The organism is Caballeronia choica (assembly GCF_001544535.1).
GTDB classification, from domain to species: Bacteria; Pseudomonadota; Gammaproteobacteria; order Burkholderiales; family Burkholderiaceae; genus Caballeronia; species Caballeronia choica.
Genome location: NZ_FCON02000058.1, coordinates 1 through 48,628, shown reverse-complemented (window position 1 = coordinate 48,628; position 48,628 = coordinate 1). Strand labels below are relative to the sequence as shown.

The 48,628-nt window shown below is 61.9% G+C and carries 37 protein-coding genes and 3 pseudogenes; 14 read left to right on the top strand and 26 right to left on the bottom strand.

What is annotated here, in order from left to right:
* Positions 1-70: 70 nt before the first annotated feature.
* The 9 genes and pseudogenes from AWB68_RS23555 to AWB68_RS23510 all read right to left on the bottom strand — a co-directional run bounded on the left by AWB68_RS23555 (position 71) and on the right by AWB68_RS23510 (position 13,921).
* Complete coding sequence (locus tag AWB68_RS23555) at positions 71-1,117, bottom strand: 2-dehydropantoate 2-reductase (RefSeq protein WP_087646754.1); 1,047 nt, start codon at positions 1,115-1,117, stop codon at positions 71-73.
* A 170-nt stretch (positions 1,118-1,287) separates the two neighbouring features.
* Entirely contained in the window at positions 1,288-2,922 is a 1,635-nt protein-coding gene (locus AWB68_RS23550) for an AMP-binding protein (protein WP_087646753.1), read from the bottom strand.
* Positions 2,923-2,959: 37 nt separating this feature from the next.
* On the bottom strand, positions 2,960-3,721 hold the full coding sequence (locus tag AWB68_RS23545) for a class II aldolase/adducin family protein (protein WP_087646752.1): 762 nt from the start codon (positions 3,719-3,721) through the stop codon (positions 2,960-2,962).
* Positions 3,722-3,736: 15 nt separating this feature from the next.
* The gene (locus AWB68_RS23540; RefSeq protein ID WP_087646751.1) at positions 3,737-4,354 is read right to left on the bottom strand and encodes an HD domain-containing protein; all 618 of its coding nucleotides are present in this window, start codon (positions 4,352-4,354) and stop codon (positions 3,737-3,739) included.
* A 950-nt stretch (positions 4,355-5,304) separates the two neighbouring features.
* A complete protein-coding gene (locus AWB68_RS23530; protein WP_087646749.1) occupies positions 5,305-9,468 on the bottom strand; it encodes a bifunctional nitrate reductase/sulfite reductase flavoprotein subunit alpha in 4,164 nt (1,387 codons plus the stop codon).
* A gap of 551 nt (positions 9,469-10,019) precedes the next feature.
* Complete coding sequence (locus AWB68_RS23525; RefSeq protein ID WP_087646758.1) at positions 10,020-10,313, bottom strand: DUF1330 domain-containing protein; 294 nt, start codon at positions 10,311-10,313, stop codon at positions 10,020-10,022.
* A 272-nt stretch (positions 10,314-10,585) separates the two neighbouring features.
* Positions 10,586-11,482, bottom strand: a complete 897-nt coding sequence (locus tag AWB68_RS23520) for a hydroxymethylglutaryl-CoA lyase (RefSeq protein WP_087646748.1) — start codon at positions 11,480-11,482, stop codon at positions 10,586-10,588.
* Between the two features lie 63 nt (positions 11,483-11,545).
* Positions 11,546-12,186 (bottom strand): annotated as a pseudogene (can, locus tag AWB68_RS23515) (carbonate dehydratase).
* 7 nt (positions 12,187-12,193) lie between these two features.
* Positions 12,194-13,921, bottom strand: a complete 1,728-nt coding sequence (locus tag AWB68_RS23510; protein WP_087646747.1) for an AMP-binding protein — start codon at positions 13,919-13,921, stop codon at positions 12,194-12,196.
* A gap of 140 nt (positions 13,922-14,061) precedes the next feature.
* Here AWB68_RS23510 and AWB68_RS23505 point away from each other — a divergent pair, with 140 nt between their 5' ends.
* Entirely contained in the window at positions 14,062-15,108 is a 1,047-nt protein-coding gene (locus tag AWB68_RS23505; RefSeq protein WP_087646746.1) for an AraC family transcriptional regulator, read from the top strand.
* 80 nt (positions 15,109-15,188) lie between these two features.
* Here AWB68_RS23505 and AWB68_RS23500 read toward each other — a convergent pair whose 3' ends face one another.
* A complete protein-coding gene (locus AWB68_RS23500) occupies positions 15,189-15,602 on the bottom strand; it encodes a DoxX family protein (RefSeq protein ID WP_087646745.1) in 414 nt (137 codons plus the stop codon).
* A 246-nt stretch (positions 15,603-15,848) separates the two neighbouring features.
* On the opposite strand from AWB68_RS23500, the gene AWB68_RS23495 reads away from it, so the two are divergent.
* Complete coding sequence (locus AWB68_RS23495; RefSeq protein ID WP_087646744.1) at positions 15,849-16,766, top strand: LysR family transcriptional regulator; 918 nt, start codon at positions 15,849-15,851, stop codon at positions 16,764-16,766.
* A gap of 161 nt (positions 16,767-16,927) precedes the next feature.
* On the opposite strand, the gene AWB68_RS23490 is transcribed toward AWB68_RS23495, so the two are convergent.
* Positions 16,928-17,818 carry an alpha/beta fold hydrolase gene (locus tag AWB68_RS23490; protein WP_374729599.1) on the bottom strand — a complete coding sequence of 297 codons (891 nt, stop codon included), beginning with the start codon at positions 17,816-17,818 and terminating at the stop codon, positions 16,928-16,930.
* Between the two features lie 74 nt (positions 17,819-17,892).
* Here AWB68_RS23490 and AWB68_RS49600 point away from each other — a divergent pair, with 74 nt between their 5' ends.
* A complete protein-coding gene (locus AWB68_RS49600; protein WP_087646743.1) occupies positions 17,893-18,516 on the top strand; it encodes a CGNR zinc finger domain-containing protein in 624 nt (207 codons plus the stop codon).
* Positions 18,517-18,544: 28 nt separating this feature from the next.
* On the opposite strand, the gene AWB68_RS23480 is transcribed toward AWB68_RS49600, so the two are convergent.
* From AWB68_RS23480 to AWB68_RS46760, 3 genes are all read right to left on the bottom strand, one after another.
* Positions 18,545-19,582, bottom strand: a complete 1,038-nt coding sequence (locus AWB68_RS23480; protein ID WP_087646742.1) for a threonine aldolase family protein — start codon at positions 19,580-19,582, stop codon at positions 18,545-18,547.
* Positions 19,583-19,691: 109 nt separating this feature from the next.
* Positions 19,692-20,501 (bottom strand): AraC family transcriptional regulator, encoded by an 810-nt coding sequence (locus AWB68_RS23475; protein WP_087646741.1) that lies wholly within the window; start codon positions 20,499-20,501, stop codon positions 19,692-19,694.
* 649 nt (positions 20,502-21,150) lie between these two features.
* Entirely contained in the window at positions 21,151-21,546 is a 396-nt protein-coding gene (locus AWB68_RS46760) for a hypothetical protein (protein WP_125483013.1), read from the bottom strand.
* A 495-nt stretch (positions 21,547-22,041) separates the two neighbouring features.
* On the opposite strand from AWB68_RS46760, the gene AWB68_RS23460 reads away from it, so the two are divergent.
* A complete protein-coding gene (locus AWB68_RS23460; protein ID WP_160110048.1) occupies positions 22,042-22,584 on the top strand; it encodes an OmpA family protein in 543 nt (180 codons plus the stop codon).
* 353 nt (positions 22,585-22,937) lie between these two features.
* Here AWB68_RS23460 and AWB68_RS23455 read toward each other — a convergent pair whose 3' ends face one another.
* Both AWB68_RS23455 and AWB68_RS23450 read right to left on the bottom strand, forming a co-directional pair.
* Positions 22,938-24,179: an NAD(P)/FAD-dependent oxidoreductase gene (locus AWB68_RS23455; RefSeq protein ID WP_087646738.1), complete on the bottom strand. Its 1,242-nt coding sequence runs from the start codon at positions 24,177-24,179 to the stop codon at positions 22,938-22,940.
* Between the two features lie 255 nt (positions 24,180-24,434).
* Positions 24,435-25,391 (bottom strand): helix-turn-helix domain-containing protein, encoded by a 957-nt coding sequence (locus tag AWB68_RS23450; RefSeq protein WP_087646737.1) that lies wholly within the window; start codon positions 25,389-25,391, stop codon positions 24,435-24,437.
* 95 nt (positions 25,392-25,486) lie between these two features.
* Here AWB68_RS23450 and AWB68_RS23445 point away from each other — a divergent pair, with 95 nt between their 5' ends.
* The 3 genes from AWB68_RS23445 (at position 25,487) to AWB68_RS46755 (ending at position 29,319) form a co-directional block, all read left to right on the top strand.
* Entirely contained in the window at positions 25,487-26,731 is a 1,245-nt protein-coding gene (locus tag AWB68_RS23445; protein ID WP_087646736.1) for a DUF1479 domain-containing protein, read from the top strand.
* 87 nt (positions 26,732-26,818) lie between these two features.
* Positions 26,819-28,066, top strand: a complete 1,248-nt coding sequence (locus AWB68_RS23440) for an ABC transporter substrate-binding protein (RefSeq protein WP_087646735.1) — start codon at positions 26,819-26,821, stop codon at positions 28,064-28,066.
* A gap of 272 nt (positions 28,067-28,338) precedes the next feature.
* Positions 28,339-29,319 carry an aldose epimerase family protein gene (locus AWB68_RS46755; RefSeq protein WP_125483012.1) on the top strand — a complete coding sequence of 327 codons (981 nt, stop codon included), beginning with the start codon at positions 28,339-28,341 and terminating at the stop codon, positions 29,317-29,319.
* A 27-nt stretch (positions 29,320-29,346) separates the two neighbouring features.
* On the opposite strand, the gene AWB68_RS48300 is transcribed toward AWB68_RS46755, so the two are convergent.
* On the bottom strand, positions 29,347-29,583 hold the full coding sequence (locus AWB68_RS48300) for a hypothetical protein (protein WP_087646733.1): 237 nt from the start codon (positions 29,581-29,583) through the stop codon (positions 29,347-29,349).
* A 223-nt stretch (positions 29,584-29,806) separates the two neighbouring features.
* Between AWB68_RS48300 and AWB68_RS23425 the strand changes: the two genes are divergently transcribed.
* A complete protein-coding gene (locus AWB68_RS23425) occupies positions 29,807-30,754 on the top strand; it encodes a Vgb family protein (RefSeq protein ID WP_235028460.1) in 948 nt (315 codons plus the stop codon).
* Between the two features lie 634 nt (positions 30,755-31,388).
* On the opposite strand, the gene AWB68_RS23415 is transcribed toward AWB68_RS23425, so the two are convergent.
* Together AWB68_RS23415 and AWB68_RS23410 are read right to left on the bottom strand one after the other, a co-directional pair.
* Positions 31,389-32,162, bottom strand: a complete 774-nt coding sequence (locus tag AWB68_RS23415) for an SDR family oxidoreductase (RefSeq protein WP_087646731.1) — start codon at positions 32,160-32,162, stop codon at positions 31,389-31,391.
* A gap of 34 nt (positions 32,163-32,196) precedes the next feature.
* The gene (locus AWB68_RS23410; protein ID WP_087646730.1) at positions 32,197-32,610 is read right to left on the bottom strand and encodes an acyl-CoA thioesterase; all 414 of its coding nucleotides are present in this window, start codon (positions 32,608-32,610) and stop codon (positions 32,197-32,199) included.
* Positions 32,611-32,721: 111 nt separating this feature from the next.
* On the opposite strand from AWB68_RS23410, the gene AWB68_RS23405 reads away from it, so the two are divergent.
* The 5 genes from AWB68_RS23405 to AWB68_RS49595 all read left to right on the top strand — a co-directional run bounded on the left by AWB68_RS23405 (position 32,722) and on the right by AWB68_RS49595 (position 37,288).
* A complete protein-coding gene (locus AWB68_RS23405; RefSeq protein ID WP_087646729.1) occupies positions 32,722-33,426 on the top strand; it encodes a Crp/Fnr family transcriptional regulator in 705 nt (234 codons plus the stop codon).
* A gap of 285 nt (positions 33,427-33,711) precedes the next feature.
* Entirely contained in the window at positions 33,712-34,977 is a 1,266-nt protein-coding gene (locus AWB68_RS23400; protein WP_235028459.1) for an MFS transporter, read from the top strand.
* A 65-nt stretch (positions 34,978-35,042) separates the two neighbouring features.
* The gene (locus tag AWB68_RS23395; protein ID WP_087646727.1) at positions 35,043-35,963 is read left to right on the top strand and encodes a beta-keto acid cleavage family enzyme; all 921 of its coding nucleotides are present in this window, start codon (positions 35,043-35,045) and stop codon (positions 35,961-35,963) included.
* Positions 35,964-35,966: 3 nt separating this feature from the next.
* Positions 35,967-36,908 carry a 3-hydroxyacyl-CoA dehydrogenase NAD-binding domain-containing protein gene (locus tag AWB68_RS23390; RefSeq protein WP_087646726.1) on the top strand — a complete coding sequence of 314 codons (942 nt, stop codon included), beginning with the start codon at positions 35,967-35,969 and terminating at the stop codon, positions 36,906-36,908.
* A gap of 149 nt (positions 36,909-37,057) precedes the next feature.
* Complete coding sequence (locus AWB68_RS49595) at positions 37,058-37,288, top strand: hypothetical protein (RefSeq protein ID WP_087646725.1); 231 nt, start codon at positions 37,058-37,060, stop codon at positions 37,286-37,288.
* 161 nt (positions 37,289-37,449) lie between these two features.
* Here AWB68_RS49595 and AWB68_RS23380 read toward each other — a convergent pair whose 3' ends face one another.
* From AWB68_RS23380 to AWB68_RS23355, 6 genes and pseudogenes are all read right to left on the bottom strand, one after another.
* Positions 37,450-37,743, bottom strand: coding sequence for a hypothetical protein (locus AWB68_RS23380; protein ID WP_087646724.1), 294 nt, complete (start codon positions 37,741-37,743; stop codon positions 37,450-37,452).
* Between the two features lie 252 nt (positions 37,744-37,995).
* Positions 37,996-40,047 carry an elongation factor G gene (fusA, locus tag AWB68_RS23375; RefSeq protein ID WP_087646723.1) on the bottom strand — a complete coding sequence of 684 codons (2,052 nt, stop codon included), beginning with the start codon at positions 40,045-40,047 and terminating at the stop codon, positions 37,996-37,998.
* Positions 40,048-40,327: 280 nt separating this feature from the next.
* Positions 40,328-41,728 (bottom strand): sensor histidine kinase, encoded by a 1,401-nt coding sequence (locus tag AWB68_RS23370; protein WP_087646722.1) that lies wholly within the window; start codon positions 41,726-41,728, stop codon positions 40,328-40,330.
* Positions 41,725-43,386 carry an NAD(P)/FAD-dependent oxidoreductase gene (locus AWB68_RS23365; protein WP_087646721.1) on the bottom strand — a complete coding sequence of 554 codons (1,662 nt, stop codon included), beginning with the start codon at positions 43,384-43,386 and terminating at the stop codon, positions 41,725-41,727. Before AWB68_RS23365 ends, AWB68_RS23370 begins: the two co-directional genes overlap by 4 nt.
* A gap of 375 nt (positions 43,387-43,761) precedes the next feature.
* The gene (locus AWB68_RS23360) at positions 43,762-46,503 is read right to left on the bottom strand and encodes an MGH1-like glycoside hydrolase domain-containing protein (protein WP_087646720.1); all 2,742 of its coding nucleotides are present in this window, start codon (positions 46,501-46,503) and stop codon (positions 43,762-43,764) included.
* 118 nt (positions 46,504-46,621) lie between these two features.
* A pseudogene (locus tag AWB68_RS23355) lies at positions 46,622-46,773 on the bottom strand (amylo-alpha-1,6-glucosidase); the annotation flags it as partial.
* A gap of 239 nt (positions 46,774-47,012) precedes the next feature.
* Between AWB68_RS23355 and AWB68_RS23350 the strand changes: the two are divergent.
* Positions 47,013-47,960, top strand: a complete 948-nt coding sequence (locus AWB68_RS23350) for a pseudouridine-5'-phosphate glycosidase (protein WP_087646755.1) — start codon at positions 47,013-47,015, stop codon at positions 47,958-47,960.
* A 257-nt stretch (positions 47,961-48,217) separates the two neighbouring features.
* Here AWB68_RS23350 and AWB68_RS23345 read toward each other — a convergent pair.
* A pseudogene (locus tag AWB68_RS23345) lies at positions 48,218-48,628 on the bottom strand (MFS transporter); the annotation flags it as partial.

Below are 48,628 nucleotides of genomic sequence, written 5' to 3'. Positions count from 1 at the left end.
GTCCGGCGCCTGCCTTGCGGCAGGCGCCGGACTTTGGTCAATTCCGAAGCGTTACGTGAGTCCGCGTTCCTTACCGGTCCGCGTCACCGGCAATCTTGCCGGCATCCTTGAATTGCTGAAGCAGTTCCAGACCCGTCCAGTCACGACGCCCGCCTTGCTCGGCCGCCCGTATCAGCGTCCTCGCTTTCGCATTGAACGGTGCCTCGCGTCCGAGCGACGCCGCCAGAGCGACGATTTCGCCACTCAGATACTCGATCTCGGTCGGACGCCCTTGCTCGAGGTCTTCCCACATCGATGAGCGCGCTTGCTCATCGATCTTGTGCCGCTCACCGACGAGTCGCGCATAGTCTTCATCCGGCAGGCGAAGCAGGCCGATCATTTCGGCGGGTGGGACCAGCCCGATATCCGCGGGCAGCGCGATGCCTGCGTCAGTCATGCATTGCAAGGCCTCCTCGATGCACAGCGCAAGGCACTGCCGATAACCCGACTCGCCAAGCTGCGCGCGAAGCGGCCGGCCGGACAGCGCATTGATCGGATTGTTGAGGTTCAGCAGCAGCTTGCCCCATTGTGTCCCGACGACATCGGCCATCCGCAGCAGCGGCAATCCCGCCTTCTCGAACCAGGGCACATAGATGTCCAGCAGCGGACCGTGTTCGACATGCAGCTCCCCGCTCGTGCCGCGGTGCCAGTGGCCTGCCTTGGTGTGAGCGACATTGAAGGGCACCATGCCCGCAATCACACGCGCCTCGCCCAGGCCGTCACGCAACGTGGCAACATTGCGCACGCCGTTCTGCAGGCTGACGACGGGCACGCCTTCGCGCGCATGACGCTGGATTTCCGCAATCGCGTCCGGCGTCCCTTCGCTCTTGACCGTCACGAGAATGAGCGTGGCTTCGGAAAGGACTTGAGGGTCCGTGCGATAGTCGACTTCGCCAGGCTCGAACCTGTGTTGCCGTCCTTCCTGATCGGTGAGCAGCATGCCGTTGGCGGCGATTTCGCGCTGAATGCCCGGCCGCCCGAGAAAAGTCACCGGCAGCCCGGCCGCGGCCAGCCAGCCGCCGATATAGCATCCGACCGAGCCGGCGCCATGTATCACGATTCGTTTCGAAACGTCCACGTGTGTATTCCTCTTTTGGGCGCGTGGCCCGGGTTGAATGATGGAGATCGACAGGACCACGTCGATGAGAACGTATTGCGGGTGGCGCACGGCCCCCGCAGGAGGAAATCGCGCACGAGCATCGCCATGCCATAGCCTTTGATGCTCGCGCCGTTGTCACTCGTTGCCAGTCAGCGGGCGCTCGGCTGGCGCAGCTCACGCCGCAGGATCTTGCCGACGGCCGACTTCGGCAGCGCCTCGACGATGTGCACGATCTTTGGCACCTTGTAGGCCACCATGCCCGCGCGGCAGTGGGCGATCACGTCCTGTTCGGTCAGCGCGCTCTCCGGCGCCTTGACGACAAAGAGCGCGACCGCTTCGCCCGTCTTCTCGTCGGGCACGCCAATGCAGGCGCATTCGGCCACACCGGGGCACGCAGTGGCGACATCTTCGACCTCATTGGGATAGACGTTGAATCCCGAGACGATGATCATGTCCTTCTTGCGGTCGACGATCTTCAGATACCCGTTGGCGTCGAACACGCCGATGTCGCCCGTGCGAAAGTAACCGTCCGCCGTAAAGGCCGATGCGTTCGCCTCGGGCTTCTCCCAATAGCCACGCATCACCTGCGGGCCCTTCACGCAAATCTCGCCAGACCCACCTTCGGCAACCTCCTGGTCCTTCTCGTCCAGCAACTTGACGTCCGTCGACGGCAGCGGCAAGCCCGTGGTCCCGTTGAACTCGTCGATGAATTGCGGATTGAACGAGAGCACCGGCGATGTCTCCGACAAACCGTAGCCCTCACGGATGAAGCTGCCCGTGATGGCCTTCCACCGCTCGGAGACGGTGCGCACGATCGCCGCGCCGCCGCCGCCGGACAGACGCAGGCGCGACCAGTCGACTTCGGGAAGTTGCGGATGCTGGATCAGGCTGGCGTACAGCGTGTTCACACCGAAGAAGACGGAGGGCCGCGCCGCCTTGAGCGTGGCCAGGAAATCGGCGCCATCGCGCGGATTCGCCACCATCCAGTTCTCCGCGCCAACCGAGAAGTAGGTGATGAAGTTCACCATCAGCGCGAAGATGTGATAAAGCGGAATCGCGGTGACGATGACCTCCTCGCCCGGACGCATCGCGTCCGACATGAAGGCTTTGAACTGCTCGGTATTGGCGACCAGATTGCGATGCGACAGCGCCGCGCCCTTGGACAGCCCGGTGGTGCCGCCCGTGTATTGAAGGAACAGCAGGTCGTCGCCCGACACGGCTACCGGCTCGCGTTGCAGCGTGTTGCCTTTCGCGAGCGCAGTGCGCAACGTGACCGCATCGTCGAATCCATCGACGGGCATCTCTGCGCCGAGCGCATCGCCAGCCGAGGGACGGCCCGCGATCAGCACATGCCGCACGGGCGTGTTCGCGATGATTGCAGCCAGCGTGGGCAGCGCGTCCCCATAGATCACGATGCGCTCGCTACCCGAGTCGCTGAGCTGGTGCTCGAGTTCGCGAGACGTGTAGAGCGGGTTGACGTTGACCTGCACAGCGCCCGCTCGGATGATCCCCAGAAACGCGATGGGGAACGCCGCGATATTGGGCAGCATCACGGCGACGCGGTCGCCCTTCTTCACGCCGACGCTTTGCAGGTAAGCGCAGAAGTCGCGTGAAAGAGCGTCGATCTCGGCAAAGGTGAACTTCTGGCCGGCGCAGACGAAAGCGGTCTTGTCGGCGAATCGGATCATCGCGTCATCGGTCAGGGAGACGATCGAGGCGTGAGCGTCGGCGTCGATCTCGGCGGGAATGCTGCCATACGAGGCAAGCCAGTGGCGGGCGGTCATGATGTCTCTTCGGTAATGAAAATGGCGGGCGTCGGTCTTACTGTCTGTAGCTTGCGTCGATGCGGTCGAGCTTGCGCAGCAGTGCCGGCCAGACGAACGAGCCGTCCACCGCTTGCGCCTTGACCGAGTCCATCGCACCATCGACGATTCCCTGATCCACGCGAAGCAGTTCCGCGCCGCCCGACTGCGCCGCGAGCTGGATCTGGCACGTGGTCTCGAACAGGTACATGGCGAGGAAAGCATCGGACACGGTTTTGCCCACCGTCAGCAGACCGTGGTTGCGCAACATCATGAAGGTGGCATTCCCGAGGTCCGCCTGCAAGCGCGGCTTCTCGTCTTCACGCAGGGCGACGCCTTCATAGTCGTGGTAAGCAAGCGAAGACAGCACGAAGGTCGATTGCTGGCTGATCGGCAGAACCCCTGCCTTTTGGGCGCTCACCCCGACACCGGCCCGCGTGTGGGTGTGCAGCACGCAGCCTACGTCGTGGCGGCCAGCGTGAATGCTGCTGTGGATCGTGAAACCGGCAGGATTCACGGCATACGGACTGTCGCTCAACTTGTTGCAGTGCTGGTCGACCTTGATGAGACTGGACGCGGTGATCTCATCGAACATCAGCCCATAGGGGTTGATCAGGAAATGATGCTCCGGGCCGGGCACGCGGGCGCTGATGTGGGTGAAGACCAGGTCGGTCCATCCATACTGCGCGACGAGCCGATAGCACGCTGCGAGGTCGACTCGCAATTGCCACTCTTCGGCGGAGACTTCACTCTGGATGGCGGAAGGTTGCTGGATAGTCATCATGATCCTCGGTTCTCAGATTGCGGGACGGTCTTCGGTTTGCGTGGCTGGCTTCATCGCCGACTTGTACACGCTCTTGCGCGGCTTGGCGAAGACGCGCCGCAGCATGGGTTCGAACTCGCTGATCGGCAGGGTTTCGCCGTTCGGGTCGAATGCGGGGTTGTCGTATATCGCGCAGAATTCTTCCGTGCGCGCGTAGCACGGGTGGTCTTTGAACTGGTCGCGCAGGTTGCGATCCATGCCCACGTGGTGAAAGAAATAATGTCCCTGGAAGATGCCGTGGTGCTTGACCATCCAGTAGTTTTCGTCGGAGACGAAGGGCTGCAGGATGGTCGCGGCCACGTCCGGGTGATTGAAGCTGCCGAGCGTATCGCCGATATCGTGCAGGAGTGCGCAGACGACGTATTCTTCATCCCGTCCGTCGCGCAGTGCCAGCGTCGCCGTTTGCAGCGAGTGCGTGTAGCGGTCGATCGGGAAGCCGCCAAAGTCGCCATGCAGCAGATTCAGGTGCTCGACGATGCGCTCGGGCAAGCCGCGCGTGAGACTGATAAATTCACCGCCGAGGATCTGCCAGTCTTCGCGGGTGGTTTGATCGAGGCGGGTAAAGTGGGTTTGAGGCGCGCTTTTGCTCATGGCGGTTTGCTCGCGAGTGACAGTGATGCCATGGTGCGCGATTGCGCGTAGCCAGAATGTTCATTTTTTATCAATGTAGGGCTTATGCGGATGTCGGCGCATCGTGCAAGTATGTCCTAGTCTCGCCGGGGAAGAGTTTGTAAGCCTTCGAGTTCGCCTTCGCGACCGGAGGGGGGTCGCTGGCGCTTGGGTGGGTGGGGTTGTTGTTTACACCGTTTGATGCGCTTGGGCTTCTATGGAACTTGTATTCTTATTGGTTTATTTGCTCTGCCCCTGTCCGGGGCGGGACTCACTTTCTTTGCTGCTGCAAAGAAAGTAAGCAAAGAAAGCAGCTTTCCAACGCCAATCCTTGCCACGCCCCGCTAGCCCGTTCCCTCGGAGTGGTCCAACCGGGGGAGTGTCGTTAGCGGAGTTTCATCGTTGTTGGCATGTAGAAAAGGCACGCACCTCGCACCGCGACAGGGAGTGGAACAGCAGTCATTCATCCGTCATGGCACTGCGTGCCCGACGACAGGTCGTTAAGCGGTGAATTGAAGCATGCAGCAAGCACGAACGTAGGATGGTGATATTGCGATGGGCGTTGGGTCTCGGTTTTGCCTGACGGGTGAGCGCGTAGCGCGAGGCCGGATGTATGACTGCTGGTCCACTTCGTATAGCGGTGCGACGCCCGTACCTCTTCTACATGCCAACAACGAGGAAACCCCGCTAACGACACTCCCCCGGTTGGACCACTCCGAGGGAGCGGTCTGGAGGTGCATGGCAAGGATTGGCGGTGGAAAGCTGCTTTCTTTGCTTACTTTCTTTGCAGCAGCAAAGAAAGTGAGTCCCGCCCCGGACAGGGGCAGAGCCAATAAACCAATAAGAAAACAAGTTCCATAGAAGCCCGAGCGCATCAAACGGCGTGTTGCTCCCATTGCCGAAGCAGGTATACACGATACCCAGGCTGACAGCTAATAGACATCCCGCAGATACCGCTTCTCTCGTCCAAGCCGATCGACATACTCGGCAGCTTTTTCACCGCTCATGCCCCCGTGCCGCTCGACAACCGATTTCAGCGCGGCATCCACATCCTTCGCCATCCGCGCAGCGTCGCCGCATACGTAGAAATGCGCGCCCGCTTCGAGCCAGCCCCAAAGCGCCTCGCCCTGCTCTCGCATCCGGTCCTGTACGTAGATCTTCTCGGTCTGGTCGCGGGAAAACGCGACGTCCAGCCTCGTCAGCAGGCCGCTTGCACGCATGCCCTCGAGTTCATCGCGATAGTAGAAATCGCTGGCCGCGTGCTGCTCACCGAAGAACAACCAGTTGCGCCCGCCGTCGCCCCGTGCGCGCCGCTCGTGGAGAAAGCCGCGAAACGGTGCCACGCCGGTGCCGGGGCCCACCATGATCATCGGCGTGTCGCCGGCATGCGGCGGCCGGAAATGCGCCGACTTCTGAACGAACACCGGCACGCTGACGTCACCCGCGCGGTCGGCGAGAAAGGTGGAAGACACGCCCTTCCGATGTCGCCTTCCATTGTTGTACCGGACTGCCGCGACCGTCAGGTGGACTTCACCGTGATGCGCCTTGGGACTCGACGCAATCGAATAGAGCCGCGGCTGCATGCGCTTGAGCATGCCGACGAGTTCCTGCGCGGAAAGATCGACGGGATATTCGTGCAGCACATCGGCGAGTTGCTGCCCCCATAGCCATTTTTTCAGGTCCGCCTTGCGATCGCCGCCAAGGAGTTCCTTGAGCCCACCGTCGCGGGAACGCGATGCGATGAACGCCAGCGCGTCGGGGCCAGGACGCGCAATCTCGAAGTACTTGCCGAGCGCATCGGCGAGCCGTATGTCCCCCACCCCCGCGACCTTGACCACGGCGTCCGCCGAAAGACCGCTCAGGCCAATGAGTTCATCGACCAGCTCCGGACAGTTGCTCGGCCATACGCCGAGCGCGTCTCCGGCCTCGTAGTGAAGGTTGCTGCCGTCCGTCGAGAGAGAGAAGTAGCGCGTGTCCTTCGCGCCCTCCTTGTTCAGCCGCAGATTCGTGACGAGTCGCGAGGCTGCCGGGCTCGTCCTGGATGGCGTCGTGCCGGGAATCACGGCCGGTATCATGCCCTCGGCGGAGACGGCGTGCAGCGAGGCGTCGTCGTCCTTGATGCGCGCGATGACCCGCTCGAGCCAGGCGTCGGCCGCCGGCTGAAACTCGGCATCGCAGTCGACGCGATCGAGCAAGCGCGTGGCGCCTCGTTCAGCCATCCGTGCATCCAGCTTGCGACCGTGTCCGCAAAACTGGTCATAGTTCTGATCGCCGAACGCGAGTACCGCATAGTGCAAGTCCGCCAGAGACGGCGCCTTGTCGGACTGGAGGCCCTCCCAGAACGCGTGGCCGTTGTCGGGCGCATCGCCGTCGCCGAACGTACTCGTCATCAGCAACAGGTACTGCGCTTTCGGCAAGTCCGAGACCTTGTAGTCCGCCATGCACGAGGTGCGGATTTCGAAGCCGGACTCCATCAGTTGCGTCGCGTATCGTTCGGTCAGCGCCTCGATGTTTCCCGTTTGCGAAGCCCATAGCAGCGTCACCTTGGGCCTCGCGTGCGCGATTTGCACAGTGGCGGCGGTCGTCGCGGGCGTCGGCGCATCGAGCACAGAAACGGCGCGCTCAGCCCTGCTGAAAAGCCCGGCAAGCAAGCCGTCGAGCCAGAGCCGCGTCGTCGGCGCCAGCGGAGCACTCGCTGGAAGCACCGGAACGCCGCCGCTCCGACGACCCTCGTCGGACCGCAAGCCACTGATGAATCCGGCGATATACATGCGCTCCGTGTCGCTGAGTTTCGGCGCCGGTAGCGCGGGCACGTCAAGAAGGGTGGCAAAGGCGTCGATACGGGGCATCTCGAGTTCCTGATGGGGCCGGGCCTGGTGGACGAGCGTCGCATCGGATCGCTCGGGAACGGCGGCTTCGCCGGCCGATGCCGGGGCGGTCGCACGTTCGACGCGGGCAAGCGCGACGGCACAGAATTTGAATTCGGGCTGCTGCGAGATCGGATCGATCGCGTCATTCGTCACGGCGTTGATGCACAGGTCTTCGCCGAAGACGTCGTTCCAGTGCATCGGCGCGAAGCAGTTGCCCGGGCGCACGCGCTCCGTCACCACGGCCGGGAGCACGGCCCGGCCGCGGCGCGAGCGAATCTCGACGGCATCCTTGTCTTCGATGCCGAGCGTCGCTGCATCTTCGGGATGCAGTTCCACGAAGGGTCCCGGATTGAGCTTGTTCAGCATCGCGACCTTGCCGGTCTTCGTCATCGTGTGCCATTGATGCTGCAAGCGACCGGTGTTGAGGACGATCGGAGACTCGGCGTCAGGCATCTCCGCCGGCGCGACATGGGGGCGCGCATGGAAGATGCCCTTGCCGGTCGGCGTCGGGAAAGCGATGCGCGGACGACGTCCGTCGGCGCGCTCCTGGAGCGTCTGACTGACGCCGTCATTCAGGTAGCGCAGCGGATTGCGATCCGCGCGACTGTCGGGCGCGCAAGGCCATTGCAGCGGCGTTTCCCGAAGCCTCGCGTGGCTCGCCCCGCGCAGGTCATATCCCGTCTTCGGATTGGCCATGCGCGTGATCTCATCGAAGACCTGCTCGGCCGACGCATAGGTGAAGGCTTCGGCAAAGCCCATCTCGCAAGCGACGCGAGCGATGATCTGCCAATCCGGCAATGCCGAGCCGGGCGGGTCGATGGCCTTCTCCATCAGCGTCATGTTGCGCTCGGAGTTGATCATCACGCCCTCCGCCTCGGCCCACAACGCGCCGGGCAAAAGAACGTCGGCATGGCGGTTGGTTTCCGTGTCGAGGAAGGCATCCTGCGCGACGACGAATTCGGCCGCCTGCAGGCCCGCGACCACGTTCTGGCGGTTCGCCACGCTTGCCACGGGATTGGTGCAGACGATCCAGCACGCCTTGATGTCGCCCGCCTGCATGCGCGAGAACATGTCCACCGTGCCCGCACCGAGCGACGTCTTCAACGTGCCGTGCGGAACGCGCCAGGCGTCTTCGATGAATGCGCGATCTTCCTCCGAGAGCACGGAACGCTGGCCCGGCAGACCCGGGCCCATGTAGCCCATCTCGCGACCGCCCATCGCGTTCGGCTGCCCGGTGAGCGAGAACGGCCCGCTGCCGGGACGGCATATCTTCCCCGTCGCGAGATGCAGGTTGCAGATCGCGTTGGTGTTCCAGGTGCCGTGCGAGCTCTGGTTGAGCCCCATGGTCCAGCAACTCATCCAGTCCGGCGCCGCGCCGATCCATCGAGCCGCCTGGCGGATGTCCGCTTCGGGAATGCCGGTGATCTCCGCGACCTTGTCGGGCGCATAGTCTTCGAGGAAGCCGGGCATCGCGTCCCAGCCTTCGGTGAAATCGGCGATGAAGGCCGGATCGGTAGCGCCATTCTTGTGCAGCAGATGTAACAAGCCGTTCAGCAACGCGAGATCGGTGCCGGGTCTGATCTGCATGAACAGGCTCGCCTTGTCGGCGGTCGCGTTGCGGCGCGGATCGACGACAATCAGCTTCGCGCCCGCTTTCACGCGGTCCATCATGCGCAGGAACAGGATCGGATGACAGTCGGCCATGTTCGCGCCGATCACGAAGAACAGGTTGGCACGGTCGAAGTCCTGATACGAGCCCGGTGGCCCGTCGGCACCGAGCGACAGCTTGTATCCGCTGCCGGCGCTCGCCATGCACAGTCGCGAGTTCGATTCGATGTTGTTCGTGCCGACGAAGCCCTTGGCGAGCTTGTTCACCAGGTACTGCGCCTCGATCGACATCTGCCCGGACACATAGAACGAGAGTGCATCCGGCCCGTGCGCATCGAGGATGGCGCGCAGGCGCCGGGCGGTATCGGAGATGGCCTGATCCATGGCGAGCGGCACGGGGTCCTGATCGCGCGCGTGGCGGATATAGGCGCTTTCGAGCCGGCCCGACTTGCGCAAGGGGACATGCGCCGACGACCCCTTGGTGCACAGCCGGCCGAAGTTGGTCGGGTGCTCCTTGTCGCCCGAAATCTTGATGACCTGTCCTCCGTCGACGTGCAGGACCACGCCGCAGCCAACGCCGCAGTACGGGCAAACCGATTTGACGCTCGTGCCGGTCATGGCGCGACCGCTGCATGCGGCTTGCGGCGATCTGTGCGACGTGCGTGTTTATCTGCCATTTCGTTCCCGAGAAAAACAAAACGGCGTCCCGCGAGCCGGTCGAATGACCGGATCAGGGGACGCCGTTGTCCAGAAGTGTTCGTGAGTGCAGTTTTGAAGCTGCGCCGGATCTGCGTTGATCCGATGCGAACTTCAATGCAAGCGTTGTGCCATGCAGCGAGAATTGCCGCTCGGCCTTGCCGGTGCGGGGTTTATGGCGTGGTAGGAACGCGCTGGCGTTTGAGCGGTGCGTCGCTTTTCAGGGCGAGATGCACGGGAATGGTGCGTCGCAGCACAGGGATGGTTGCTGCCGCTTGGGGTTCGGGGTTGTTATCATCCCGCGACCTGGCGACCAAGCGAAGCGATATCGATGACGAACTGGAATAGAACAGTAACGCTCTGAACGGAGGCGAAAAACTCGCTGGCTGATGGCTGCGAGTCAACGCAACTCACCACATGTAGCGCGACACTGCCACGGGCGTGATCGCGCTACGGAAGGAAGATCGGGTATCTTAGTCCACGCCTTCAACGATACGGAAATCCCGCTCAACGGCGTCACCCAGCACGTTCAGCGCCGCCTGATATGCGGCGCTGTCAAACGCGGCGATCGCCTGATCGATACTATCGAATTCGACAAGAACGGTACGTTCCGCGATCCCTCCACCGTGGGCGACGGCGGCTATCCCACGAGCGAGAACGCGCCCGCCACTCGCCTTTATCGCCGAAGTGGCGAGCTTGGAATACTCAGCGAGTTGTTCCGGCTTAAGCACCTTGCGATACGCCGACACCCAATAGCCTTTTGCCATCATCTCCTCCCTTGCGTCGTTGCGTTGACGTTACATGCAGATTGAACTACCCGAAGACGTGGTGCCAGCCAAACGGGCCAACTTATCACGTCGTTAACGGCCTGGCATGGCTGGAATAATACGGCATCGATGCCGTCTTCGTGCTCAACGGCGCAGCATGTGCTCACCCGCCGTATGCTTGCCTGCCATTGCGTGCACGCTATGAGAATCATGCAGATCGGATGCTAGTGTTAGCGCCACGGAGGCCGATCTCGCTCACCGCCCTTCCTGAGTCACGAACGCCTGGAGACGACCGCCCGACCCACTCGCGACCCGTTTTCGCGGCCGAGCTGCGCCGAGATCCACACGCCGCAATCCACCAGCGCGTCCAGATCGATACCGGTACTGGCGCCCAGTCCGTGCAGCAGATACACGACGTCCTCGGTCGCGACATTGCCGGTCGCCCCCTTGGCATAAGGGCAGCCGCCCAACCCGGCGACCGAACTGTCGAACACGCGCAGCCCGAACTCATACGACGCGTGGACGTTCGCTGCCGCCATGCCGTAGGTATCGTGATAGTGCCCGGCGAGGCAACTCACAGGCACCTTCGCCGCTACTGCTTCCAGCATGCGCAGCACCGACCCCGGCGTGCCGGCGCCGATGGTGTCGCCGAGCGACACCTCGTAGCAGCCAAGCTCATGCAGGCGCGCGGCCACGTGCGCAACCTGCTGCGGCTCGATCGCGCCGTCGTACGGGCACGCCACCACGCAGGACACGTAGCCCCGCACCTTGACGCCCTGACGCCTGGCGGCGTCGAGCACGGGAACGAAGCGGTCGATCGATTCGTCGATCGAGCAGTTGATGTTCTTCCGAGAGAACCCTTCCGACGCCGCCGCGAACACCGCCACCTCAGTCGCGCCTTCGGCCACCGCACTCTCGAAGCCCTTCAGGTTCGGCGCCAGCACCGGATAGTTGACGTCCGGCCGGCGCCGCAATCCCCGCATCACTTCGGCGTGATCCGCCATCTGCGGGACCCACTTCGGCGACACGAACGACGTGACCTCGATATCGCGCAGGCCCGCCACCGCCAGGCGTTCGATCAGCTCCAGCTTGATCGCGGTCGGGACGTTCTGCTTCTCGTTCTGCAGCCCGTCGCGCGGACCGACTTCCACAATGCGCACGCTTTCCATCACTCGACTCCCTGGGTATTCAGGACCTGCATGTCGCGCTCCTCGATTCCTTGGGTACAGGTTTCATTTCAGGGCCTGCAGCGATGCATGATAGCGCTCGTCCCACGGCTGTCCGCCGCTGACGCTCACGCCGACCCGCCGCAGCAGTCCGTCGGCGAGGTCGTACACCAGCCCGTGCACCTCGACGCGCTGGCCGCGGTACCAGGCGCGCCGCAGGATCGTGGTCCGGCAGACGTTCGCAACCTGCTCCACGACGTTGAGTTCGACCAGTCGCGGGGCGCGGCCCTCGTCGCCGTGCCCCGGGAGCCGCGTTTCGTGCTGATCGCGATGTCTTCGATGTGGCGCAGCCAGTTGTCGGCGAGTCCGGTCGAGCGGCGCTCGGCGACCGCCTGCACACCGCCGCAGCCGTAATGGCCGACGACCATGATGTGCTCGACCTTCAGCGTCTCGACCGCGTACTGCAGCACCGACAGGCAGTTCAGGTCCGAATGCACCACCACGTTGGCGATGTTCCGGTGCACGAACACTTCACCGGGCGCGAGCCCGAGGATCTCGTTGGCCGGTACGCGGCTGTCGGAGCAGCCGATCCACAGGTAGCGCGGCGACTGCTGCCGCGCGAGGCGCGTGAAGAAGTCGGCGTCCTCGGCGACGCGCTGGCTTGCCCACGCGCGATTATTTGCGAACAGGGTATCGAGCGTGCACATCGCAGCCTCAGCTATTGGGGGCTTGCAAAAGCTTGAGTTCGTCGATCATGCGATCGCGCATCGCGAACTTCTGGACCTTGCCGGTGATCGTCATCGGCATCTCGTCGACGAAGCGGATGTAGCGCGGGATCTTGTAGTGCGCGATCTGGCCGCGGCAGAAGTCGCGAATCTCGTCCTCGGTGGCCTGTTCGCCTGACTTCAGGATGATCCAGGTACAAATCTCCTCACCATACTTCGAGTCGGGCACGCCGAACACCTGCACGGCCTGCACCTTCGGATGGCGGAACAGAAATTCTTCGACCTCCCTCGGGTACACGTTCTCGCCGCCGCGAATCAGCATGTCCTTGACCCGGCCGACGATATTGCAATAGCCGTCCGCGTCGAGCGTCGCGAGGTCGCCGGTATGCATCCAGCCATCGCGCACGGCGTCCGTCGTGCGCTCTTCGTCGCCCCAGTAGCCGCGCATCACCGAATAGCCGCGGGTGCAGAGCTCGCCTTTCTCCCCGACCGGCACCACGTTGCCGTCGACGCCGATAATCTTCGCTTCCAGATGCGGCTGCACGCGGCCGACCGTGGTCACGCGCTTGTCGAGCGGGTCGTCCGTACTGCTCTGGAATGACACCGGGGAGGTCTCGGTCATGCCGTAGGCGATCGTCACCTCGCGCATGTTCATCTGCGCGACGACGCGTTTCATCGTCTCGATCGGGCACGGGGCGCCGGCCATGATGCCGGTGCGCAGCGTCGACAAGTCGTATTGGGCGAACTGCGGCGCGTCGAGCTCGGTGATGAACATCGTCGGCACGCCGTGCAGCGCGGTGCACTTCTCTTCCGACACCGCCGCGAGCGTCGCCACCGGGTCGAACACCTCGCCGGGGAAAACCATCTTGGCGCCGGTTGCCGCGCAGGCCAATGCCGACATCACCATGCCGAAACAGTGGTAGAGCGGCACCGGGATGCACAGCGCGTCCCGCTCGTCGAAGTGCATCGCCTGCGCAACGAAGCGCGCGTTGTTGACGACGTTGTGGTGCGTCAGCGTTGCGCCCTTGGGGTTGCCGGTCGTGCCGCTGGTGAACTGGATGTTGATTGGATCGTGGCAGTCGAGCGAAGCGGTGATGCGGTCGAGCGATGGCGTATCCAGCACCGAAGCGCCGCGGGACACCACCTCGCCGTAGCGGAGCATGCCGGGCGTATGCGCATCGCCCATCCGGATCACGAACTGGAGCGAGGGCAGGCGCCTGGAAGCCAGCTTGCCCGGCTCGCAGTTGGCGAGCTCCGGGGCGAGTGATTGCAGCATGTCCAGATACTCCGACGTGCGTAGCCGCTCCGCCGAAACGATTGCGCGGCAGCCCGACGCATTGAGCGCGTATTCCAGTTCGTGCAGGCGATAGGCCGGATTGATGTTGACCAGGACCACGCCGATGCGCGCGGTCGCGAACTGCGTGACCAGCCACTCGACCCGGTTGGGCGACCAGATGCCGACCCGGTCACCCGCTTGCAGGCCAAGCGACGCGAGGCCCGCGGCAAAGCGGTCGACTTCGGCCTTGAACTGCGCCCAGGTCCAGCGCACGTTCTGCTCGCGGAAAACGACGGCTGGCCGATCGGCGAAGCGCGAAGCGGTATCGGCGAGCAACGAGGCGACGGTGGCGGTCGACAGCGGGGAATCGGTGGCTCCCCGCACGTGGGAGAGGTTGTCTCGCGGTTCGATGCCTAGCGGCGCACCGGATGGTGGGTTCATGGCTTGTCTCCTCTGGTCCAATGCAAGGCTGTCGCTTCGAATACGAGCGATCTATGGGTCTCAGCTTAAGCGGTGGCGCATCGCATATGGTGCCGTTGTGGTAGCCTATCGTGCCAATCTGCGCCACACTCGACAGCGCCATGCCAGCCGCTTCTTCCCAACGCCCCGCGCGGGTCGCTCGCGCCGCGACCCCCGTGGCCTTCGTGAATGCCGTGCTTCTTGGCTACAAGAAATACGGAGCCGATCCGTCCGATGCGCTGCGCGAGGCGCAAATTGCGCCAGCGCTATTGAAGGAACCCGGTGCACGCGTCACGGCATCGCAGTTTGAGGCGCTGTGTCGAGTGGCAATGCAGCAACTCGATGACGAGGCCCTTGGCTGGTTCTCACGCCGCTTGCCATGGGGCACCTACGGCCTTCTGTGCCGCGCGTCGTTTTCTTCGCCGAACCTGGGCGTCGCCCTGAAGCGTTGGTGCCGGCACCAACGGCTCCTGACCGACGACATCGCCCTGGAACTGGTGATCGAGGACGACATCGCTACACTGCAGATCGAGGAAAGGCGTCGTTTCGGCGCCCTGCGCGAGTTCTGCCTCGTCACCACTTTGCGCTGCGTGCACGGGTTCGCGTGCTGGCTCATCGATTCCCGTATTCCACTGATCGAAACGCGCTTCCCGTTCCAGCGGCCGCCGCACGGCGCCGTCCATTCGCTGCTCTTCCCTGGGCCGGTGCACTTCGCGCAGGACCGCGCGTGCATGCGTTTCGCCGCCGAGTACCTGACGCTGGCGCCGCGTCGAGACGAACGCGCGCTCAGCACGATGCTTCAGCACGCGCTGCCGCTGACCGTGCTGCAGTACCGTCGCGATCGCCTGCTGGCTAGCCGCGCACGGTCGCTGATGACCGCGCGCCCGAGCGAGCCACACACTGCTCCCGCGCTGGCGAGCGCGCTGAATGTCTCGGTACGCACCCTTCATCGTCAACTGGAAGAAGAAGGTACGTCGCTGCAGGCGCTCAAGGATGCGGTCCGACGCGAACAGGCCATCGAACAGTTGTGCCGGACTACTCAGCCGATCAAGCAGATTGCGCTATCGCTCGGTTTCGCGAGCGAAAAGACGTTCGCCCGCGCGTTCCGGCACTGGACCGGCGAGTCGCCAACGGAGTATCGGCACAAGTCCAGCGCCTCGACACGGTGAAGCAAGTGTGGCTCCGTGCGATGCTAGAAACGTTCACGGGCAATGACGAGCGCCGGCGAATTCGACGGCGCCCGGTTGACTTAGCCAGCCGTCAGAGAGCCGACGCGCGCCGACGCCCGTCCGTCCAGACTGAAGGCACCAGCACCGAAGTAGGTGATCTGGAGCAGACCACCCGCCATCATTACGTTCTTGAGAAAGTGAATCATCTGGTTCTGGTCGGCGAAGTTGTGATGGAAAAATACCGCTGTGGCTAGACTGAACACCGCCATCACCAGCGATGCGAAGCGCACGCGGTAGCCCGTCAGAAGCAGCAAGCCCCCGCCCAGCTCGATAACCACTGCGACGACGAAGGCGAGCGACGGCAACGGCAACCCGGCGGCGCCGATATAGCCGACTGTCGCGGCATACGCGCCTAGCTTGCTCAGGCCGCTCAGAACAAACGGTGCTCCGAGCAAGATGCGACCCAACAGCGGGAGAAACTTGTAGCGTTCCATGACAATCTCCTGAAATGAGTTTAGTTAGGCAGACTGCTTGAATTCGAACTCAACCGGTTTGTGAGCATGTCCGCCTCCGTTTCCCGTCAGCCAAAATGGCAAGACTGGAAATCGGCAGCCCGTCAAAATCTGCGATGGTCGGGCCATGGACCGAATGCTATGTCGGCAACGATCCTGCGCACATCTCCAGAATTGCAAAGCATCATTGCTTCTGGTAGAACGACAAGACTCAACCGAAGCCAGCCAATGAACCGGATCAGTGACCTCAACGACCTTCGGCTCTTCGCCGAGGTGGTCGAGCATGGGAGCTTCACCGCGGCCGCCCGCGTGCTCGGCGTACAGACGTCGAAGCTGAGCCGACGCATTCGCGCACTGGAGGAAGAACTCGCGGTCCGCCTGCTCAATCGCACCAGCCGGAGCCTGTCCCTGACGGAAACCGGACGGCGGTTCCACCAGCATTGCCTCGCCTTGGTGGCGGCAGCCAAGGCTGCCAAGGATATCGTGGACTGGACGCAGTCCAGGCCGCAAGGCACCGTTCGCATCAGTTGCCCCGTAGGCTTGCTGGAGTCCGGCATCTCCACGATCATCGCGCGGTACGTCCGGGACAACCCCGATGTTCAGGTCCTGCTGGATGCAACCAACCGCCGCGCGGATGTCGTCGAGGAAGGCCTGGACTTTGCGATCCGGGTCAGGCTTCCGCCGTTGGAGAACACCGATCTCGCCGTCCGTCAGTTGGGTTTGTCGATCCAGATTCTGGTCGCCAGTCCCGAAATGGCGGCGCGCCATCCGGCGCCCACCTCGATCGAATCCGTGAAGGAGTGGCCCACCCTCGCGATGGCCAGCGCCAGCGAGCGATTTGTCTGGAACCTGGTCGATGTCGAGGGACGCGTGACATCGTGGGCGCATCGCCCCCGCCTGGCGACCGACGATCTCGCCAGCCTGCGGGTTGCGGCGCTATCGGGCGTCGGCGTGGCAATGCTTCCGAGGGAACTGGTTGAGGCCGATATCCAGGCAGGCCGCCTGCAGCACCTTCTGCCGGGTCTGGCGACCACGCCGGCCCTTGTACATGCGATCTTCCCCACGCGGCGAGGCATGGTTCCCGCCGTCCGTCACCTGCTCGATGCACTCGTGACGGGATTCGAAGACATGAACCGGAAATGGTAGAGCGGCGCCGTTAGACCGCGCGCAAGTCATGCACAAGATGTAGTTCCGTCGCGCGGAAGAATCGTTGCACGGATCACTCAGACGAGGTCGTCGACAGACCTGGACCCATGATCAGACGCCTAACAGACTCCGCTCGTGACCGAGGGCTCTCGGCAGTTCCGTCAAGCATGGATTCCCAGGCACTGGTGCTGTTCTCCCTGCAGCATGAACTCCATCAACTCGGCGACGATCGCTTCGGGAACATCTTCCTGCATCAAATGCCCCGAGCCGGCAACTCGCGTGAAGCGTGCTCCGGGGATCATCGCCGATAATTCCAGGCCTCGATCGACCGGAATCCACTGATCCTCTTCACCCCACAAGATCGATACCGGGCAGCGAAGTTCTCCATATCGCGGTTGGACCTCATCGGTATAGCGTTGATCCATCTGGGTGATTTGCCGATAGAACGCCGCTTGACCCACTTCGCCCGTCCAGGGTGACGAATGGATACGCAAGATGTCTGCCGCAAGCGTCCGGCTGACGGCGCCCTGCAGATACGCGTTGACCATCGCCTCATGAATGTACGCGGGCACGCCCGCGAACGCTGCCTCATGCGCGCGCACATGACGAACAAACGGTGATCCCCACGGCGCGACCGCCACCGGATCGATCAGCAGCAGCGATCGATACTCGCATCGATCCAGCAAGGCTGCCCTGAGCGCTGTAGCGCCGCCGAAATCATGAGCCACCACGTCGGGCTGCTCGATCCGCCAATGCTTGAGCAAGGCCGCAAGCAAGCGATTCTGAACGCCCAGTGAGACGTCCTGATCCGCGCGCTGCTCGGATAATCCGTAACCCAGGAGATCGAAGTAGAAGACCTGTCGAAAGCGAGCCGCGATCGGCGCAATGCGGCGCCAGACCTGCGAAGAAAACGGCGTTCCGTGTATCAGCACCATCGGCTTGCCCGCGCCCATTACGCCATAGCGTACCGACTGGCCATCGAAGTCAAAGGTTTGTGCCAAAGGCAACGCTCCATCAGACAACTGCTGCAATCGCCGCGAAGTATCCATCATGAATCACCGTATGCATTGGACAGTAGTGAACAACAAGCATAGACTAACCATCAAAAGCGTTCAATGAGGTTATATTGGCGAACGTAAAGGAATCGCGTGTGCAGGCAGACGCGGACGTTGGCGGGCACCTCGTCCTCAACTTCGTGAACACGTGCGGCGGCGCTGGCAAGGACCGTGACGTCGAGCGATTGGCTGACTGGGACGGCGCTATCGACTGGGCTACGGCAAACGGCGTCGTTGATTCGACTGATCGCCGCCTGTTCGGCAAGGTGCGGTCGCGCAAGGGACGCCGTCCACCCGATCTGCTGAAAGATCTGACGGAACTGCGAGAGGCCGCGCACTCAGTGTTCGCAGCCATTGCCGGCGGCGTTCTGCCTTCGGAAGAAGCCCGGCTGCGGCTGGAACGCGATATCGTCGAGGCAATGCACCATTCGACGCTGTGGATTGAAGGACGAGCACCGGTGCGCTGGACGGTATGTCCCGAGAAGGCCGGTAGCACGCTCATAAAGGACCGGCTTGCTATTTCAGCGAGCGAACTGCTTTCACAACCGATGCTTGCGAATGTCCGAGAGTGCGGCGCGTGTTCGTGGCTGTTCCTCGATCTCTCGCGAAGCAGGTCCAGACGGTGGTGCTCGATGGCCACGTGTGGAAATCGCGCAAAAGCAAAGCGCCACTACCATACGACGAGAGCAACATAGTGAACGGCGGGCAACCGTCAATGTGCCTTTAAAGTTGGGCGAGCCGAGCCAAAAAAGCGTCGACCGCGTGCTCTTGCGTGGCCCACGACGTGACCAGGCGAATCGCGGAATGCTCGTTATCCGCCTTTCTCCAGACGTAGAAAGCAAAGTGTTGCTGCAAAGCGGAAATGACAGAATCGGGCAAGATTGGAAATACTTGATTCGTAGCCGTTTCCGCCTCGAGACCGTAACCGCTGGACACGATCCCGGAAGCGAGCTTTGCCGCCATCACATTGGCATGCTTCGCATTTTCGAAGAAGAGATTCTTGACGCCAAATAACTCCTGAAACTGGATACCCAGTAGCCGCCCCTTCGCCAACATGCCGCCGCGTTGCTTGACATGAAAAGCAAAATCCTCCGCGAGCGCTGGATTGCAAACCACGATTGCTTCACCCAGAAGCGCACCCACCTTGGTTCCACCGATCCAGAAAATGTCGACGAGGGAAGCAATATCGGCCAGTGTCGCGTCGCTTTTGCTTGACGCCAATGCCGCGCCCAGCCGCGCGCCATCGAGAAATAGAATCAGGCCCCGTTGCTTGGCGAGGGCCGATATCTTCCGCAGTTCCTCAAGGGTATAGACGGTGCCTGTTTCAGTTGCATTCGACAGATAGATCAGTCGAGGTTTCGCCATGTGCGGAAAATGAGCATTGCTGGCAAGCGCGGCCTCGATATTGGCGGGCGTGAGTTTCCCGTCTACAGCGGGAACGACGATGAGTTTGTGGCCCGTTGCCTCAATAGCACCCGCCTCCCTCACCACGATATGTCCCGAGTTCACTGCAATGACGGCTTCGTGCGGTCGCAGGCAACTCGATATCGAAACGATGTTGGCCAAGGTCCCGCTTGCGACGTAGTGGATCGCTCCGTCGAACCCGTCCCCCAAGCGGGCCTTGATCCGGGTCGTTGCCTCGGCAGAATACGAGTCTTCCCCGTAAGGTGCCTGCTGGATGGTGTTGGACTCCGTCAGGACGCTGAGAATGTCGGGATGTGCGCCTTCGCTGTAGTCGTCAAGAAAGCTGAAAGTAGTCATTCGGTGCTTCTGCCTTGGATGGGAGGCCGCCCAGGATGGGCGCGAGGCCAAAAGCCGAAGGCTACCGATTCGTTACCCAAACGCCTTGTAAAAAATTGCCGCGCCGTCGTCAGAAGCGCGCGGGAGTAACGCCGTACGCCTCGCGGAACGCCCGCGTGAAATGGCTTTGATCAAAGAAGCCGACGGCATGCGCAATTTCAATGATCGGCATGTTCCTGTTCGCGTTGATCAATGCCACCGCCTTTTCCAATCGCATGCGCAGTAACCAGGCGTGCGGCGTCATGCCGATAGTGCGTTTAAACAGTTTCAAGAACCGGAATCGATCGAGGCCAACAAGAAGAGACAGATCTTGCAGAACGATTTTGTCGGCAATATGCGCCTCGACGAATTCCCGAACGAGTCGCAGTTGCTGAGACGACAAGGCTCCGGCGATAGCTTGGGGAGATGGTTGCTTCACACGGGCGAACAATGACTCCAGTAATTCCAGAACGTAGGTTTCGTTCAAGATCGGATCGTCTATCCCTTGCTGAAGCGTTGAGTGAATCTTGAGCAACTGATCTGCGAGGCGGCTGTCTTGCAGCACCGCCGCGGCCTGTGAGGGGAAATAGTGCTTGCCCGTGATTTCCTCCCCAAAGCCATTCAGCAGCGCGGGCGACAGTCGAAACGTTTGGAGCGTGTACGACTCGTCGGAATCAGCGACCCCGTCGTGAACCTCGCCTGGAGGCATAAGCTGAATCGCGCCACGCGTGAGCAGCAGAGATTCGCCACGGAACGATTGACGTTGCACCCCGTTCGCAACGAGTCCGATATGGCAGTCGAGATGATAGTGCGGCTCAAAGCGAAACTCGGCAAACCGAGCCGTGCCAAGGATCAAACCCGGGATGTCGGCTGAATGACTGTACTGGACTTCTTCGGGCATGACTCACCTCCGGTTCGCCGAGACCTTCGGAGACCAGCTCCGATAGACATCGATGTCAAGTTTTGCTACCGATCCAGCCTACTCAAGACTTATCGCACGGACGCATTCATGGCTTGATTAACGCCGTTTTCGACGTGTTGCATTCATGCCGGGATTGCTTATTCAGGATGGCGTAGTCCATTACACTACGCGCCTTGAATCTTTTCCCGTTCGCGGGCGCGGGGGAAAGTCGTAGCACGAAGGGCGAACGACCGTACTTCGCTGTCGCAACCGGGAGGCACCTGGCCAAGCAGACATTCGACCGGGGACCTGCAGAACGTTAGTTTACATTGTGCGGGCGATACAAGGCTCTAGTACTTGACGTCTCGCTTTTGCTGGCGGCCTTCTTCGTGTCGCGCTTGTATTGCCGGCACTGGGTCTTGCTCTTCTGGTTTGCATCTCGGCGGTAAACCTTGCCCGCGTGCGCTTCCTGTATGGCAGCCTGGTTTGCGTTCCTGCCTTCTGGGCACTGTCGTGACTAGTTGGTGGCCAAGACGGTGCCCGATAGCGCGAAGAGCTCGGCTGCGGTCAGCATTGCGCCCGTCCGCCTCCAAAGTCAGTTTCTTGAATCGAACATTCGTCGCTCCTTCGTGCTTGTTTGAAACGGCGGTTAGCTGTCGCTGAGCGACCCCACGTTGAACGCCAACGCCTGGGCTAAAGAGGGGGCGTAGGCGAGACCAATCAGTGCGGCAGCAATGGCGACAATCGATGTCACACTTTCGACCTTGTTCTTCGATTGGCCCAGAGTATTATTAATACACAACCCGTCATAAGCCTGGAACGGCGCCCACTCGACACAAAGTACAAAACTTGGCCAGCTCGCGATCTCGAGATTCGATTGATTGCGCGTGACTCTGTACAGGCGCGCTGACCGACAGTTGATCAAAGTGAAACGATTCGAAGGGGATGGCGGGATCGTCCCGCCGCCAATGGCAGAGTTCGCTGGGAATTCCTTTCGGTATTGGAAGGAGCACGATATGGAAATGGGCATGCAGATGAACTGCATCGGATTCCCAGGAGCGGCATCCCTGGAACGCGGGGCTGCATTGCAGTTGCTGCGCTTGCAGACATATCGCGCACTCACTTCCAAGTGTCGGCTGGCGATTGAGGATTTCGCCGCGTGCCCCGGAACCGGGCAGTACGGGGCTCGCCATGAAATCGGATCAACCGAAGACAAATACAGACGCATAGGACGATGCATCCGCGATAGCACGGATGCAGCCGTTCAATGGGCGTTTAATATCGCCGTTCGTTGCCTCGAACTGATTTCCCTCCGTTTCAGACCGTAGACCCTGCCACGCACGCACTGGCGAGCGACGGTTCTGCCGCGGCGTCAATCGTTCGATGGAAACGAAGCGAGAGACTTTAATTGTTCTTGCGGTGAACCGTCACATAACCTCAGTAACGGCATAACTTCTGGATTTTTCACGCGCCGTTACGGGTAACAGGCAGCGACCGTCTTTACGATCGCTTCTTCAATGTTTGCCAAGGAGCATTAATGATGAAAAAAATAACCAAACTCACCCCGCGAACAGGCAGCATTACTCCGCTGGCCATGGCGCTGGCAATATGCACAGCACTGGCTGGCTGCGCTTCGTCGCCGCCTCCCCCGCCGCCAGCCTCTCAGGCTCCTGCGCCGGCGCCCGCCCCGCCGCCAGTCGCTCCAGCGCCCGCGCCTGCGCCCGCGGCCGCGCCCGAACACTACACGCTTTCGGGTGCCGCGACCTTCAACTCGGGCCAGGCGAAACTGCGCCCCTCGGCCGATGTGCAACTGGACAAGATCATTGCTCACGCGCAACACGAGAACGTGAAAACGGTGACGGTGACTGGCTACACCGATTCGGTTGGTTCTTCGGAGTCTAACCATGAACTCTCATTGCGCCGTGCGCAGGCAGTAGCGCATTACATGCAGGAGCACGGGCTGAAGGCACACGAGTACATCGTGCATGGCGAGGGAGAGTCTGATCCGGTGGATACGAACGAAACAGAGCAGGGTCGCGCTCAGAATCGCCGCGTAGAGATCGGCATCATTACCGGCAGCTAGTGTTCAGTCCCAGAAGAAACGGTATGAAACGGGTAATTTCCCGCGACCGAGCTTATTCGAGGCGCGAGCGCGGGACGACCCGGCATTGCTGTGGAAGTATCAGCCAGCGAGTTCGGTGCGCGCGCCCGCGACGCCGCCCGGCGCCGCCCTGAGCCATTGGTCACACGCGGCGTAGTGTGACCGGCCCCCGCTGCGGAACCCGCTGTGAGCAGGCTTCACCATCAGCAATGCAGAGGCCGCGTCCGATGTCTCGGTCGTCGCAAATGCGCGCGGGGTGTCGTTCCCCACATCATAGCGAACCGCATTACTGCGACAGAGCCTAAGAAACTCGCGACGGCACTGCTTGCGCACGCCTAGAGTGCCTGGCGAACGGTGTATGGCGGCGCCTGGACGACGGGTGCGGCCGCCTTGAATATGTCTTCGCGCGACCCTGTTCGCGGCGGATAAATGCGTTCGCAGTTGATTGTGCGTTTGGTTTGCTTGGCGTCGTCGCCCTGCGAGGCGAGACGGCGGTCCCACCCCTCCGTGTAGACTGCACCCCAAGGGCCGAGATCGAGAATGGTTGTGTACCAGTCGATGTGAAGTGGCAGCATCGGCTGACCAAGCAGGTCGCAAACGGCATTGTGACCGGCGTAGCGCCCCATCGGCCGGCCATGCTGGCATGACATGACGGACGGCCGCTCTCCGTCGATCAGGATGCGGGCGCAATCGCCGGCCGCAAAAACGCCGGGCACATTATCGAGGCGCAAAAACGAATCGACAGGAACGCGGCCGAACGGATCGAGCGTGACGGGAAACTGTCCGGTCAGCGAACTCGCGCGCATGCCGCCACACCAGACGACAGTAGCCGCATCGATGCGTGTTCCGCCCGTCAGCAGAATACCGTCGCGCGTCACCGCCTCGAGCGAAACGCCCGGCAGCAGCTCGATACCCTGCGCGTTCAGCGCCTCCTCGATCACCGGCTGTGCGCCGCCCATCGCCAGACCGATCCTCGCTGAACGATCAGCGAGGATCACGCGCACCGGATCCCGCCCGCCGTTACCGACGATGCCGCGCAGCCGGGCGGGCAATTCGGCCGCTAGCTCGATGCCCGTTAGCCCTGCGCCGACCACCACGACGGTCAGGCGCCCGGCCGACTCCGGCAGATCAGGCAATTGGAGCAGGTGTTCCTGCAGCTTGCCGGCGCCCGGGAAGGTGTCGACATCGAATGCAAATTCGCGTAGTCCGGGGATGCCGGGGCGAACGAGCTCGCTCCCCGCAGCGAGGATCAAACGGTCGTAGTCGAGCCATTGCGCTTGCCCGTCGATGTCAATCTCGACCAGGCGCTTCGACAGATCGATTGAGCACACGATGCCTCGAATCCGGCGCACGTCAACCGGATCGAGCACGTCGGAAAGCGGTACAAGCGTATCGTCGAGGGGCTGCTCATAGTTGCGAACGCGAACGCTGTGATACGGCGTGCCGTTAATGACGACGACCTCGACCTGATCCGTCGGCACGCGCAGCTCGTCGAGTTTGCGAGCCGCACCCAGCGCGCTCCACAATCCGGCAAAACCGGCGCCGACCACCACGATACGCTCCATGTCCTTCTCCATGAGAGGCATGCTCGTCGCTTCAGAAGGAACAGTTTACCAGCAGCGACGTTCGCACTTGAGGGCGAACTTTCTAAATGCATGCCGCCGGCGGACGGATGAATTCGGCAAGGGCAAGGAGCGCGGTGCGGACTCGTCTCGTATGACGCGTCGGATGCGCATCGGGTTTGAGCGAGCTTGGCGCACCTGCCGTCAGCGGCGAATTGCAATACCGGGCACGCACCATCGCGATCCCGCACTTCGAGACTCTCACCACCCCTACGCGGTTGATTTCGCGAGTCGCGGGTTTCGTTGCAAGGAAGGTGACCGCTCAGTGATCTTGGGACTTGCGTCAGTTTCCGCGATATCGCCGGTCGCGAACTGTCTGCGGTAAGCGGCGGGTGTCAGTTCCTTCAACGCCTTGAACTGTCGGTTGAAGTTGGCAACGTTCGGAAATCCGGAGCGGGCTGCAACGACAGAAACGGGGGTGGACGTGTGCGCGAGCATCCGGCAGGCATGTCCAATCCTGACCCGCGCGATATATCGACCAACGCTCTCTCCCATATGCTGCTCGAAGTACCGCGCCAGTGAACGCTCCGACACGTTTGCCGCCTCACAGAGTTCGGATAAACGCAGCGGCTCGGCGAAGCGTAAGTCGATCATCGAGAGCACACGGTTGATACGCTCCGGTTCGTGCCCCGACGGACCTTCCGCCCGGTCGCTAAACGCGGTGGGCGAAGCGAGTGGCTCACCCGGCGCCTCCGCCAGTGTGCACAAGACATTGAGCGAGGCAGCAAGGCGTTCTCGCGGGGCGCTCGAAAGCAGACTGCCGACCCGGGCGTGCATCGCAGCCCCTGCCTCCGGACTGAATGCCAGCCCGCAGGCCGCGCGCCGCAACAAGTTACGTAAAGGCGCGTATTCCGGGCACACATCCGATAGGCGCCGCGCCCAGTCGCCGCCGAACCAGATCACGATAGCAACCTGAGGAGATGCCGGGTCAATCGAGCGGTTCGACGCCCACGTATGGGGAAGATTCGGCGGCACAAGAACCAGGTCTTCGTCTACGTAGTCTGCAACGGAATCTCCGATATAGCGCTTGCCGTAGCTGTTCAGCGTCAGGGTCAGTTCGTATTCGGGATGGTGGTGCCACTCAAATGGAATGCGCGGCAGCCGCCGGTGGTAAACCCGAACCGAACAGTTGTCACCAAATTCGACCCGTTCGTATGCTGGTTTCATGGCGGAAATCGCGAAGTAATTGTCTGGATGGTATCACTTTTGGGGACGCGGTCGGCCTATCCTGCGGACATAGCAGAACCCACAAGGAGACAACCATGGCGCTCAAAGTTGACGATTTGCCGGCAGCCATCCGGCAAGCCAAGCAGGAGCTTCGCGAACGACTTCCGAACTATCGTGATGTTTTCGCTGAAGTGGACGAAGCAATCCGCGCCGAAGCCAGCAGGATTGCCGAGCAACGCAGTCGCGGCGAAAACGTGATCCCCGAAATACAGTTCTCTGACATCGCTGAGCAGCGTGTAACCGCGGAGCAGATCGAACTCGTCAAAACGCGCGGGGCATGCGTTATCCGCAATGTGTTCGACCGCCCGCTGGTGGAAAGCTGGGACCGCGACATCGCGAGCTACGTCGAACGGAACGACCTGGATACGCGACTGAAGACCCGAGCAGAGGACAAATACTTTGGCCAGCTTGCATCGAGCAAGCCGCAGATTTACGGGGTGTATTGGTCAAAGCCGCAGGTCCTCGCGCGTCAGGCGCCGTCACTGACTGCAGCCCGCGTGTTTTTGAACCGCTTGTGGCGCAGTGAAAGCGAAGGCCGGGTCCACTTCGACCCGGAGCACGTACCGGTTTATGCGGACCGGTTGCGTCGGCGGCCGCCTCGGTCGGAGTCGTTGGGCCTGTCGGCGCATTGCGACGGTGGCTCGGTCGAGCGCTGGATCGAGGGTAACTTCCGCAAGGTGTACCGACATGTGTTCGATGGCAACTGGCGTCAATATGATCCGTTCGACGCCGCATTCCGGCCGGACGTCGAGGAGATCGCGTCGCCCGCCGTGTGTTCGATGTTCCGCACCTTTCAGGGGTGGACTGCGCTGACGCCCCAAGGCCCTGGCGACGGCACGCTGCAACTCGTGCCCATTGCAAATTCGATGGTTTATATCCTGTTGCGCGCCCTTCAGGACGATCTCGCCGACGACGACCTGTGCGGCGCGATGCCTGGCCGCGCGCTCTCCATCAAGCCGGAATTTCATGCGCCGCTTTTCGACGCGCTCTCGTCGATTCCGCACATGCAGGCGGGCGACACCGTGTTCTGGCACAGCGACGTCATTCACGCGGTGGAAGACGCGCACCGCGGCGCAGGCTACAGCAACGTGATGTATATCGCGTCGGCGCCCGCGTGTGCAAAAAACGACGAATACCTCAAGCGCCAGTTGCCCAGCTTCCTTGAAGGCAAGAGCCCGCCTGACTTCCCGACCGACCATTTCGAAGTCGACTTCGTCGGGCGGGCTACCGCCGAAGATCTGACGCCCCTCGGTAAAGCCCAACTCGGCTTCGGCCTGTAAGCGGTACCCATCGGAAGGGATCTGACGCACGTCCATCGCGGCGTGCGCTCGTCTGGTGATTCATAAAGAAAACAATCGGAGACAGCAATGAAAAGAACACGTATGTCAGCTGCACTTGTCGCAGCGGCGCTCGCCACAGGCGCGCAGGTCGCAAGTGCTGCCGAGTCGATTTCCGTGTTGCACTGGTGGACCTCGGGTGGCGAATCGAAGGCGATCCGAGTGCTTAAGGACGACATGAATAAGCAGGGCTACGAGTGGAAAGACTTCGCCATCGCCGGAGGAGCGGGTGCGGCTGCCATGACGGCATTGAAGACGCAGGTCATGTCAGGTAACGCGCCTTCGGCTGCACAGATCAAGGGGCCGTTGATACAGGACTGGGCTGATCAGGGGGTGTTGGTCGATATAGATAAATCCGCCACCGACTGGAAAGCCCAACTGCCAGCGCAAATCAACAAGACCATGATGTCAAACGGCCACTATGTGGCCGCGCCATTCTCGGTGCACCGGATCAACTGGCTGTGGCTCAACAAAGCCGATCTCGATAAAGTCGGGGGCAAGCCCCCTACGACGTGGCCGGAGTTCTTCGCGCTCGCCGACAAGTTCCGTGCTGCGGGCATTACGCCCGTGGCGCGTGGCGGCCAGCCCTGGCAGGACATGACCATCTGGGAGACGGTTGTGCTTTCTCAGGGCCCGGACTTTTATCGCAAGGCCTTGATTGATCTCGACCAGAAAACGCTGACTTCGCCTCAGATGGTGCAGGTGTTCCAGATTGTCCGAAGGATTCAGGGTTACTTCGACAAAGGCTCCACGGGTCGCGACTGGAATCTCGCGACCGCAATGGTCATTAACGGATCGGGTGGGATGCAGTTCATGGGCGACTGGGCGAAAGGCGAGTTCGCGAATGCGAACAAGCAGGCGGACGTCGACTATGTCTGCGCGGCTGCGCCCGGCACGTCGAACGCCTTCACATACACAGTGGATTCGTTCGTGTTCTTCCAGCAGAACGGCAAAAAAGAAGCGACTCCTGGACAACTCGCGCTTGCCAAGACGATCATGTCCGTCGGCTTCCAGGAGCAGTTCAGCCTTTACAAAGGTTCGATTCCCGTCCGGCAAGATGTTCCCATGACCAAGTTCGACGCCTGCGCCAAGAAATCATACGCAGATGAGCAATCCACGATTAAAACCAATAGCTTCTTTCCGTCGTTCGCTTTCGGCGATGTTCAGTCGACGGCCACCGAGGGCGCGATTACCGACGTCGTGACGAACTTCATGAACTCGAATGAGGATCCGCAGGAAGCAGTGCGCAAGGTCGCCGCTGCAGCGAAAGTCAAATAGGTGTGAGTTTCCGGTTCGATGCTTGCGAAATCCAGCTTCTATGCAATGTCATCTGTGGAACATGACATAGTCTTTGAGGACGTCTCCTCCATGTCTCCAAGATGTGGATTGAGCCCGCCAGTCGAGCGGGTTTTATTTTTCTTACGGATTCTCTTGCAGCGGAGCCCTTGCTGATCCATTGACTATACGATGCGACGCAACGGAACCTGAGAACGACCCGAATTGACGCTCTGGAAGGCCAGCCTGGTGGGAACTGCCGGAGGAAGAGACCAATGAATGCAATTACCCGTTGGACGTTGAAGTGGGAGCACGGTGAAGCAACGATCCAATCGCTGGGCGGAATGCTCGGGCCCGTCCGATTTGAACTCGGCGGAGGTCAAGGCATATCGCCGCTACATGTTGCACCGTGGGGCGACGATGCGCGGTGGCCTGGACTTATGCGAGCGTTGCGCGGCGAGTGGCCATGCCTTCCGTTTGGTACCGCCCAGCCTCCGACTGGTCTGACGCAAGACTTTGAGCTAAAGAAATCCTCCGACGACTGGAATCACGGCTATGGATCTAACCATCCATGGCAACTGGTGGACCAGACTTCTCACGCGCTCCGTCTTCGAATTGATTACCCGGAAAATGGGGAGATCGAGAGTCTTGAACGCGTCATCAAAGCCAATCCCGACGCGCCGATGCTGGACGTCTCGCTGACGGTCCGAGTTCGCCGAGAGGTCGTGTTGCCAATCGCCCTTCATCCGACATTCGCGGTCCCGGTTGAGGGTGTGGAAATTCTGGGATGCCCTCATCAGGCGATCCATAGCTACCCGGCTCCTGTAGAGCCCGGGGTGTCAAGAATTCTGCCGGACCACACTGCTACATCGCTCACTGCACTCCCAACTGGAACCGGATCTCTGGATGTGACTCTACTGCCTCTCAAAGTGGCAACTGAAGAGATCTTGCAGATAGCAGGTTGCCAGCCTCCCTTTGTTTTGAGGTACGCAGCCAGCGGCGCCGACGTTCTGCTCGACTGGAACGCTGAAGAGCTTCCAGATGCTTTGCTCTGGATCAGCAACGGCGGCCGGACAAACGCACCGTGGTGCGGGAAAAACTTCGCACTAGGCGTCGAGCCGGCTAATAGCTTCTTTGATCTCGGACGCGTCGTGGTCCCGCCTGCTAACCACCCTCTCGCGACCCGATCCGGACTAAGGTTTCTCGTCGGTAAACCGCGCATCATTCGCTATCGGATTTCGGTACGGGCAATGTGAATGCGGACAATAGGCATGCGTTCGCTCTCATGCATTTGCGTTGAGCGCGAAGATGCCGTAGAGGGCGCCGGCTAACATGAGAACGAGCGCGGCAGCGAACGCGAGAGGGATCTTGAGGCTGAGCTTCATCGGGAAAGTGGGGATAGACGCAGCGAGCGCTTTTGGACGCGGATCGGCGGTTATCGGCAACCCCGACGAGAACTGGAGGGTGGCGAACTCAGAAATGCGACGCGGATCGAATGCGGGAGCGCTTCCATCTTTCATACGGTGGACCGTCAAACCGCGCCTCGATCTACACATCGACGCCGGCCCCTCGATGCTCCATTCCCGAGCAAGTGCCACAATAAGCTGCTGGCACAAATGCAGGCCAATTCTGTTGATGGAGGCAGATGTGATTCACATCGCAAATGCAGCGGATTCAGCGACCTTGAACGGAATTCTCGCACCCCGGTTCTTTCGGTATCTTGCGCCGGTTCTTGTTGGCGCGATGGTCGCAATAGGTTCGGTGCAGGCCCAGTCCCCATCGTTCGACGCATTCGCCGTGCCCTCCGGCAGCGCACCGCACGATGTCGCGCCAGCGCCTGACGGCACCGTCTGGTACACCGCGCAGGCGCAAGGCGCAGTCGGACGGTTGGACCCGCGCAGCGGCAAGATCGACCGGGTCCCGCTCGGCAATGGGTCGGCACCGCACGGCGTGATCATCGGTCCGGATCGGGCGGCATGGATCACGGATGGCGGGCTGAACTCGATCGTACGCGTTGATCCCAAGACACTTGCCGTCACGCACTTTCCGTTGCCCAAGGACCGACAGAACGCCAACCTGAACACGGCAGTTTTCGACAAACGAGGGCATTTGTGGTTTACCGGACAAGGCGGAATCTACGGTGAGCTCGACCCGGCGAGCGCCAGCATGCGCGTGTTCGACGCGCCGCGCGGGCCCGGCGCCTACGGCATCTGTGTCACCCCTGACGGTAGCTTGTACTTCGCTTCACTGGCTGGCAGCTACCTCGGCCGTATCGATCCGGTGAGCGGTGCGGCGCAGGTGATCGAGCCGCCAACGCCGGAACAGGGAGCACGCCGAGTATGGTCCGATTCGAAAGGACGCGTCTGGATGAGCGAGTGGAACGCAGGAAAGGTGGGCGAGTTCGACCCAGCGACGCATCAGTGGCGGGAATGGAAACTGCCGGGCTCTGACCCGCATGTGTATGCGATATTCGTGGACGACAAGGACATCGTCTGGCTAAGCGAATGGAGCGCCAACGCGTTGGTGCGCTTCGACCCACGGACTGAACGATTCGAGAAGTTTGCGCTGCCGCGGCCACACGCGAACGTGCGTCAGATGATGGGCCGCCCGGGAGAAGTCTGGTTGTCCGAATCCGGCACCGATCATCTGGTGCGCTACAGGTCTGGCGCTGCGACTGTCGAAAGCAAGTGACGCCACAGCAACCGTGACCCACGCATCCGGGCGTTACCCAGCCCCTTGGTGGTACCTGATTCTACGAAAGCTGAGAGCTCGCGTTGAGACGCGCTTACCATTACCCTCTCCAGGCGACTCCAATGACAGACGATTCCGAACGCGATCCTGATTCCGATCCCGACAAGCTAAAGGGCCCTGGTGGCATGACGTTGCGGCAGATCCACGAACAGGTGCAAAAGGCCGTCCAGCGAGACTGCGAGGCGCAGTCCGCGCACAACTCACCCGCGCCGAAAAGCCGATGGCAACGGTGGGTGCGATACGTATGGGGCCGCAGCAGGCGGCGCTAGCCGCCGTTCCAGCGGTATGTCCTAACCGAGTTCGGGAGAGCCGGAATGACTCGCTCTGGTCAGCGTGTGAGTGCCGGTGATCGGCGGATCGAAACTCACCTCGGCCCTTCGACCCGGCGCGCCTTCAATGGCGGCTTCCGAAGTACAACAGGCGTGCGCGGAGTTGCGTCGGCCGGTAAGTGCTCTTGAACAGCGACCAGTCGACAAAGCTTTTTCGACGGCCAGAGATTTGCCGTTACGGTCTTCCGGGAAAAGTTGCCGTAACGACAGATGTGTCTGCGCGTCCTCGCATTTACTCGCCTTTTTCAGGCCGCGCTCTGCGAATCCCCATCGATCGGGATCATCTGCCCGGATATCGATCGCCCAGCCTCCGAGGCAAGGAAAACGGCAAGTGCGGCGATGTCGGCGGGATCGACAAAGTGTTTGATCGACTGGTTGCCGAGAGCCGCAGCTTCTTCCTGCGCAACACTGCGCCCGTTGACCGACGCTCGTCCCTCAAAGACTTGCTGCAAGCGCGGACCCGCTACGGCGCCAGGCAGGATCGCATTGACCCGGATACCGAATTCACCCAGTTCGCGGGACAGGGTCTTGGTGAAGCCGATGAGCCCCCACTTCGTCGTGGCATAGGCGCTGCGATTCGGGTAACCGAAGCGGCCGGCTAGCGACGACATCACGACGATGGAACCCGCAGCGGATTCCTTCAGATGGGGGATGGCTAGCTGCGACACGATAAACGTGCCGGTAAGATTCACGCGCAGGACAGTCTCCCAGGCATCGGGATCCATGTCCGCGACGCTGGCCGAGGGTCCCGCGATGCCCGCGTTGTTGACGAGCACGTCGAGGCCGCCGAGTGCCGCTACGGCCTCGGCCATCATGCGTGTGACCGAGCCGCGATCCGCGATGTCGCACGCCGAGGTCATGACGCCGGACCACTGCTCTCGCAATCGCCTCAGGGCGGCCTCGTCGATATCGCAGACAAAGACGCTCGCTCCGGCGGCTGAGAAAGCCTCCGCGATGGCACGACCTATCCCGCCCGCACCGGCAGTAACGAGTACACGCTTGCCCTTCATTGTCGTCATGAAAACTCCTTTGGAACAGAATCGTCTTTGCCCTTCAGGCGCAGGCGGCACGGATGTATTCCGGTACGGGGACTGCCTTTAAGCGGCCATCTGCTCCTCGAACGCACAGTGCGCGCGTCTCCTGGCCCTCGCAAATCAGCGTATCGCCCCGCATGATGCGATGATGTTGAATGAATACCTTGCCGCGCCACTCGTCGATGCGGGTATGGATGTCGAGCCTCTCGCCATAGGTTGCCGACGTATGGAAACGCGTATGAATCTCCAGCAACGGGGGGCCGATGCACTGCGGCGGCTCCATCAACTCGTTCCACGCGGGCAGGCCGCATTGCCTGAAAAAGTGGTGCGAGGCAGCGTCCATCCACCGTGAGAAATTCGGAAAAAAGACAATGCCTGCCGGATCGCAATCGCCGAAGTGCACATCAACGCTGAAGACGATTTCCTTGCTCATGGCCCTGTGCTCCCGTTTCGAATGTGGTCATGATTCACGAGTCGCGCCGGGGATACTGTCAATCCGGCGACACTCGGTGTCGGTGTTTGTATGAATAGTCAGGAGACGAGGATGACTCGACCACAGCAGATGACTGCACCATCGCTCACGCTTGACGAACTGTTGGCCGAGTCGCCCTGGTTCTCGTCGCTCGACGGGTCCGCGCAGCGCCAGGTGCGTGGTGACGCGTCGGAGCGCGCTGTTTCAATGGGTCAGATGCTGGGCCGTCACGGCGATCGGCAGCAGGTATGGTTCGGGGTGCTCGAAGGCCTGATCAAGTGGTCGATCACCGCGCACGACGGTCGCACCGTCACGCTTGGCGGCCAACTTCCCGGAAGCTGGTTCGGAGAAGGCACCCTGATTCGCAAGGCACCGCGCCAGTCCGACCTCATCGCGCTGCGCGACAGTCGCGTCGCGCAAATACCGATCGCCACGTTTGACTGGTTGCGCAGCCACCAACCGTCCTTCAATGAATTCCTGCTGATTCAGGTGAACGAACGCCTGCACTGGTTCATGGGCAATGTTGCCGCATACGGACTGCTCAATACCGATAGCCTCGTGGCCCGCGCGCTGGTGGGCATGGTGCATCCGTTGCCGAATCCCCGTGGCGAGCGTTATCTGCAACTGTCCCAGGAGGAACTCGCGAACCTCGCCGCCGTGTCTCGCCAGACCTGCAACAAGGCCATGATGCACTTCAAGGACGCCGGCCTGATACGTACCGAATATGGCGGCCTCGTCGTGCTGGACCTGCCCGGGCTGCAGGCGCTTGCACAGTAGGTCCGCTTCCGATCGTTCGCCTCCACGCTTCAGCAGGAACCTGAAGCCGATGGCGATGCCACATTAACGCAACCGGTCCGACTGCGACCTAGCGTTTGCCCTGACCGCAACTGTCGGCGGATCGACAGTGGTTTTCGCGTTCGCCCTAAATAATGCGTGTCATATAAACCAGGGAGACACGCAATGAATCACGCTCGTTCGCTGCCGGCAGCGGATCCGGACGGCAGCCGATCTTCAGTTCGATCCGCGGAAGATATCGTCTACCGCAAGATCAGTTGGCGTGTGATGCCGATTGTGCTGATTGCCTACGTCTGTGCATTCCTCGACCGCATCAACATCGGCTACGCGCAGTTGCAGATGAAGCACGACCTGGCGTTCTCCGATGCCGTCTACGGACTGGGAGCCGGCATCTTCTTCGTCACCTATCTGCTGTTCGAGGTACCGAGCAATCTGCTGCTCGAAAAAATCGGCGCGCGCCTGTCCTTCCTGCGCATCATGGTGCTATGGGGTCTCGCCTCCGCAGCGACTGCCTTTGTTACCCAGGCCTGGCAGTTCTATGTGATCCGGCTGCTGCTGGGCATATTCGAAGCAGGCTTCTTCCCCGGCATCATCCTGTATCTGACGTACTGGTACCCGAGCCAGCGCCGAGGCCGCGTGACAGGACTGTTCCTGTTCGGCATGCCGATCACGGGCGTCCTGGGCGGCCCGCTGTCTGGAACGATCATGAGCGGCATGGAGGGCCTTGGCGGCATGCACGGCTGGCAATGGCTATTCCTCGTCGAAGGCCTGCCGACTGTTCTGCTGGGGTTCGTGCTGTATCGCATGCTGCCGGACAATCCGGGCCGCGCACCCTGGCTGAACCACACCGAGAAAATGCTGGTGCAGTCGGTCCTCGATGCCGACCACCAAGGCGACGCGAAGGCTGGACATCATGGCAGGCTCGCCGCGGCGCTGACGGACTCAAAGACCTACTTGCTTGCCTTCGTTTACTTCTGCTGCGCTTGCGCCGTCTATACGGTCACGTTCTGGCTGCCGACCATGATCAAAGGCCTTGGCATCGCACCGATCGCCACGATCGGGTGGTACACCGCAGTGCCGTATATCTTCGGTGCGCTTGGCGTTCTCGTCATCAGCCGCAGTTCGGACCGCTTCAAGGAGCGTCGCTGGCATGTTGGGGGAACCCTGGTCATCGGCGCCGTGGCCCTCGCCTCGACTTCCTTTCTTGGCACCGCTGTCGCTCCGGTAATGGTCCTGCTATGCATTGCCTCGTTCTTCATCTTTGGCGGCGGCTCGCTGTTCTGGTCGATTCCCCCCACCTATCTTGGCCGGGACGCAGCCGCAGCCGGCATCGCGGTGATCAGCTCACTGGGCATCCTCGGCGGCTTCGTCAGCCCGACGCTGATCGGCTGGATCAAGGGCGTAACCGGCAGCATCCAGATGGGTCTCCTGGCGTTGACCGCACTTGTCATCGCCGGCGGCCTGACGATCCTGCTGGGCCTGCCAAAGAGCGCGGTCCGAGTGGGCGCGAACGATGGCACGAGCGCGCACTAGCCGAGCCATCCCGTCATAGTCATTCAGACGCTTCAGACCTATTTTCTTCACTGGAGAAGACCCGCATGAGCAAGCCCAAAGTCATCGTGACCGTCGCCCCGACAGGCGGCATGGCCAACAAGAAAATGAACCCGAACCTGCCGACGCAGCCGCAGGAGATCGCCGACGACACCTACCGCTGCTACAACGCCGGCGCCAGTGTCGTTGCAGTGCATGCACGGCGTCCCGACGACGAGGCCACCTGCGATCCGGCAATCTATAGCCACATCAACCGCCTGATTCGCGACAAGTGCGACATCATCCTGAACAACTCGACAGGCGGCGGCATCAACGGCGACATGGTTCGCGAACTCGACAACGGCCTGTGGGAAATCCAGTGGGAAGAACGCCTGAAGGGCATGCAGGGTGACGGCGTCGAGATGTGCACGCTCGATGCACAGACGGTGATCGCAAGTTTCGGCGGGAAGGAGATCCTGGTGGCGACGCCGCCCTCGCGAATCCGTCAGATTGCCGAGATGATGAAAGAGCGAGGCATCAAGCCCGAATGGGAGGTGTTCGGCCTTGCCGACATCGTCCAGGATGTTCAGCGCGCCATCAACGAGGGCCTCGACGACGCGCCGCACTTTATCAATATCGTCATCGGCGCCAATGCCTTCCAGGGCGCATTGCCTTACACGCCTCGCCTGTTGCAGACGATGGTCGACCACCTGCCCCGCAACAGCGTCTTCAACGTCAGCGCGATCGGCGCGGCCCAGTTGCCCGCCGCGATGAATTCGCTCTTGCTGGGCGGCCACGTGCGCGTCGGGCTCGAAGACAACCTGTATTACAGACAAGGCGAGTTGGCTACCAACGTGCAACTGGTCGAAAGGCTCGTGCGCCTGGTACGCGAGATGGGTTACGAGCCGGCCACCCCGGACGAGGCGCGAGAGATCATCGGACTGCGTCCGTTGCGCGAAACAATCACCGCCGCCTGCCTGGAGGGTTAGACCATGACCAAGCAAACCGTCAACATTGCCATCGTCGGGACTGGTGTCATTGGCGCGGGCTGGGCGACACACTTCCTGGCTCATGGTTTCGCGGTCACGGCAACGGATCCCGGCGAGGCGGCCGAGCGGAAGCTCCGCGATTGGATCGACAACAGTTGGCCCGTGGTCAAAAGACTCGGACTGGCGAATGGCGCTTCGCGAGAGAAGCTGACATTCACGACTGACGTGAGTGCGGCGGTGCGCGATGCCAACTTCATTCAGGAGAGCGGTCCCGAGCGTCTGGATGTCAAGCATGCGTTGATCGCAAGCATCGAATCGGCCGCAAAGGCAGACGCGATCATCGCGTCGTCGTCGTCGGGGCTTTCAATCAGCGAGATCCAGACAGGCGCGAAGCATCCGGAACGCATCGTCCTTGGTCATCCATTCAATCCGTCCCACATCATTCCACTGGTAGAGGTCGGTGGCGGCAACCTCACATCTCCCGAAAGCATAGCGAACGCCATGGCGTTCTATTCGTCAACGGGCAAGAAGGTCATCAGGATCAACAAGGAGGTCAAAGGTCACATCGCCAACCGTCTGCAGGTGGCGATATGGCAGGAAGCCATCAGTCTGGTGCAGCGCGGGGTCGCCTCGGTGGAGGACGTCGACGCGGCGATCTCCTATGGCCCAGGCCTTCGCTGGGCACTGCTCGGTCCGTTTCTCAACCTTCACGCGTCCGGAGGCGCCGGTGGCATCACGCATGTGCTGCAGCATCTGGGGGCGGCCCAGCGCGAGTGGGCCAGAGACCTGGGCACGTATCCCGAAACAGACGACTACATCGAGTCGATTGCGAAAGGCGTCGACGCAGAACTGCAGTCATACGATTTCGCGGAAATGCTTCGCCAGCGCGATCAATTGCTGATTCAGTTACTGGAGGCAAAGCGAGACCTCTCTCAGATTCCGTAGGTGAACGGGACGAACCCGCCGAGCCTCGGGAATAAAGCGGACGCTGGCGCGGTTAGCTCAGTGTACGCAGAACGATCGAAAGGTCGCAGGATTTCGATACCGACGCCCCGCTGGTCGCGAGCTGCGGCTGAAATGGAAGGGAGGCAAACATGAACATCGCCGAGAAGTCCCTACGGTTCCTGGTAGAAAAGTGGCTCGCGCCGACTCCGACGACGCGGCTCCGCGTACTCCAATTCGGCCGCACCGGTCGCGAGCGGAGACGATATGTGCGCGTCGAGGCCTTGGCGCCCACCGGTTCGCGCGCAATCTTCTTCTTTCGACACAATGACGGCTGCTGGTGCGTATTTCCACCCGCGGTCGCACGGCCGGCATTCCATTGACGGGCCATACCGGGGGAAGGGAGCAACAAATAAAACACAAGCAGCCAATCCTGAGCTCCCAGGAAATCCTTGACCGTGCCGCCGTGCACGGACGCAGTAAGACATGGCCAGTCTGTGGCCTCCGTCTTGTACTGTCTTGTGCGAGCCCCTGCCTATTGCCTTTATCTTTTCAGGTGAACGATGACCGGTCCTTCCGTCACCTCCGGCGCGGTCGCACCGGTGCTCCCGGCATTCCTGGCGATCCAGTCCTTTGCTCGTTGCACGCTTTCATCAATGCCGGCCTTGTCCTGACACACGGTCACCGAGAAGCCGCCGTCGTCGCTGCGTGCAAGGGTATAGGACACCAACCCTTTGATGGTACCCATCGTCTCGTCGATATCTGCCGCGCGTTTCTCCAGCACATCAAATAGTTCGTTGGCCCCCTTTCCCGAATATTTTCTTACGACCGTATGCATGATCAGGTCCTCCCGTCTGTCGAACCGCGAACTGCGAAACGCGAATGCCGTCGGTGCAAACTATATGACGGATTACGCGAGTACTTGCCAAGAATGCCGCATAGCGGATTTCGCGGCCATTACAAGTGTAGTATTCGCGCCACCGATGTAAAGCCGGCGATGAGCGTTGGCCTCTTCCACTGCCAGACGCACGCCGTTTTCGATATTCGGAGCACGTATGGGGCACCCATGGCCACGCGACCCGCATGCCACTCATGTCGCCCCTTCATCACCCTGTTTCTTGATGCTTGACGCCATCCGCTCCTGCTGAGCGGGGGGCACCGGGTCGTAGCGGCTGATCTGGATGGTGTAGTTGCCGTGTCCGCCAGCGATGGCGTTCAGACGCGATTGATAGTCGTTGAGTTCGGACAATGGGACCTGTCCTACAACGACCACGGCGTTGCCGGCGGCCGTGCGTGTGCCATGAACCTGGCCACGCTTGGCTGACAGGTCGCCGATGATGTCACCCATCGCGGCTTCCGGCGTCATCACCTCAATGTCCACAATAGGTTCAAGCAGTATGGGCCGGGCTTTCAGCACCGCATCGATGAAGGCCTTACGTCCGGCGGAGACGAATGCGACTTCCTTGGAGTCGACTGGGTGGCTCTTGCCGTCGAAGACGGTGACGCGCACGTCCTGCATCGGGAAGCCGGCAAGCGGTCCGCAGTCGATGATCTGCAGGATGCCCTTCTCCACGGCGGGAATGAACTGGCCTGGGATGGCGCCGCCCTTGACGGCGTCGACGAACTCGAATCCGGTGCCTCGCGGCAGTGGCTCGACGCGCAGCATCACTTCGCCGAATTGCCCGGCGCCTCCGGTTTGCTTCTTGTGGCGATAATGCCCCTCGGCCTTGGCGCCGATGGTTTCCCGATAGGCGATCGTCGGTGGCCGCGTCACCACCTCGAGCTTGTACTGCTCGGATAGTCGCTCCAGCATGAGGCGAAGGTGCAATTCGCCCAAGCCCCGTACCACCGTCTCGTTGGTGCCGACGGGGTGTTCAATGCGCAGGCACGGGTCTTCCGCACTGAGCTTTTGCAGGATTTCCCAGAGGCGCTGCTCGTTGCCTCGGCGCGCGGGCTCGATCGCCAAACCATAGATGGGCGTAGGAAAGTGGAGCGGGGTCAGGTGGATGTTGCCGTCCTCAGGGGCGTCATGCAATACGGCATCGAGGCCGATCTCGTCGACCTTGGACGTGGCGCAGATATCGCCTGGCCCGGCTTGCGGCACGTCCACGTGCTCTTTGCCCTGCAGCATCATTAGATGAGCGACCCTGAATGGCTGGCGCCCGTCACCGATATACAACTGGCTCTCGCGCCGGATCGTGCCCTGATGGATGCGAAACACGGCCATTTTGCCGATGTAAGGGTCCATGACAATCTTGAAGACATGGGCCAGAACATGCCTGTCCGCGACCGGTTCGGCTCGCACGACTTCCTTGCGGCCGCCAGCGTCGCGATAGAAGAGCGGCGGGTTGCCTTCCAGGGGCGTGGGCAGGAGCCGGACGAAGACGTCGAGCAATTCCGCGATGCCGGCGCCGTTGGCTGCTGACGTGAAGCAGATCGGCACCAGATGACCTTCGCGCAGCGCCCGTTCGAAGGGCTCGTGCAGCTGCTCCGGGCTGATGGCCTCGCCTTGTTCCAGGTAAAGCGCCATTAGGCCGGGGTCGATCTCGACCACTTGATCGACCAGCGCATCGTGCGCGGCCGCAACAGTCAGGAAATCGGCGTCGCCGACGGGATTGAAAAAGCAATCCACCACGTGGCGGCCGCCTTGCGCCGGCAGATTGATAGGCAGGCATCCCATGCCGAAAGTCGCCTGGACTTGCGTTACAAGCCCCGGCAGGTCGACCTTTTCGGCATCGATACCGTTCACGACGATCATTCTGCAGAGCTTGCGCTCCTCCGCCCACGCCATCATGCGCCGGGTGGTTATTTCGATGCCGGTTTGTGCATTGATGACGATGGCGACAGTCTCTACAGCGGGCAGGACACTGATCGCCAGCCCGGAAAAGTCTGGATACCCGGGCGTATCCACCAGATAGATGCGCGCGTCCCGGTAGTGCAGGTGGACGACGGCAGAGTTTAGCGAGTGATGATATTTGCGTTCGAACGGGTCGAAATCGCAGACCGTCGTGCCACGCTCCACGCTGCCGGGCGCGTAAAGCGCGCCGCCCTGGTGCAGCAGCGCTTCGACAAGCGATGTCTTGCCGCATCCGGCATGCCCGACCAGGGCGACGGTGCGGATGGCGTCGGGACTGTACCGCATGGGCGGCCCTCGTCCAGTGGTGGATGTGGGGCCATTATTGGCGAAAATGGACCGGTGTGCCACACGGGGTGATGGTCCCATTCGTCGTCACGCCCCCCGTTCGTTGGGCGACGCAATGAATGTCTCAGAAGGTTGAGAAGCGACGCACGCGCGCGGCAGGGACCTGCCAAGAGGCGCCGTACGGCACGTCCCTTAGCTTCGTTGGCGAACTGCTGCACCAAGTTGCTTCGCTGGGCGCTGTCGCCGAAGAACATGGCGCCCGCGCACTGGCGTTCCTCCTCTATCTGCTCGCCGCGCCTCGCGGCGCAAGCGGCAGGCGGACCTGGAACGTCGTGCGACCCGGACGCGAATCGACGCGAATCTCGCCGCCATGCCGCTGGACCACCGTCTGGTAGGAGATGTCGAGACCCAGACCTGTGCCCTCGCCCAGCGGCTTGGTCGTGAAAAACGGCTCGAACAGGTGCGGCATCACTTCCGGCGCGATGCCGGGTCCGTTGTCGGTGATTTCGACCACGGCATCGTTCGCGTCGCGGCCAGTGCGGATGACGATCTCTCCCTTGCCCTCCATTGCGTCGATGGCGTTGTCGATCAGATTGGTCCATACCTGGTTCAGCTCGCTGCCATACACCACCAGGTTCGGCAGGCTGCGGTCGTATTCCCTGCGCACGGTGACACCGTGCTTGAGCCAGTGGTGCATGATGGTGAGCGTATCTTCGATGCCGTCGTGGAGATCGACCGCCTGCTGCGGCGCCTGGTCCATGTACGAGTAGGACTTCATCGCTTTGACGATCTCGGAGATGCGCACCGCGCCGCGCCGCGTTTCCTCCACCAGCGAACGCAGTTCCAGGGTTGCCGCGAGCCACTGGATGCCGGCCGCAAACTGTTCCTCGTTCAGGCGGGCCGCAAGCGGTTCGAGGTCCGCGGGCCCGACCCCGATTCGCGCGAGGGACGGCGCCATCAGCCACGGCCTCGCGATGCCGAGCTTCGCCAGCCAGTCGAGAAGCGCGTCCTCGGCCTCGCTCTGCTGGAGTGCGTTGGCGGCGGGGCCGTTCCCCTGTCCCTTGCGCGCACCGAGGCTGTCGAGCGCGCTCATCGCGTCCGGCGGAACGGTGCTGAGACTGAGCGCGACCGCCGCATTCTTCAGCATCGCGAGTGTTTCGACCGCGCAATCCGCCGTGCGCGCCACGGCCGCCGCCGGATTGTTCAGCTCATGCGCGAGCCCTGCCGCAAGGGTGCCTAGTGCGGCCAATTTCTCCCGGTTGCGCACGGTCGCCTCCAGGGTGGAGAGGCGATCGAGGGAGCTACGGAAAATCGCGCGGCTGAAGGCCTCGGAGGCCAGCAGCAGTTCCTTGAATCCGCGTTCCGGAAGCAGCGCCAGGTGGCCGTCGGTCGCGGCGACGACCGTGCCCGGAGAAGGCGTACCCGCGAGCAGGGATGCGCCCCCAAAGAAGCTTGGCGCGATGAACCGGTTGGTGGGGATCTGCTTCGCGCCGGAAAACTTCGTGGCCTGGCACTCTCCTTCCAGCACGATGAAAAAGACGGGCTTTGTGTCGCCTTCCAGTCGGAGCACGTCCCCCGCTTTTACGTCGACTTCCGTGAGGTGCTCGGCCAGCCACCGCAACTGTTCGTCCGACAAATCCGCAAAGGGCGGGACTGCGCGCAGTTTTGCAAGGTCGATCATAGGGTGGCCAGGTATTGATGAACCAGATGCACGGTGATCGAGCCTTCGCCTACCGCTGCCGCGACACGCTTGATCGAGCCGGCGCGCACGTCACCCGCCGCAAAGATGCCGGGGACGCTCGTCTCCAGCAGGAAGGGGTCGCGAGCCAGTGGCCATCCCGGCGGGCGCTTGCCGTCCGTGAGCAACGCGCGCCCGGTCATCACGAAGCCGTAGTCGTCGCGCTCCACGACATTGCCCAGCCATTCGGTGCAAGGCTCGGCACCGATGCAGATGAACAGGGCGCCAGCCGGAACGACTTCGACCGCGCCGGTGTTGACATCGCGCAACGCAATTTCCGATAGATGGCCTTGTCCGTCGACGCTGGCCACCAGGGTGTGAGGGCGCACGCTGACGTTCGGCGTCTCGTCGATCTCGTCGATCAGGTAGCGCGAGACCCCGGCACCGAGCGACGGGCCGCGGCACACAATCACCACATTGCGCGCGTACTTGCAAAGGAACATCGCGGCCTGGCCGGCCGAATTGCTCGCGCCGACCACATAGATATCCTGATTCGCGCAACAGACTGCTTCGGTCATCGCCGCACCGTAGTAGACGCCCGCTCCCGTGAGACGCTCCACGCCGGGTGCGTCCAGCGTCCGGTACGCCACGCCGCTCGCCACCAGGAGCGCATGGCAACTCACCTCCGAGCCGTCGGTCAGGGTGACGAACTTGTAGGGACCTTCCACCCGCGTGCCGACCACCCGCTGGGTCAGGATGATCTCGGCGCCAAAACGCTTCGCCTGGGTGAGCGCGCGCCGCGACAGCTCCGCGCCGCTCACCCCTGAGGGGAACCCGAGGTAGTTCTCGATGCGCGAAGTGGTGCCCGCCTGTCCACCCGGCGCCTGGCGCTCGATGATGGCCGACTTCAAGCCCTCCGACGCGCCGTATACTGCGGCGGCCAGCCCCGCCGGTCCACCGCCCACGATGAGCATGTCGTAAAAGGGCGTCGTCGAATGCGTGACCAGTCCCACCTTGTCGGCAATCTGCGCAATCGTCGGGCGGCTCAGCGCCGAGCCGTCTTCGAAAATCAGCACCGGCAGCGGGCTCACGGCAGCGTCGAGCGAACTCAGCAATGTATCTGCCTCGCCGCCGCTCGCCACGTCCAGCCATTTGTATGGAATATGGTTGCGCGCCATGAAGTCGCGCATCTGGTGGCCTTGCGGCGACCAGCGATGGTCGATCAGGCGAATCCCCTTGAACGTGCTGCGCCACGCGGCCTGCCAGGCTTCGAGCAGATCGTCGAGCACCGGGTAGAAAGTGAGCTCCGGCGGATGCCAGGGCTTCAGCAGGTAATAGTCGAGCCGCACGTTGTTGATCGCGCGGATCGCGATGTCGGTGTCGGCGTACGCTGTCAGCAGCACCCGCTTGGCTTCGGGAAACAGCGCGATCGCCTGCTCGAGGAACTCGATGCCGCTCATTTGCGGCATGCGCTGGTCGACCAGGAACAGGGCGACCGAGCGGTTCTGCAAGCGCAGCTGATGAGCCGCTTCGAGTGCTGCCTGCCCCGATCCGGCACGCACGATCAAATAGTGCTCGCCATATCCAAGCCGCAGGTCGCGCGCGACTGCGTCCACCACTTCCGGGTCGTCGTCGACTGCGATGATGACGGGCTTGTCCATATTGTTTTGCGGACTCGATAGTGGCGCCGGCCGACGGACTGGACCTGATCGAACGCGGGGTCGGCCGGGAAACTGCCGATCTCATGCGGCCCGCCGCAGTGCACCTATGACCCTACAAGCCTAGCACTTTGGTCCGAGGTTGCCAGATCGGTCTTTCGGCCTGCTTTCGTCGCAGCGCGCAGCACATCGCATGTTTTCCGTGCAAAAGCGACGGAAGGAGGTCGAGCACTGGCGTGGAACTCAGCCCGTAAAGCGCTTGAATAAGTCGGAAGCGGCCAGGTTCGTTGGACTGGTTGTGCACATGTGGACCTTGCCCGACCGCGCAACGACGCGGATTCAGGCCGATTCGGCAGCGACCATCCCACAGCCGAAACGCTACCGCGCCATGGCCGTTGCGGTGTCTTCGGCCACTGGCGCGGCCACCGAAGCAGCATCGGACGCTACGTGGGACAGCTTCATCATGCGCGGCTGGAGCAGCAGCGCGACGAGCCCGCTCCAGCCGGTCTGATGGGAAGCTCCGACGCCACGTCCGTTGTCGCCGTGAAAGTACTCGTGAAATAGTATGAGATCCCTCGAACGCGGGTCGGCTTGCAGCATAGGATAGGCCGCCATCACGGGACGCACGCCTTCTGCATCCTTGAGAAAGAGCGTGGTGACGCGCCGTGCAAGGTCGTCGGCAATCTCGCTCAGCGAAAATCGGTTGCCCGATCCCGTCGGATATTCGACGCGAAACTCATCGCCGTAGTAGCGATAGAACTCATACAGCGATTCGATCAGCAGGTAGTTCACCGGTATCCAGACCGGTCCGCGCCAGTTCGAATTGCCACCGAAAACACGCGAGTCCGACTCGCCAGGCTGGTATTTGATGCAGAAGCTCACGCCGTCATGGTCGAAGGCGTACGGTGCATCGCGATGCACACGGGACAGCGCCCGCACGCCGTGCTCCGAGAGAAACTCGTTTTCATCGAGTGTGCGGCGCAATAGCGATTTCATCCGGTGTCCGCGCAACAGCGAGAGGAGCGTGGTCCCGCCCTTGCCGGGTTCGGTCCAGCGCGACACCAGCTTTGCCAGATTCGGCCGATGATCGAGAAACCACACCAGCCGTTCGCGCAGTCCGGGCAGATGGCCGTACACCTGGTCCTCGAGCACGTGAACGGCGAAGAGCGGGATCAGCCCGACGATCGAACGAATGCGCATCGGCACACGGGTTCCATTCGGAAGGTGCAGTACGTCGTAGAAGAATTCGTCGTGTCCGTCCCATAACCCTGTGTTGCAGCCTTCGCCACAACTGACCGCTTCCGCGATATACAGAAAGTGCTCAAAGAACTTCACCGCGATTTCGACGTACGCGCTGTTCGTCATCGCCAGTTCGAGGCCGATCTGCATCAGGTCAAGCGCGTACGAGGCCATCCATGCAGTGCCATCGGCCTGATCGATGCGGCCGCCGGTCGGCAGCGGCGAAGACCGGTCGAAGATGCCGACGTTGTCGAGCCCAAGAAAGCCGCCCTGAAAGATGTTGCGGTCATCGGCGTCCTTGCGGTTGACCCACCACGAGAAATTGAGCAGCAGCTTGTGGAACATGACTTCGAGAAACTCGTGATCGCCGACGCCCGTCACTTCGCGGTCGAGTTCGTACACACGCCATGTCGCCCACGCATGAACCGGCGGATTCGCATCGCCGAACGCCCACTCGTAGGCGGGCAATTGCCCGTTCGGATGCATGTAGCGCTCCTTTACGAGCAGCAGCAATTGCTTCTTCGCGAAGTCAGGATCGATCATGGCGAACGCGGCTGCATGAAACGCGAGGTCCCACGACGCGTACCACGGGTACTCCCACTTGTCGGGCATCGACACGATGTCGCCGTTGCACATGTGCCGCCAGTCCGCGTTGCGGCCGTTCCTGCGTCCTTTCGGCGGCTTCGGTTGGCCGGGGTCACCGTCGTGCCAGCGCGTCACGTCGAACTGGTAGTACTGCTTCGTCCACAGCATGCCGGCGAGCGCCTGACGCTGCACGAGCCGCGCATCGGCGTCGGTGATGTCGTGCTGAAGCGCGGCATAGAATTCGTCGGCCTCCGCTTGCCGGAGCGCGAAGAGCTCGTTCATGTCGAGCGGCACGGCATCCAGAGCCGGCTCGGGACGCCAGCGCAGATACAGCACCGAGCGCTCATGAGGCGCCAACTGTAGGTACACATGCGCGGCGGCGCGGGTGCCCTTGTCGCGCCGGATTGCCTGCTCGTCGCCGTCGACGAGGTAGTCATTGATGCCGTCCTTGAACGGCCCCGCTCCATCGATGCCGAAAATGCGGCGCACATTCGTTTCGTTTTCGCAGAAGAGCCACTCGATCGGCTGTTGTGCCGACGCCGTCACGATCATCGTTCCGAGCGCGGGATTCTGCGCGACGACGCGCACGCCTTCCTCTGTATCCGGCTCCAGCGTGAGCGACGGCTTGCCGGGCTTGCCGGACCACGCCCATCTGTTGCGGGCCCAGAATTGCGGCAACACATGAAGCGCCGCGCGCTGATCCGCGCGGTTTTCAACGGTAACGCGCATCACGATATCGTCGGGTGTGTGCTTCGCATACTCGACGCAGACGTCGAAGTAGCGGTTATCGTCGAATACACCCGTATCGAGGATTTCATATTCGGGCTGATCCGCGCCGCGCCGCCGGTTCTCGTCGATCAGATCCTGGTACGGGTACGCGTCATGAGGATACTTGTACAGCATCTTCATGTACGAATGCGTCGGCGTGCCGTCGAGATAAAAGTAAAGTTCCTTCACGTCCTCGCCGTGATTGCCTTCCTCATTTGTCAACCCAAAGAGCCGTTCCTTGATGATTGGATCGTGCCCGTTCCAGAGCGCGAGCGATACGCACCAGTCGAGCGGGTCGTTGCCGAATCCGGCAATGCCGTCCTCACCCCAGCGATACATGCGACTGCGCGCATGATCGTGCGGAAAGTAGTCCCATGCGACGCCGTGCTCGCTGTAGTCTTCGCGAACCGTGCCCCATTGCCGCTCGCTCAGATAAGGCCCCCAGCGGCGCCATCGGTCGAGTTCCGGACCATGAAGACGGAAACCTTCCTTCGACTGGAGCAGATTGATCGCGCGCAGCGGTGGCATGGAACCTCCGGACCCGAAATCGACTATCCATCACGAGCGCCGTGTGCGCGACGCGCATCAGGTGCTCAGCATCCGTCCGATGCGCACGGTCCGCTTGAGCGACCACGCTGCGTCGCGCGCGCAACCAGGCTTCGACGAACGGCCCCATCGACCATCGCAGACCGTACCTTGATGATAGGCGCCATCTCGCTGCATCGGCGATCCGCCGTATCGGCCGGCGTACTTCGGGTCGGCAGCAGCGTGCGTGCACAGACCAAGCGGTGTGAGCAAGCTTCCATGTCGATATTGCAACGTCAGCTTCGTCCAATTTCATCTAACCATTGAACCGTATCGATTTCGGCGTTCTGAGCCAGCCCCGGCAAAACGGCTCTTCGGAGATGCGTAAGCGCTGAAGGCGATCGTTTTGAGCAACACGCCTGTGGGCAAACGGCGCTTCGCGCTCGCACGGCGAGCCCTGGACCCGCTTTGTGCTGCATACTTGAGTGAATTGCACCGCGGAAAGCATCGACATGGTTGCGGACCTTGCACGCTCCTGGTTGACCTGCAGCGCTCCCGTGGCGGCTGCACAGGCCGCCGGCCGGCCGCTCGTGGCACTGGAATCGACCATCATCGCTCACGGCATGCCGTACCCAGTGAACGTTCGCACTGCGCGCGAAGTCGAGACTTTGATCCGTGACCTGGGAGCCGAGCCCGCGACTATCGCACTGATCGGTGGGCGAATCCACATCGGCCTCTCGGACGACGAGCTGGAACTGCTCGGCCGCGCGGACCAGGTACACAAGGTGAGCCGCCGCGACTTGCCGGCCGTGCTGGCCGGCGGCGGCCTCGGCGCCACGACAGTGGCCGGTACGATGATTTGTGCCGCCCTGGCCGGGATCGAGATCTTCGTTACCGGCGGCATTGGCGGCGTGCACCGCGGCGCGCCGGAAACCTTCGACATTTCGGCCGACCTGCAGGAACTGGCGAAGACCTCGGTGGCGGTGGTCTGTGCCGGTGCGAAGTCCATCCTGGATATCGGACTCACGTTGGAATACCTGGAAACGCACGGCGTGCCGGTGCTCAGTTGCGAGCAAGACAATTTCGCTGCGTTTTACACGCGCGACAGCGGCTTTCGCACGGACCTCAGGCTGGACGACGCAGCGGAGCAAGCCCGCTTCATCCGCACCAAGTGGGACTTGGGCCTTGTGGGCGGCGTCGTGTTGAGCACGCCGGTGCCGGAAGCGTCAGCGATGACGTTCGAAGAAATCGACGCGCTGACCCAGCAGGCGCTCGCCGAGGCCACGGCGCAAAGAATCACCGGTAAGGCGGTGACGCCCTTCCTGCTGGCTCGCATCGAGGCGCTGACGAGTGGGCGCAGCTTGGCGACAAACATCGCCCTCGTTAAACACAATGCCGAGGTCGGAGCAAGGCTGGCGCTGGCGTTGGCACACACGGGGCGCGGAGCCGACGCAGCGTAGCTGCCGGAACGCACACACTCTATCGAACCTCGCGTCGGCTTTCAATTGCAATGGTCTGGTCGTGCAACGCCGAGTACGCCGAGGCGAACTTCAATTTAGCTGACGACGTACGGGCAGTTCGGCCGAACGGCAGCTCTGCCCGTCACGCAACGGTAGTGATCGCAATCCTTTCCGGCCGTTCCGGCACGCGCGCAAGGACGCGCATGCCGACTCCGTGCCCGACGCACTCGACACGCTGGGCGCCGCATGTGATGCGGTTAGACCGACGCGTTCAGGTGCGGCGCCGCGATGCGCAGCGTGCTGACCACGGCCGCGGCAGCCGCGAACGCGGCGGCGACATAGAGCGCGATCGTCGGCCCGTGCCCGGGTGCGACGCCGAAGACCAGCGCGACGAGCGCCGTGCCGAGCATCTGCCCGGTCAGCCGCGCGGTGCTGAGCATGCCACCCGCGCTGCCACTGCGCTGGCGCGGCGCCGACGACAGTATTGCGCGGTTGTTCGGCGCCATGAACAGGCCAAAGCCGGCACCGCACAGCGCCATGCGCCAGACGATGTCAACCGTGCCCGGGTGCGCGCCGATCGTCGCAAGCGACAGCAGTCCGCCCGCGAACAGCGCGAGCCCGATGCCGCCAAGCACGCCGGCCGAGTAGCGGTCGGACAGCGCGCCGGC

What these genes read in the sequence shown, in the direction of transcription:
- AWB68_RS23405 (WP_087646729.1), top strand. Translation starts at nt 32,722, where the DNA reads ATGACTCGACCACAGCAGATGACTGCACCATCGCTCACGCTTGACGAA.
- AWB68_RS23365 (WP_087646721.1), bottom strand. Translation starts at nt 43,386, where the DNA reads ATGGACAAGCCCGTCATCATCGCAGTCGACGACGACCCGGAAGTGGTG.
- AWB68_RS23395 (WP_087646727.1), top strand. Translation starts at nt 35,043, where the DNA reads ATGAGCAAGCCCAAAGTCATCGTGACCGTCGCCCCGACAGGCGGCATG.
- AWB68_RS23475 (WP_087646741.1), bottom strand. Translation starts at nt 20,501, where the DNA reads ATGCCCGAAGAAGTCCAGTACAGTCATTCAGCCGACATCCCGGGTTTG.
- AWB68_RS23415 (WP_087646731.1), bottom strand. Translation starts at nt 32,162, where the DNA reads ATGACGACAATGAAGGGCAAGCGTGTACTCGTTACTGCCGGTGCGGGC.
- AWB68_RS23400 (WP_235028459.1), top strand. Translation starts at nt 33,712, where the DNA reads ATGCCGATTGTGCTGATTGCCTACGTCTGTGCATTCCTCGACCGCATC.
- fusA (WP_087646723.1), bottom strand. Translation starts at nt 40,047, where the DNA reads ATGCGGTACAGTCCCGACGCCATCCGCACCGTCGCCCTGGTCGGGCAT.
- AWB68_RS23510 (WP_087646747.1), bottom strand. Translation starts at nt 13,921, where the DNA reads ATGAACCCACCATCCGGTGCGCCGCTAGGCATCGAACCGCGAGACAAC.
- AWB68_RS23445 (WP_087646736.1), top strand. Translation starts at nt 25,487, where the DNA reads ATGGCGCTCAAAGTTGACGATTTGCCGGCAGCCATCCGGCAAGCCAAG.
- AWB68_RS23460 (WP_160110048.1), top strand. Translation starts at nt 22,042, where the DNA reads ATGAAAAAAATAACCAAACTCACCCCGCGAACAGGCAGCATTACTCCG.
- AWB68_RS23425 (WP_235028460.1), top strand. Translation starts at nt 29,807, where the DNA reads ATGGTCGCAATAGGTTCGGTGCAGGCCCAGTCCCCATCGTTCGACGCA.
- AWB68_RS23480 (WP_087646742.1), bottom strand. Translation starts at nt 19,582, where the DNA reads ATGACTACTTTCAGCTTTCTTGACGACTACAGCGAAGGCGCACATCCC.
- AWB68_RS23380 (WP_087646724.1), bottom strand. Translation starts at nt 37,743, where the DNA reads ATGCATACGGTCGTAAGAAAATATTCGGGAAAGGGGGCCAACGAACTA.
- AWB68_RS23495 (WP_087646744.1), top strand. Translation starts at nt 15,849, where the DNA reads ATGAACCGGATCAGTGACCTCAACGACCTTCGGCTCTTCGCCGAGGTG.
- AWB68_RS48300 (WP_087646733.1), bottom strand. Translation starts at nt 29,583, where the DNA reads ATGAAAGATGGAAGCGCTCCCGCATTCGATCCGCGTCGCATTTCTGAG.
- AWB68_RS46760 (WP_125483013.1), bottom strand. Translation starts at nt 21,546, where the DNA reads ATGCAGTTCATCTGCATGCCCATTTCCATATCGTGCTCCTTCCAATAC.
- AWB68_RS46755 (WP_125483012.1), top strand. Translation starts at nt 28,339, where the DNA reads ATGAATGCAATTACCCGTTGGACGTTGAAGTGGGAGCACGGTGAAGCA.
- AWB68_RS23545 (WP_087646752.1), bottom strand. Translation starts at nt 3,721, where the DNA reads ATGACTATCCAGCAACCTTCCGCCATCCAGAGTGAAGTCTCCGCCGAA.
- AWB68_RS23350 (WP_087646755.1), top strand. Translation starts at nt 47,013, where the DNA reads ATGGTTGCGGACCTTGCACGCTCCTGGTTGACCTGCAGCGCTCCCGTG.
- AWB68_RS23440 (WP_087646735.1), top strand. Translation starts at nt 26,819, where the DNA reads ATGAAAAGAACACGTATGTCAGCTGCACTTGTCGCAGCGGCGCTCGCC.
- AWB68_RS23455 (WP_087646738.1), bottom strand. Translation starts at nt 24,179, where the DNA reads ATGGAGAAGGACATGGAGCGTATCGTGGTGGTCGGCGCCGGTTTTGCC.
- AWB68_RS23505 (WP_087646746.1), top strand. Translation starts at nt 14,062, where the DNA reads ATGCCAGCCGCTTCTTCCCAACGCCCCGCGCGGGTCGCTCGCGCCGCG.
- AWB68_RS23370 (WP_087646722.1), bottom strand. Translation starts at nt 41,728, where the DNA reads ATGATCGACCTTGCAAAACTGCGCGCAGTCCCGCCCTTTGCGGATTTG.
- AWB68_RS49595 (WP_087646725.1), top strand. Translation starts at nt 37,058, where the DNA reads ATGAACATCGCCGAGAAGTCCCTACGGTTCCTGGTAGAAAAGTGGCTC.
- AWB68_RS23550 (WP_087646753.1), bottom strand. Translation starts at nt 2,922, where the DNA reads ATGACCGCCCGCCACTGGCTTGCCTCGTATGGCAGCATTCCCGCCGAG.
- AWB68_RS23540 (WP_087646751.1), bottom strand. Translation starts at nt 4,354, where the DNA reads ATGAGCAAAAGCGCGCCTCAAACCCACTTTACCCGCCTCGATCAAACC.
- AWB68_RS23520 (WP_087646748.1), bottom strand. Translation starts at nt 11,482, where the DNA reads ATGGAAAGCGTGCGCATTGTGGAAGTCGGTCCGCGCGACGGGCTGCAG.
- AWB68_RS23530 (WP_087646749.1), bottom strand. Translation starts at nt 9,468, where the DNA reads ATGACCGGCACGAGCGTCAAATCGGTTTGCCCGTACTGCGGCGTTGGC.
- AWB68_RS23450 (WP_087646737.1), bottom strand. Translation starts at nt 25,391, where the DNA reads ATGAAACCAGCATACGAACGGGTCGAATTTGGTGACAACTGTTCGGTT.
- AWB68_RS23390 (WP_087646726.1), top strand. Translation starts at nt 35,967, where the DNA reads ATGACCAAGCAAACCGTCAACATTGCCATCGTCGGGACTGGTGTCATT.
- AWB68_RS23500 (WP_087646745.1), bottom strand. Translation starts at nt 15,602, where the DNA reads ATGGAACGCTACAAGTTTCTCCCGCTGTTGGGTCGCATCTTGCTCGGA.
- AWB68_RS23410 (WP_087646730.1), bottom strand. Translation starts at nt 32,610, where the DNA reads ATGAGCAAGGAAATCGTCTTCAGCGTTGATGTGCACTTCGGCGATTGC.
- AWB68_RS23525 (WP_087646758.1), bottom strand. Translation starts at nt 10,313, where the DNA reads ATGGCAAAAGGCTATTGGGTGTCGGCGTATCGCAAGGTGCTTAAGCCG.
- AWB68_RS23360 (WP_087646720.1), bottom strand. Translation starts at nt 46,503, where the DNA reads ATGCCACCGCTGCGCGCGATCAATCTGCTCCAGTCGAAGGAAGGTTTC.
- AWB68_RS23490 (WP_374729599.1), bottom strand. Translation starts at nt 17,818, where the DNA reads ATGATGGATACTTCGCGGCGATTGCAGCAGTTGTCTGATGGAGCGTTG.